Source organism: Paraburkholderia tropica, assembly GCF_900109265.1.
Taxonomy (GTDB): Bacteria; Pseudomonadota; Gammaproteobacteria; order Burkholderiales; family Burkholderiaceae; genus Paraburkholderia; species Paraburkholderia tropica.
The window spans coordinates 1-43,758 of the sequence record NZ_FNZM01000035.1 but is presented as its reverse complement, the minus strand read 5'-3'; the positions used below and the strand labels follow the sequence as shown (position 1 = coordinate 43,758).

Here is a 43,758-nt window from a genome sequence, read left to right as displayed (position 1 = left end):
ATCGGCACGACCGGGCCGAAGGTTTCTTCGCACGAGCAGTCCATCGACGGCGTCGCGTCGATCAGCACGGTCGGCGCGAAATAGTTCGCCGAGGCGCACTGTTCCGACTGCACGCGCGTGCCGCCCACGATCACTTTCGCGCCGTTTTCCACGGCATTGCGCACGTGGCGCTCGATCTTGTCGACCGCGCGCGCGTTGATCATCGGGCCGATCTGCGAGGCGGCGTTGGTGGCCGGACCGACGACGAGCGCGCCCACGCGCGCGGCCAGTTTCGCGACGAAGGCGTCATGCACGCCCGCCTGCACGTAGACGCGGTTCGGGCACACGCAGGTCTGTCCGCCGTTGCGGAACTTCGAGATCATCAGGCCTTCGACGGCGGCGTCGAGATCGGCATCGTCGAACACGATGAATGGTGCGTTGCCGCCGAGTTCGAGCGAGAGCTTCTTGAGCGTGTCGGCGCTGCGGCGCGCGAGATGCTTGCCCACGGGCGTCGATCCGGTGAAGGTGATCTTGCGCACGCGCGCGTCGTCGAGCCAGACGTCGACCACGGCGGGCGTGTTTTCGCGCGAGGCGGTGACGATGTTCAGCACGCCCGCAGGCACGCCGGCTTCTTCGGCTAGCTTGACCAGCGCGAGCGACGTGAGCGGCGTGTCTTCGGCGGGTTTGCAGACGACCGTGCAACCGGCGGCGAGTGCGGGCGCGATCTTGCGGGCGATCATCGCGGCCGGGAAATTCCACGGCGTGACCGCGGCGATCACGCCGACCGGTTCGCGCAGCGCATACATGCGGCGGCCCGGCACGGGCGCGGGAATGATGTCGCCGTTCGTGCGCGTGGCTTCTTCGGCGAACCATTCGACGTAGCTCGCCGCGTACAGCACTTCGCCCTTGCCTTCGGCGAGCGGCTTGCCCTGTTCGCGCGAAATCAGTTTGCCGAGGTCTTCGGTGTGCGCGACGATCAGATCGTTCCAGCGCTTGATGATCGCGGCGCGCTGCTTCGCCGGGACCTTGCGCCATGTGGCGAATGCGTTGTGCGCGGCGTCCACGGCGCGCTTCGCGTCTTGTGCGCCGCTGTTGGGGACTTGCGTGAACACGGCGTCGGTGGCCGGATCGCTGACCGGGAACGTGCTGCCGTCGACGGCTTCCACCCAGGCGCCGTCGATGTAATTGCGGCCCGGGAGCAGGGAATCGCTATCAAGACTAAAGGGCATTTCGTAATCCTGAACATAAAGTGCTCCCATGACGACCATGGTTGCATCAGCGGAGCAATGTGTGTTGTGTGTATCTGGAGCATACGGCGGGCCAATTCGTGTTGAATCCCCGGCCTGCTGGTATGCAATTACCAAGGCCACGCGACGGTTCGCCCCTTTCCGCTTGATATGGCGCTTTGGTAAACCAGACGTGCAACCGTGAGATCCTGTAAGGCGAGTCCGGTCATGTCGAAGACAGTAATGTCACTGTATTCGCGCTGGAACGGTACCTTGCCGACGAGCACATCGCCGATCTCGGTGCATTGAATGCCGCTAACCCATTGGCACTCGCCGATCGACTGTGCCTGTTGCCTGTCGTCAACGAAAACGCGTGCGCGTTCCAGCACGTTGGGCGGCAATTCGCGCTTTCCGGCTGTGTCAGCGCCAACACAGGTGAGGTGCGTACCGGCTTGCATTGCCGTCGAATCGAACAGCTGCTGGCGACCCGGCGTAGCGGTGATGACGACGTCGCTCAATGCGACGGCATCGTTGCGGTCTCTTGCTACGCGAATCGTGCATCGGTCACGGAATTGAGCCTCGAAGCCATGTTCCGGCTCGCCAGACGCACTTACGTATTGAACGTCGTGCAGATTCGGCAGGGTGCTGAGTGCGTACGTAAGCTGGATGTGAGCCTGGACGCCGGTGCCAAACAGGCAAAGCCGCTCGCTGTCTTCTCGCGCGAAGGTTTTCAGGCCCAATGCACCCGCAGCACCAGTGCGGGCAGTCGTGATTGCGTTGCCGTCCAGAATGACTTGTGGCCGACCTGTCGCGGGATTGATCAGAAGAATTGTTGCCTGATGCGGTTCGCTCCCTGTTTGACGATTGGATGGCCAAAACCCCGCCGCCTTGAAGCCGAGGAGGTTCTGGCCAGCAACATCTCCCGCCTTGATCCCGAAGACACCTCCCGTATGCAGCTTTTCTCGAATGACCGGAAAAACACGGCCGGCACCCTGACTGTGAAGAACAAAGGCCTCGCGGACGGCGCCAAGTACGTCTTCAGTTTGCAAAGCGAATTCGACCGATTCGTTGTCCAGCAGAAGGAGTTGCGCGTAGGCATCCATAGTTCTAGAGATTTAACGAGAAAATAGCGTGTATCGAATTGGTCTGACCAGACCGTATTCCCGTGCGTTTACTGCTATTTACCAGCCGTGAAAACGCGGCCACGTTTGCAATTCGCCGTCCGGCTTGACCGCGATATAGTCGGGGTACTGTGCACCGGTGGCGCAAGCGTGATTCGGCAGGATGCGCAGTCGCGTTCCGATCGGGAAGTGCTTTTCAATATCGTGATCAGGCGTACCAACATGCGAGATGATTCCGTGTTCCTGGTTTGCCCCCGACATCAGGTAGCTGTCCAGTACCTCGCCCTGCTCGTTGCAGACGAGACCGTATCCAAAATCTTGCTTTTGCTTTTGCGTGCCACGATCCCGGCTCATCGCCATCCACCCCGCGTCGACGATCACCCAACCTTTCTCGGCCTGGTGGCCAATCACCGTGGTGAGTACACTGAGCGCGATCTCGGACGTTTCATTAACGCCGACGTTGTGCATGACAAGATCGAAGAACACGTAAACACCGGCTCGCACCTCGGTCACTCCTTCGAGATGTCCGGCGGCGAGTGCAGTAGGGGTGGAGCCAATGCTCACGACTTCGCACGGCAAGCCTGCTTCACGCAGGCGCTGCGCCGCTCGCACGGTGCCAGCACGCTCCTGCTCAGCAATGTGTGCAAGCGCTTCCGGCGTGTCGTATTCATAGCTCGATCCTGCGTGTGCAATCACCCCACCCAGGTGCATCCCGCCTTCCACCAGGGCGGTTGCGACAGATATGAGCGTTGCGTCTTCGGGGGGGATGCCGGAGCGGTGACCATCGACGTCAATCTCGATCCAGATCTCGAATGCTTCACTGTGCTCTTGACCAAAGGCGACGATCGCTTCTGCGCTGGCGACGCTGTCCGTGACAAGTTTCAGATCGCAGCCTGCGCGTCGTAGCGCGAGTGCCTGAGGCAGCTTTCCCGGTGCGATACCCACCGCATAGACAACGTCACTAATGCCAGCTGCAAAGAATTGCTCGGCTTCCTTGAGCGTGGATACGGTAATGCCGCACGCGCCCGCCTCGAGCTGCGCACGTACGACGGGTTCGCATTTGGTGGTCTTGACGTGCGGCCGGAACGCGACGCCTAGCGCGTCAAGGCGCTGTTGCATGCGCGCAATATTGTGGTTCATGCGCGCGACGTCGATCAGGGCGGCCGGCGTGTTCAACGACTGCAGATTCAAAATTCGACTCCTTGCGAGATACCGGCGCACAGCGTTGGGCAACGGAGCTGCGCAGCCTGGATGGAGTTCCCACTATAGGAGTCGGTTTTCAGCTTGTGTTTAACGGACGATAAACCGATCGTTAAACCGGATTAACGCCTGCCGGCTGTCTCCAGGGCGGAGGATCGAGGGCCCGCTTCGCGGCGTCGAGGAATAATCGCTGACGGTTCGTCACGCCGTGACGCGAAGGCAGTAGCGCCATGATCGGTGCCGGCTCCAGCCTCCATGCGGGAAGCACTCGGACCAGCTTGCCGGAGGCGATCAAACGTGCAGCATCCCATTCCGAGCGTTCGATAATGCCGAGGCCGGCAGTCGCCCAGTCGCTGATTACAGTGCCGTCGTTCGACGAAAGTGCCCCTGACAGTCTCACCGTGATTCCCTTGGCGCCGGGCTTGTGTGAGTCGCCCGCGGGCATAAAGCGCAGGCGCGTTACGTCCTCATCGTTCTCGCGAAGTGTCAGGCATTCGTAGTGTGAAAGGTCAGCTGGATGGTCCAGGCGATCAATTCGCTTCGCGTATGCGGGACTCGCACACAGGAAGCGTTCGTTTGGTGCGAGGAAATGGCCGACCCACGATGACGATTTGGCTGCACCGATCGACAACACGATGTCCGCGCCCGAGGCGGCAGATAGCGGACTCTCCGCAAGAATCAGTGAAACCTCCAGCTTGGGATGCGTGAGATGCATTTCACGAAGGAGGGGCGCAATGTGGGTACGGCCGAACCCGAATGGCGCGACTACACGCAAATGTCCGCTGACGCTTCCCGATTGCTCAGCTACGCGGGACGCAATCGACTCGATCCTCTCCAGCAGCTCGATAGATTCTTCGAGTAACTTCAGGCCTTCGTCGGTAAGGGTAACGCCGCGTGCTTCGCGCACGGCCAGGCGCAAGCCGAGGCGTTCCTCCATGCGTTGCAGGCGTACCGACACGGCCGGCGGTGTGAGGTTAAGCAGGCGCGCGGCAGCGGCGAGCGAACGGGATGCCCCCAGTGCCCGAAACAGCCGCATGTCGTCAAGTTCGATCATTAAATGGCCCTAAATCATACGTTCAATAGATATTAAACACGCCAAAAATCCCGCCCCGTATCGTGTGCTGCGAGCCGGAACGATGGCTGTCCTGCCCGCGAGCAGCGCCAAGGCGGCGCGTTCTCACTGACTGAGACGGCCGCAGCACCGTCAGAGGCCGCTCATAGGGGCCCGAAGCAATGCTGGTGGCATCGCCCAGCCCCGATGATCGGCGCAGACTGGATCTTCGGTCATTAAATTTTTCTTAATGCGATGTTAGTCGGCGATTAATTGATATTTATTTTGATCGCGGATAATCGATTCAACGGTGGTGCCAGCCGTACCCCGGCAGGCGCCCGGGAAGAGATCGCATCGCAACGACAATCATTAAGGTGTACGTATGAATATTAAGGCGACTGAAAGCTCCATGCAGAAAGCGTCGACAACGACCCCGAACTACAGACTGATGACGTCGGCGGACATCCCCACCGCACATGCGATGTCGCTCGCAGTGTCGTGGCCCCATCGTCCCGAGGACTGGCAGTTCGCACTGGATGCCGGCACCGGCTTCGTCGCGGAACTGGATGGCGACGTGATCGGTACTGCACTTTGCTGGAAGCATGGGCCAGAGCGTGCTTCTCTGGGTCTCGTAATCGTGTCCGACGCATATCAGGGGCGGGGCATTGGCCGCACGCTCATGGAGATGCTGCTGAAAGAGGTGGGTGAGCGCGTAACGTTTTTGCACGCGACACCGGCCGGACAGCCGCTCTATGAAAAGCTGGGTTTCAGCGTCTGCGGTCTGTTGAACCAGCATCAGGGTCGAGTGACGGAGACTGTCCCCGTCGTTTTGCCGGATAACCTGCGACTTCGTGATGCCCAACCCGGCGACGTTTCGGTGCTCTCCGCGCTCGCGGCGAGTGCAACTGGTCTCGAACGCGCCGCAATGCTTGCCGCATTGTTCCAGGTTGGCACGGGCGTTGTGCTGGAGCGTGACGGCGCGATTATCGGCTTCTCTGTTTTCCGTAGTTTTGGGCGCGGCTACGTGATCGGGCCGGTTATCGCGACGAACTCGGAGGACGACCTGCATGCGAAGGCGCTAATCGGCTACTGGCTGGCAGGGCGTGAGAACGAGTACATCCGGGTTGACGTACCCGACGGATCGAGTGTCGACGATTGGCTGGCCGAGCAGGGGCTGCCGTGCGTCGACTCTGTCGTCAAGATGGTACGCAATGCTCCCGCAGACGCACATCGCCGTGCTCCGCATCCTGATCTTCGCTGGTACGGGCTGATCACTCAAGCGATGTTCTGACCGATAACGCGGTGGCGACGCTCGCCTGCGTGGAGCGGGCTGCGTCGTCACGTGGATCGTTGCTTTGCATGGCAGTCAGCGATTCGACCCAGTGAATACACGAGGAGTGATGGGCATGACCGAGCAGGAAAAAACAACGGGTGGCGTGACGCGACGCGACATGCTGAGACTGATGACGGCGGGCGGCGCTGCGATGGCGGGAGGCGGTTGGATTGGCACTGCATCGCGCGCATTCGCAGCGCCTGCGCCAAAGAAAGGAGGCTCGATCCGAGTCGCCTATGACACGTCGTCGACCGCCGATACGCTGGATCCGGCAAAGGCGTCAACCGGTTCCGACTACATCCGCTGCTTCACGTTCTATAGCAGCCTGACGACTCTCGACGGTACGCTGACGCCGCAGATGAATCTCGCGCGCAGCGTCGAGTCGCGCGACGGACGTGTCTGGATGATCAAGCTTCGTCCCGGTGTGACCTTTCATGATGGCAAGTCGTTGACGCCGGCTGACGTGGTGTTTTCACTGATGCGGCACAAGGATCCGAATACCGCATCGAAAATCAAGGTGCTCGCCGAGCAGTTTACCGAAGCAAAGCAGACCGGGCCCGACGAAGTCACATTGACTCTGGATTCGGCGAATGCTGATCTGCCGGTCATTCTGGCGACGCCGCAGTTGGTCATTGTGAAAGCGGGCTCGACCAACTTTACGACTGCGGTTGGCACGGGTCCGTATCGGTTGAAGTCCTTCAAGCCCGGCGTGTCGACCGTCGGTGTGCGCAACGAGAGCTACTGGAAAACTGGCGCAGGCCCTTACCTCGATCAGATTGAGTTGATCGGCATTAGCGATGACGCCGCGCGCGTGAACGCGCTCCTCGCTGGCGACGTGCATCTGATCAATTCGGTGAATCCCCGTCAGACGCGACGTATCAGTTCGACGACCGGCTATGCGATGAAGGAAACGAAGTCCGGGCTGTACACCGACCTGATTATGCGTCGCGACAACCCTCTGACGGGCAACCCGGATTTCGTGCAGGGCATGAAATTCCTGTTCGACCGGGAGCAGCTGCGTAGCGCGGTTTTTCAGGGGTATGCGGTGGTTGGCAATGATCAGCCGATCCAGCCGGGTCATCGCTATTTCAATGCGTCACTGCCGCAGCGTCCCTACGATCCGGACAAGGCAAAGTTTCACTTCCAGAAGGCTGGTGCTGTGGGTATCGCCCTGCCGCCAATGTATGCGACGACCGACGCAAATGGCTCGATCGAGATGGCAGAGCTTTTGCAGCAGGCCGGCGCGAAGATCGGTGTGAACCTGAGCGTGAACCGCGTGCCGTCCGACGGGTATTGGTCGAATCACTGGATGAAGCATCCCCTGGGCTTCGGAAACGTGAATCCACGTGCCAGTGCTGACGTGCTGTTCAGCCAGTTCTTCAAATCCAACGCGCCGTGGAATGAGTCCGGGTGGAACAGCCCCAAGTTCGACCAGTTGCTCGCCGCGGCGCGCTCGGAGACGGATGAAGCGAAGCGCAAGCAGATGTACGGTGACATGCAGGTAATCGTATCGGAGCAGTGTGGCATTGGGATACCCGCTTTCCTGAGCTTCCTCGATGCGTATGACACGCGTCTGCAGGGACTCGGCTCGATTCCGACAGGCGCGATGATGGGTGGTGCGTTCGCTGAATACGTTTGGTGGAATGCGTGATGCAATGCCGGACGCACCCGGCATCGCCAGGTGTGCATATGGCACGCACGGTGACCGCTCACGCGTCCGGTGATGAAGCGAACGGGGATTCGCATTCTTGCGTCCCCGTACGCGGGATTGACGGAGGTAGCAAATGAATCGCGGCATGGCGATATTGATTACGCAGCGGGTTGGGGCGGCGCTTCTAACCTTGCTATTGGTGTCGGCGATCATCTTCGTGATCACGAACCTGTTGCCCGGCGATGCAGCGCAGGCGGCCCTCGGCCAGTCGGCTACGCCGGAAACGGTCGCGGCGCTCCGGCATCAGCTCGGACTCGACCAGCCGGCATGGCTGCGTTACGTGCATTGGCTGAACGCGCTGGCCCACGGTGACTTTGGCATGTCGTCGTCGAGTAACCTGCCGGTCGCGCAGCTGATTGAGTCTCGCTTGCCGAAGTCGCTACAACTCACATGGATTACCGCGCTGGTGTCGGTGCCGATTGCCGTGACTGGTGGCATCGTCGCCGCGGTCAACCGAGACTCCTGGATCGATCGGGTGATCAGTCTTGGCACGCTTTCGCTGATCGCAACTCCGGAATTCCTGATTGCGACCGTTGCTGTTCTCGTGCTTGCGGTCAAGCTGCACTGGCTATCCGCTCTGTCGTACGGCGGGGAAATCGACAGTCTGCACGATTTGCTACGCGCCTATGCAATGCCGGTTATGACGCTGTGTGCCGTAGTGATTGCGCAGATGGCGCGGATGACACGCGCAGCCGTTCTTGAGCAACTGAACGCTTCGTATGTCGAGATGGCACTGCTAAAAGGCGCTCGCCCGGCGCGCCTGATCCTGAGACACGCACTTCCCAATGCAATTGGGCCGATTGCCAATGCAATTGCGTTGAGCTTGTCCTATCTGTTAGGCGGCGTGATCGTTGTCGAGACGATTTTCAACTACCCCGGGCTCGCAAGCCTGATGGTCGACGCGGTAAGCAACCGCGATCTCGCGCTGGTTCAGGCTTGCACACTGCTGTTCTGCTCCGGCTACCTGCTACTGGTCCTGTTCGCGGACCTGTGCGCGATCCTTTCCAATCCGAGGCTGCGGACATGATGTTCTCCCGAATTCGTTCAGATCATGCAGGCGCCGCCGTCGCACGCCCACCTTTGTCCGTTTTTCGCCGCGTCGCCAGCGTGCGTCTGTCGATCGGTGGTTGGTTAGGCGCAGTGCTGGTCGCACTTGCGCTTTTCGTTGCGCTGTTCGCGCCATGGCTTGCGCCGCATCAGGTAGGCACGATCGTCTCCCAGGACCTGTACGGTCCGATCAGCGTGAAGACCCCGCTGGGCACAGACTACCTCGGGCGGGACATGCTGAGCCGGATTATTGAAGGCACACGCCTGACAGTGCTGCTCGCGCTCGCGTCGGCACTGTTGTCGGCGATCGTCGGGACGCTGCTCGGGTTGCTCGCTGCCGTTTCGGGTCCGGCCGTCGACGAACCGCTGAGCCGTCTGCTTGATGCCTTCACGTCGATCCCGTCGAAGATGTTCGCGCTAATGTTCGTCGCTGCGCTTGGTTCGTCGTTGACCCTGCTGGTGCTGACTGCTGCGGTCAGCTACATGCCGGGCTCGTACCGCATTGCACGTGCACTGGCTGTGAACATCGGTACGTCTGAGTACGTGCAGGTCGCACGATCGCGTGGCGAAGGTGTGCTGTACATCGCGTGCACCGAGATGCTGCCGAACATGATTCATCCGATGCTGACCGATACAGGGCTGCGTTTCACATTTATCGTACTGCTGCTGAGCAGCCTGAGTTTTCTCGGCCTTGGCGTGCAGCCTCCGTATGCGGATCTGGGCTCGCTGGTACGCGAGAACATGACAGGGCTGGGGGAAGGTACACCAGTCGTGATCTTTCCGGCGCTGGCGATTGCGATGCTGACTATCGGCGTCAATCTACTGGTCGATGGTTTGCCGCGACGCGGCCGTCGCATGGCTAAGAAATCGGGAGGTCGGGCATGACTACCACGAAGCGTGATGCAGGTGTCCACGTGCAGGTGCGCGGACTGCGCGTTGTTGGCAGCCGCCCCGGAGAACCTGACACGACGATCGTACATGGCATTGATCTTGATATCGCGCGCGGTGAAATACTGGCGCTCATCGGCGAGTCCGGCTCAGGCAAGACGACGATCGCGCTGTCGCTGATGGGGCATGCGCGCGGGGGCTGCCGGATTGCAGGGGGCACGGTACGCGTCGGCAACACTGATGTTCTTGCGCTCAGTGCCCGTGAGCTTGCCGCGCTGCGCGGACGGCGCGTGGCCTACATTGCGCAAAGCGCCGCCGCAGCCTTCAATCCGTCGCGAACGATTCTCGACCAGGTGATCGAAAGTGCTTTGATCCACCACACGATGTCGAAGGCCGCAGCTCAGGCAAAGGCGATTGAGCTGTTTCGTGCGCTTGCGCTGCCGCAACCGGAAACGATTGGTCGGCGGTATCCGCACCAGGTATCGGGTGGGCAATTGCAGCGACTGATGGCCGCGATGGCGCTGATCACCGATCCCGAAGTGGTTATCCTCGATGAGCCGACCACAGCGCTGGACGTGACCACCCAGGTCGATGTGCTGCGTGCATTTCGCACTGTCATTCGCGAGCGCGGCATGACAGCCGTGTATGTGTCGCACGATCTGGCAGTGGTCGGCCAGATGGCGGATCGCATCGCGGTACTTAGCGAAGGCGTTGTTCGCGAGATCGGCGCAACGGCGCAGATTCTACAGGCCCCCGAGCATCCCTACACGCAGAGCCTTGTTGCGGCGGTCACGCCGACAGATCTCCCTGCGCGTGAGCGTACGACCGACACGACGGATGCACCATTGCTCGAAATCCGTCGCGTTGCAGCGGGCTATGGGCGTCGCGACGCAAAGGGATGGCCGGAAAAGATGATCCTCAACGATATCGACCTGACAATCCGTCGGGGAGAAACGGTCGGAGTGATCGGCGAATCGGGTTCTGGCAAGTCGACGCTTGCGAAGGTGATCGCGGGGCTCGTGCCGTCGTGCGGGGGGAGCGTGCTGCTCAATGGAGATCCGCTCCCGCGTGGCCTGCACGGGCGAACGCGCGATCAGTTCCGGCGCATCCAGATCGTATTCCAGAACGCGGATACTGCGCTGAATCCCGTGCACACGGTTGAACGCACGCTCGCGCGGCCACTCGCGTTCTATCACGGATTAAAGGGGGAGCGTGCGAGGCGCCGGGTGGCGGAACTGCTGGAACTGGTGAAGCTGCCGTCATCCATCGCGCAGCGTCGCACGACCGAGCTGTCGGGTGGTCAGAAGCAGCGCGTCAATCTCGCTCGCGCGCTCGCAGCCGAACCCGATCTGATCCTGTGCGATGAGGTGACTTCGGCGCTGGATACCGTAGTCGGCGCGGCAATCCTCGATCTACTGCGAGATCTGCAACGCCAACTGGGCGTCTCGTATCTGTTCATCACGCACGACATCGCGAAGGTCCGCGCGATCAGTGACGACATTGTCGTGCTCTACGCAGGGCATCGTGTCGAATCGGGGGATCGGCACGCACTGTCGGCACCACCTCTGCACCCGTATTCGCATCTGCTGGTGTCGTCGGCACCCGAGCCTCGTGAAGGCTGGCTCGATGAGGCGAGCGAACGCTGCCATCGGCCGCTCGCGCCGATTGGCGACGTCGCGTCGGACCCCGACCTCTGCACGTTCCTGGCACGGTGTGCTTTGCGGGTGGACGGCGTTTGCAACCGGACGGCGCCGTCACTGCGGACCTTCGGAAATGGCGCGCAGGTGCTGTGTCATCGTACGGAGGCGGATCTCGCTTTGCTGCAGGCGGAAGCCGCACCGGCGCTCTGAGCCTGTGGCACGAAATCCTGTGCGGGCACGAATGGGGCGTTGTGGGTCAGTGCGGTGGTCGATGCTGTTTAGCCGCGCGCTGGCTTGCGTCTGCACGATATCGAGACTTGCCAGCCGCTGATCGCAGATACGGCTCGTGACTGGCCGGCCTTGTGCGGGCCGCTTCACTTCAACGATAAAGGTTCGAACCCAGCGGTTTCAATCTGCGTGTAGCTGCGAAGAGCATTAAATCTTCTTTAACGCTGGCTTTATTGATCGTTCAACAAAGCCCGTATGCGCTACTCGATAATCAGTCCAACGAATTTCATGAAGCCAGATATCAAAGGAGTTTTTAGACCATGCGCGTACCGCTGACCCGGATCGACGCTAACGACCCGCTGCCGACCCACGCCGATGTCGTTGTAATTGGCGCGGGGATCGTCGGCGTATTCACTGCGTGGTTTCTTGCGAAGCGCGGGATGAAGGTCGCCCTCGTGGAGAAGGGCCTTGTCGGCGGCGAGCAGTCCAGTCGCAACTGGGGCTGGGTGCGTCAGCAGAACCGCGATGCGCGTGAATTGCCGATCGCGACTGAAAGCCTGCGACTCTGGGAGCAGTTCGAGGCCGAATCCGGCGAGACGACCGGTTTTCGCCGCGGCGGCCTGCTGTATCTGAGCAATGACGAAGCCGAACTCGCCCGCTGGGCACGCTGGTGCGATTTTGCGCGCTCGGCAGGTGTAAGGACAGAGGTGTTCGGTAGCCGCGAAGCGAGGTCGCGTGGTGAAGCGACGGGCCGTGACTGGAAAGGGGGCGTGTTTGCGCCAACCGATGGCACGGCTGATCCAGGCCGCGCAGCGCCCGCAGTCGCAGCGGCGATACGCAAACTTGGTGGCTCGGTCCACCAGAACTGTGCTGCGCGCGGCATTGAAACATCGGGTGGACGTGTCTCAGCGGTAGTCACGGAGCACGGCACGATTCGCACGCCTATCGCGGTGCTCTCTGGTGGCGCCTGGGCGTCGACTTTTTGCCGGCAGCTCGGCATCCGGTTTCCCCAGGCCACGATCCGGGCATCGGTTGCCGCTGTATCGCTGCCAACCGGCTCGCTGCCGGATGCGCTGCACACGTCGGGCATTACGATAACGCGACGGGGCGACGCGACCTATACGCTCGCAATCAGCGGTATCGCGCGCTTTGATCCCACTTGGCAGAAGGTGCGGTATTCACGGGACTTCCTGCCGATGTTTTCCTCCCGCTGGCGCAGTCTCAGCTTTGGCACGTTCGAGGGTGTCCGTTCCGGTCACGAGAGCAGCGCTCGGTGGCGGCTCGACGAGCCGACGCCAATGGAGCGTATGCGTGTGCTTGACCCAAGCGTTGACGAGCCGACTGTCGCGGAAATCCGTCGCCGTGCTGCGGCGTTGTGTCCGGCGATCGCTGCCGCACCTGTTGCTGGTGCGTGGGCTGGCTATATCGACATGACGCCGGATGGTGTGCCGGTGATTGGTGAATCGGCTCAAATTCCAGGGTTTGTGTTCGCAGCGGGGCTTAGCGGCCATGGCTTCGGTATTGGGCCTGGTGTCGGCCACCTCACCGCCGATATCGTCAGCGGCGCTACGCCGATTGTCGATCCGCAGCCCTATCAGCACGCAAGGTTCGAGCAATCCGTCTGGGGCAAGGTTGCCGATTTCTAAGCAGCACCCGCGAGACAATTCGCCAAATTTTTCGATTGCATGACCGGTATCTGGCTCTTTTGCACTGATGCCGACACATCCACACTGAGGATTCGCAGATGACAACGCTTCGCCCGAAATACATTACCTTCGATTGCCACGGCACGCTTATCCACTTCGAGATGAACGAAGCGGCTCACGCACTGTACGGGGCGCGCCTGGCGCCGGACCAGATGGCGCGCTTTTGCAAGGTGTTTTCCGCGTACCGTCTGGATGAGGCGATGGGCGACTGGAAACCGTATGCGCAGATCGTTCACAACGCGCTGGAGCGCGCGGCAAGAGCCTTCTCGCTGCCGTTCCGTCCTGAGGACGCACTGGCGATCTACGAAAGCATCCCGACATGGGGCCCGCACCCGGATGTGCCGGCAGGTCTCGCAAAAGTCGCGAAGGAGATTCCGCTGGTGATCCTGACGAATTCGATGGACGCGCAGATCCAAAGCAACGTCGCAAAGCTCGGTGCGCCGTTTCACGCAGTGCTGACGGCACAGCAAGCCGGTGCCTACAAGCCGCGGCTGCGTGCGTTCGAGTACATGTTCGACACCCTGGGGTGCGGTCCGGAAGACATCCTGCACGTCTCGTCTTCGTTCCGCTACGACCTGATGTCGGCGCACGACATGGGTGTGAAGCACAAGGTGTTCGTCAATCGCGGCCACGAGCCGGTGAATCCGTTCTACGAGAACATCGAGATCCGCGATATTTCTGGCCTCGCCGGCGTCGTCGGTCTGTAATGCACGCAATGCCGATGCGGCGCGCAGTCGTGCGCTGACGCACCGGCATTGTCTGTTCTGCGCAAGGAAATCCTGATGCAATTCTCATCATACTGGCTGGACACATCGGAGCCGTTCGTATCGCGCTCGGTGGGGCTACCTGTCGATTCGTGCGACGTGGTGGTCGTGGGCGGAGGCATCACTGGTACGACTGCCGCGCTCGCGCTCGCGAAGAAGGGCGCGAGCGTGGTCGTGTGCGAAGCTGGCACGGTTGGTCAGGCTGCGTCAGGCCGCAATGGTGGCATGTGCAATAACGGATTCGCGCAGGATTACGGAACGATGTCGACGCTGATCGGTGTCGAACGCGCGAACGAGTTGTACCGCGCGTTTGATGCTGGTGTCGACACGGTTGAGCGGCTCGTGCGCGAGGAATCCATTGACTGTGACTTTGCGCGTACCGGCAAGCTGAAGCTCGCGGCGAAGCCCGCACACTTTGACAAGCTCGCGCGTAGCCACGAGCTGCTGGCTGCGCACGTTGATCCTGACACTCGCATCCTGACGCGCGCTGAGTTACGCGACGAGATTGGCTCCGACCGTTATTGCGGTGGCTTGATCTTCGGCAAGAGCGCAGGGATGCACGTTGGCCGCTATGTGCGTGGCCTCGCGCGTGCAGCCGAAGCGCGTGGCGTCCACATTCTTGAGCACAATCCGGTGCTTGCACTCAACCGGGAGCCTGGCGGTGCATACAGGATCGGCACGCCGCGCGGAGAGATCCGTGCAAAGCAGGTGCTGCTCGCGAGCGGCATCTCCCAGGTCGGTCCGTTTGGCTGGATCCGTCGACGCATCGTGCCGGTCGGCGCGTTTCTGATCGTGACGGAAAAACTGCCAGTCGAAGTGCTTGACCGGCTGTTGCCTCGTCGTCGAATGGCGACAGACACGAAGAATTTCGTCAACTTCTTCCGCACCACGCCGGACAACCGGCTGCTGTTTGGTGGCCGCGCGCAATTCGCGGTGTCGAGCCCCAGCGCTGACGGAAAAAGTGGTCAGATCCTGCGGCAACAACTCGCGAGCGTGTTCCCTGAACTGGCTGATACCCGTATCGATTATTGCTGGGGCGGGATGGTCGACATGACAAAGAACCGGCTGCCGCGCGCCGGGCAGCGGGACGGCATTTACTACTCGATGGGCTACAGCGGTCACGGTACCCAGATGTCGACGCTGATGGGCACTCGCATGGCGGACATCATGGACGGCCGTACGGACCTGAATCCGTGGAAGGATTTTTCTTGGCCAGCGATCCCTGGCCACTTCGGCAAGCCGTGGTTCCTGCCAATCGTTGGAGCCTGGTACCGATACAAGGACGCAACGCAATGACAACACCGCTGGAATCACCTCTCGATCAGCTGCGCCGCACAGGGCATCTCAGCCGTATTTTTATCGACGGTGAATGGACGACGCCCGCCGGGGCGGAAAGTGTACCGGTCGTCTGTCCGTCGACCGGTGAGACGCTGGCCGAATTGCCGCTCGGCGATGCCTCCGATGTTGATCGCGCGGTGCAAGCCGCGCGTCGCGCATTCACAAGCTGGTCTGGCACGTCCCCTGACGAACGGGCAGTGTATCTCGCGCGACTGCATGCGTTGATGCTGGCGCGTGCTGAGATTTTTGCTCAGGCGCTCACGACCGAAATGGGTGCACCGATTGCTTATGCACGCGGCGCACACGTGCCGCTCGCGGCCGAACATTTGCGCGTGGCGCGCGACAATCTCGTCGACTATCCGTTTCGCAGGCAGCGCGGTGCGACTGCAGTAGTGCGCGAGGCGATTGGCGTCTGCGCGCTGATTACACCGTGGAACTGGCCGATCTACCAGATCACGGCCAAGGTCGGGCCGGCGCTTGCGGCTGGGTGCACGGTCGTGCTCAAGCCGAGCGAACTCTCCCCGCTGTCCGCGCTTCTGTTCGCCCAGATCGTGGAGGCCGCTGGTCTGCCTGCCGGGGTGTTCAATCTGGTGAATGGCACTGGCCCTGAAGTGGGCGAACGACTTGCCGCGCACGACCAGGTCGACATGGTGTCCATCACCGGCTCTACGCGTGCCGGCGTACTGGTCGCGCAGGCAGCCGCACCCACCGTCAAACGGGTCGCACAGGAGCTTGGCGGCAAGTCTCCTAATGTCGTCCTGCCGGATGCAGATCTGCAACGCGCCGTATCGCTCGGCGTCGCAGCTGCATTCCGTAACATGGGGCAGTCTTGCAGTGCGCCCACACGCATGATCGTGCCACGCGCGCTCCTGCCTGCGGTTGAAGAGCTGGCTATTGCAGCCGTCGAGGCCATGGTCGTGGGAGACCCGTTCTCCGACGGCACGACACACGGTCCACTGGCGAATCGTGCGCAGTTCGAGCGCGTGCAGACGATGATCGGGGCGGGCATCGAGGAAGGGGCAAAGCTGCTGACGGGTGGCCTCGACAGGCCGGAAGGTTTCACGCGTGGCTGGTTTGCGCGACCCACGATCTTCTCGGATGTTCGCACGGACATGAAGATCGCTCGCGAGGAGATTTTTGGACCGGTACTGTCGATCCTGCCATACGATACCGTTGAGGAAGCGGTCGAGATTGCGAACGACACTGTCTACGGGCTCGGCGCGCATGTTCAGGGCACGGACCTCGACGCGGTGCGTGCGGTTGCCGCACAGATCCGGTCGGGACAGGTACATATGAACTACCCGGCCTGGGATCCGCAAGCGCCGTTCGGCGGCTACAAGCAGTCCGGCAATGGACGTGAGTACGGTGTCGAAGGGATGGAAGAATACCTGGAGATCAAATCGATCCTCGGGTATTACGCTTAAGACAGCGGCGTGGAGGCATAGCGATTATGAGCAGCGCATGCAGCGGTTCGCGGGCATCTGGTATGCCGCTGCCAACTTCGATAGTTGCTTTCCCGCCCGTATCTGTTCTCTATGGATAGCATGGAAACCGCTCTCGAACCCGACACCTCATTGCCGTTCTACTGCGTGCATCACGCACATTGGACGAAGCTGCGGCATGACCTTCACGCCAACCCCGAACTGCGCTTCGAGGAAACTCGCACGGCCGATGTTGTCGCGCGCGAGCTAGCGTCGCTCGGCTACGAACCCGTGCGTGGTCTCGGCCAAACCGGCGTCGTAGCGAGTCTCCCTGGCGCAGATCCGTCGCGCGGTATTGTGCTTCGCGCGGATCTCGACGCATTGCCGATCCAGGAAGCCAACACGTTTTCTCATGCATCGTGCAGCTCCGGCCTGATGCACGCGTGTGGCCACGACGGCCACACTGTCATGTTGCTCGGTGCGGCGCGCGTATTGAAATCGCTGCCACAACTGCCCGGTTCCGTTCACTTCGTCTTTCAACCGGGAGAAGAGGGCGGGGCCGGTGCACGGAAGATGATCGACGATGGGCTGTTCGTGCGCTTTCCGACCGAGGCAGTATTCGGAATGCACAATTGGCCAGGATTGCCGGCTGGCGAATTTGGTCTGCGCACTGGACCGATCATGGCGGCGGGCTCGCGCTTCCGGATCACTGTAACAGGCAAGGGCGCACACGCGGCGCAGCCTCATCTCGGGCTCGATCCGATTCCACTCGCGTGTTCGATGGTGCTGCAATGCCAGACGATTGCAGCGCGCCACAAGGATCCAGTCGATCCATGCGTGATCTCGGTTTGCATGGTGCATGCCGGCGACACAGACAATGTGATCCCAGAGTCCGCCGAACTGCGCGGTACGATCCGCACGCTATCGTCTACGTTGCAGCAGCAATTGCAGCGCGATATCCAGACAATGTGCGAGGGGCTTGCTGCGGCTTACGGCGCAAGCGTGCACGTCGAATATTTTCAGTACTATCCGGCGACGGTCAACGCGCCAGCCGAAACCGCGCTCTGCGACGCGGTTTTGCGCGATACGTTTGGTGATGCACGCGTCCACGCGAACGTGCCGCCCAACATGACGTCGGAGGATTTCGGCTTCATGCTCGAAGAGCGGCCAGGTACCTATGTGCTGATCGGAAATGCAAAGCCTGATTGTGCGCCGGCCGGGCTGCATCACCCGACTTACGACTTTAACGACGACATTCTGCCGGTCGGCGTGCGCTACTGGGTTGAACTCGCACAGCGCTATTTCAGGGGATAGCCTTCTCCCAACAGGCGGCGGTGCAGTGCACCGCCGGTCTCCTGCTTTCTGTCGCACGCGCGTCCTGCTCGCCTTCTTCTGCCTCCCAAATCCCCTGTGCCGCAGCTTGTGCTGCCTGTGACGTTCATCCTCGTTTAACCGCGGGTTTAATGGCCGTTAAACCCAGCGCGGTTTTGCATTTCTATAGTTGGGCTAACCCCGAAAGACTCATGCCACAATGGGCAAATCTTTCGCTTCGATCATAGACGGAACACGCAACAGGATATCCCCGTGAAAGTCACCAGCATTAAAAATAGCGCGCACTTCCCGGACCTCGAGGATCGTGGCTCGATCGCTTCGCTCAGCGGGCCCGATATTGAACTTCGCGGCATCCGACAGTCGGTTGACGGCGCGGAAGTCACGAACACCGGGATCTTCGAATGTACCCCGGGATCCTATCGCCGGATCGTGATGGAACCTGAAGTCATGCATATTCTGCAGGGTCATGGGCGTTTCACGCCAGACGGCGAAGCGCCTGTCGAATTCTCGCCGGGCGACACGCTGTTCTTCGCTGCTAACACTCAGGGGCTCTGGGAAATGCCCGAGCCCATGCGCAAGTTCTACGTCATTCTCTAACGCTTCTAACAGCGTTGATCAAAAAGCCTGGACGACGCCGACCTGGACGCCACGCGCGGGAGCGCCGGGGTACGCAAGCGCCAAACCTGCATTGGCTGCGCCGGCGAGTCGATACTGTGCGGTGCCGCGATTGTCAAGCCATGAAACCGCTGCGTAAAAACTCGTTCGCTTCGAAAGGGCGTAGTCGAAAAGCGCGCTGTATTGCGCCGCGTCGTTGCTGCCGATGCGATCTTGCAGGAACGTATAGCCGAGCGCGACCCAGGCGAACGGCGAGATCGTCCAGCGGCCCGAAAATTCCACGCTGCGGATGTTGATGTGCATGTCGTCCCACGAGGCGCCCGCGTAACCCGCATAGAGCCTGATCGCGCCAATGTCGTACGAACCTCCTGCGAAGGTCGAACGCTCCGTGCTGGTCGCGTTAGCGTTGCGCACGCCTTGCATCGCGTACACGGCCGAAATCGCCTGATTGTCGTAAGTCAACGCGAACTGATAATTCGAGCCGCCAGAGCGAAAGCCGCCCGCATCGCCCAGACCGATATAGCCCGACGCCTGAAAGCCCGCGAACTTCGGCGAAAAATAGCCGACCGTGTTGCTCGTGCGATACGTGTACACGCTCAGGTTGTCGATGCCCGAGGCTTGCGTCGCGCCGCCGAATGCGTCGAGCCTTCCCTCGTTGAGAAAGAGCAGCGAATTCTGCCGCCCCGCGCGCACGCTGCCCCAGTTGCCCGATGCGCCCACCCACGCCTGGCGATTAAAGAGGGAGCCCGCCGTGGAGAAAGTGCCGTCGTTCGAATTGAAGCCGTTTTCCAGGTCGAAGTCGATCTTGTTGCCGCCGCCAATGTCTTCCGAGCCTCGAAAACCGATGCGCGAGCCGTACTGGCCACTGCTGTTCATCGCGGCAGTGTAGCCTTTTCCGGTATCGACGTATTGCACGAAAGTATCGACAAGTCCGTACACCGTCACGGACGATTGCGCGTGCGCATTAGAGGCGGCAAGCAGCGGCAACGCGACGAGCGCCGCGTAGCGTGGGGTCAAGCGTTTCATATGTCTCCTGCGTCTTGTATTTGATTTGGATTGCTGACTATTTATGTGAGAGCGCTTTATTGAAAAGGCGCGTGTTGGGTTAATCGTTCGAGGCTGCGGCCGAAGGCGCGAACTGCTCCCAGTAGCCGGGGCGGCTCGATTGCTGCTGATAGGTTTCGACGCTGTCCGCCGCACGGCCCAAAACTTCGGCCACGGTTTGGTCGCGTTCGCGCAAGTACGCGTCGAGTTCCGCGATGGCGTCGCCGAGCGCCGCGTAACCGCGCGTGAGCACGGCAGAAGTCATCTCGGTCGCGCACGCGCCTGCGAGCAAAAAGCGCGCGACGTCCAGCCCGTTGCGCGCGCCGTTGGTGGCGAGCAGCGGGAAATCCGCGCCCACGCGGCGGCGCGCGAGCGAAATCCAGCGCGCCGTGAGCGGCAGTGCCCAGCCGCCGCCGACCGCCGCGTTGGTGCCGAGCACCGGGCGTTGCGTGTCGAGATCGGGCAAAAAGCCCATGAAGCGGCCCATCAGAATGACCGCATCGGCGCCGCCCGCTTTCGCCGCTGCCGCGATCCCGGCCACGTCTTCGCTTTGGCCGGTGAGCTTGATCCACAGTGGCAGCTTCGTGCTTTCGCGCAGGCGCGCGACGATACGCGTAATGCGCTCGGCGTCGCGTTCGAGGCGGATCGCGCCTTGCGCCGCTTCCTCGCCGTGCGGCGCGCCGATGTTCACTTCTAGCACGCGCAGGCCGGCCTGCTCGATTTGCGCGGCGAACTGCGCGCATTGTTCGAGATTGCTGAGGATCAGGCTCGGGATCACGTAGCTGTCGCTTGCGCGCGCTTCGGTGTCGAGCGCGGCGAGTTCGTCGATCCAGCCTTCGAAGCTGCGTTGCAGCAGGCCCGAGCGGCAAAAGAGCGTGGCGTTCTGCGCGGCGGCCTGGTGCCACGGCACAGGATTCCAGTGCGCGTCGAGCAGTGCGTAATCGGTGCGATCGAGCTGGTCTTTCGCGGCCTGCGATTCGTTGGTCGATTTCGCGACCGCGGCGCCCGCGCCCTGGCGCAGCGCCGCGCGGATCGCGTCGCTGGTCATGGTGTGCTCGCCCGCGCCGCAAATCACCGGGTTCTTGAGGGTGAGCGTGCCCACGCGGCTTTCCAGTCGATTCGTCATGATGCTTTCGATGCCTTGGTTATTCGGTTTTCTTTCGATGCGCCGCGAGCGTGTGCTCGTAAGCGTTGCCGTTCAGGCGCGCGCTCAGGGCGGCGGCGGCGGTCTGCACGTGCTTGAGCATGGCCGGTTCGGGCGGCGACATCACTTCGCCGCTCGAACCCACCACGCCGATCGTGCCGAGCACCACGTTGTTATGGCCGAAAATCGGGCAGCACAGCGCGTTGATGCCGACCGTCACTTCGCCGGGCGCGTCGTCGTAAAGGCGCGCGCGGATCAGCTTCAGGCGCTCCGCGAGTTCAGCGGGATCGGTCATCGTATGCGGCGTGAGCGGCGGCATCTTCCGCCGCATTACGCGCTGCTGGCTCGCTTCATCGGCGAACGCCAGCACGATGCGCCCCTGCGCCGAGCAGTAGGGCTGCACGCGATTGCCGGGCTTAACTGAAATGCACACGTTGGCCTTCGATTCGACCGTCGCCACCACGAGCGCGGTGTCGTTGGTCGCGACCGAAAGCAGGGCGGTTTGTCCCGTCGCGTCGCGAATCTGCGTGAGATACGGATCTGCAAGCTGGCGCAGGTCGAACTGCTCGCTTGCGGCGGCGCCGTAGATCACGAGGCGAGCGCCGAGTCGGTACTTCTCGCTCACCGGGTCCTGCTCCACCACGCCCAGCAGGCGCAGCGAAGCCAGGTGCCGGTACACGCGCGGCTTGGGTTCCTCGATGATCTGCGCGAGCTCGGTCACGCCCATGGGCCGACGCGCCGACGACAGCTCGTCGAGCAGCTTGAACACTATATCCACCGACTCCAGCAGCGCCGGACCTTCTCCCGCTTCCTGTACGCGCGCCTTTTGCGTTGCCATTAATTCGTTCTCCGGTTGTGGCCCGGCGCGGCTCAGATGCCCATCAGCCGGGCAGCATTGCCCGACGTCATTTTACGTATGTCCGACTCGCTATATCCAATGTCGAGTGCGGTGCGTATCACGCTGCGGAATCCGTCACCGATAGTCGGGTTGCCCTTCTGGCCGAGATCGGAGCCCAGAATCGTCAGATCGACGGTGCCCGCCTCGATCACCTGGCCCAAGAATTCGGGGTCGTAGAACTTGAACTTGGAGCCGGGCACCCACATGCACATCGAGTGCTCCATGAACACGCCTTCGCTCGCGAGCTGACGCATGTGATCGAGCGTCGCGTCCACCACGTAGGTGGGGTGATTCACGAGCAGGCGCTTAACGCCGCGTTTGCGCGCTTCCTCGAACAGCGGAAAAATCTCCGAAATATGCAGATGGCCGCCCGAAAGCACCACGCCCGCTTCGGCGATCAGATCGAGAATCGCCAGCACTTCGTCCTTGAGTTTGCCGTCGTCGGTCAGCACGGTAAGCGGAATCGGCTCCAGCATGCGCTGGGTCGTCTGCGGAAATTTCTGGTCGAACTGCTTGTCCTGATGGTGATGCGCGATGTGGTTCTTCGAAGAGAACGTCGGCATCCACACGAGATTCGCGCCGAGCTTCAGGCCGTGTTCGACCGCGTGCACGTTCAGGCCGCCCACGGCGTTGTTGAGCGGCACGCCCGAGAGCACCTGCACGCCCGAATCGGCGAAATGCTTGTTGAGCAGATACGAAACCGGCGTGCACGAATAGTAGTGGTCCTTGAGCAGCACGGCCTTGATGCCGGAAGCCGACGCTTCGCGAATGGCCTCGATGTGATCGAGATAGCGCGCCATCACGGAAGGGCCGCTATGACAATGCAGGTCGATCGCGCCTTGCATGAGGCGGTCGATCTGTGCGTCCTGCTCAGTGGTGTCGTGTTCGAGGATGGTGTCGTTCATGGCAATTCCTTTCAGAGTGCGGCGCGCACATGCTGTGCGGCCTGACGCCAGCCGGCGCGCATCATGGATTGATCCGAGCCGATGACAAAAAATGAGGCGCCCGCCGCGCGCCATTCGGGCACGGTTGTGGTTTCGCCAAGAAAAATCCCGCCGGTCTTTCCGGCGTCCACCGCCGCGCCGAGCGCCGCGCGCGTGGCGTGGGCCACGGCGGGAGCGTCCAGATCGAAGGTGCCTAGCGAGACGGAGAGATCGGCGCGACCCACGAACAGGCAGTCCACGCCGTCCACGGCGGCGATCGCATCGAGATGGGCAAGCGCGTCCTCGTCCTCGATCTGGCAGATCACGCAGATGTTTTCGTCCTGACGCGCGATGTGCTCGCCCATCGGCGTGACGCCGTAATCGCCCGCGCGCGCCGAGTTCGAAAAGCCGCGTACGCCTTGCGCGTAACGGGTGCGTGCGACGATTTCCGCGGCCTGCGCGGCGTTGCGCACGTGCGGCACGAGCACGCCGTCCGCGCCCATGTCCAGCACGCGCAGCAGCGTGGCCGCCTGGGTGTCCGGCACGCGCACGAGACCGGCCACGCCCGCGGCGCGGCACGCCATCAGGCACGCGTCGAGTTCGCCCGCGCCGAAGGCGGCGTGTTCCGCGTCGATCACCACGGCGTCCAGCCCGGCCGCGCCCGCCACCTCGACCGGCTGATAGTGGCCGGTCTTGATGAACGAACTGACGATGACCGCACCCGAACGCAGGCGCTGGCGGAACGTCAGCGCGCTCATGCGGACGCTCCGGCCGAAGCGTCCTTCGCCGCGAATTCATCGGCTTGGTATTCGACCAGATGGCGGTAGTCCTCGCGCAGCGGCGCGAACACGTCGAGGTTGAGCACGACTTCGTCGCCTATCGGTTCGGCGTAATGCACGACGTGCGGCGGGATTCGGATCATCGTGCCGGGGCCGCCTTCGATCACTTCCTCGTCGAGATGAAAGCGCACCCGGCCCTGCACGATCACCACGAGCTGCTCGAACGTATGGCTGTGCGGAAACACCTGCATGCCCGGCGTGAGCCAGTTCATCACGCACATCACATCGTCGCCGCGAAAACCGACGCGTTCCACGCCCTTGCGCACCACTTCGCGCGGTAGGTCGTTCCAGTTGTGAAGCAGGTCTTGATAGCTCTTCGAGTTCATCTGCGTGGGTCCCTCGTGGTTGACGCGGCGCGCGGGGAAGGTGTGCTGCGTGTTTCGATTAAAAGAACAATTTTTCGACAAAGGGAATCCTAGTTGTTGTTTCAAGCGGCGGTCAAGCATCGGCATCGATAAAAGTCGTCAGGATTTATACCGAGGCGACAAGTGCTTGACATTGGTGGAATTGCGCCTCTACGATGTGTCGATGGAAAGAACGTTGTTTCTTTCATGGAAACGAAAAAAAGTATTAAGCGCAACAAACAAAGGTCGCGGGACCCGTAAAGGACGCTACACAATGAATCTGGAAACTCCCTTGCTGATCGACGGCGCATGGCGCGCCGGAACGCACGCGCAGCGCTCGACGGTGCGCGACCCCGCCACCGGCGCGTCGCTCGGCGTACTCACGCTCGCCAGCGAAGCGGACATGGCGCTCGCGCTCGCGGCAGCGCAGCGCGGCTTCGAGGTGTGGCGCAAGACCTCGGCTTACGATCGCGCGAAAATTCTCGTTCGCGCGGCGGATCTGCTGCGCGAACGCGCGGAGACCATCGCGCAGCTCATCACCAAGGAGCAGGGCAAGCCGCTCGCCGAAGCGCGCATGGAAGCGGGCGGCGCGGGCGATCACGTCGATTGGTACGCGGAGGAAGGCCGCCGCGCGTATGGCCGGCTGATTCCGCCTCGTCAGCGCGGTGCGCGCCAGATCGTTCAGCGCGAGCCGGTCGGACCGGTGGCGGCGTTCAGCCCGTGGAACTTCCCGGTCTCACAACTGGTGCGCAAGATCGCGGGCGCGCTGGCGGCCGGTTGTTCGATCATCGCGAAAGGGCCGGAGGAAACGCCGTCGTCGTGTATCGAAATGTGCCGCGCGTTTCAGGACGCGGGCGTGCCGAACGGCGCGCTGAATCTGCTGTTCGGGGTGCCGGCGGAAGTCTCGTCGTATCTGATCCAGTCGGACGTTATTCGCAAGGTCTCGTTCACGGGCTCGGTGCCGGTCGGCCGCGCGCTCGGTGCGCTCGCGGCGCAGCATCTGAAGCGCTGCACGCTCGAACTCGGCGGTCACGCACCGTTCATCGTTTGCGACGACGCTGACGTGGCCGCGGCTGCCGCGCTCGGTGCCGGACTCAAGTTCCGCAACGCAGGCCAGGTGTGCGCGTCGCCCACTCGCTTTTTCGTGCAGTCGGGCGTGTACGAAGCGTTCGTCGATGCCTTCGTGAATCACAGCGCGCGCCTCGCCGTGGGCGCGGGCCACGACGCCGCCACGCAAATGGGACCGCTTGCGAACGCGCGCCGCGTGGACGCCATGAGCGCCTTCGTCGAAGACGCGCGCGAATGCGGCGCGACCGTGCGCACGGGCGGCGCGCGGGTCGGCGGCACGGACGGCTTCTACTTCCAGCCGACCGTGCTCACGGATGTACCCGACGCCGCGCGCGTGATGCGTGACGAGCCGTTCGGCCCGATCGCGGCGGTGGCGCGTTTCGACACGCTCGAAGAAGTGATCGCGCGCGCCAACGCGCTGCCGTACGGACTCGCGGCGTTTGCGTTCACGAGCTCGATCGCCGCGGCCACGCGTCTCGCCGACGACCTCGAATGCGGCATGGTGTCGATCAACCACTTCGGGCTCGCCGCGCCGGAAACGCCGTTCGGCGGCTGGAAGGACAGTGGCTACGGCAGCGAAGGCGGCAGCGAAGGACTCGACGCGTATCTCCAGCCGAAGTTCGTCAGCCAGATCGGCGTGTGAGCGGCGCGTGACTAGCCACACCATGGAAACTTTCGACTACATCGTGGCGGGCGGCGGCTCGGGCGGCTGCACGGTTGCGGCGCGTCTCGTCGAGGCGGGCTGTAACGTGCTGCTGCTCGAAGCGGGCCCACGCGACAATCACCCGTTCATCCACATTCCGGGCACGTTCATCCGCGTGCACGGCACGCGCCGCACGTGGATGTATCGCACCGATGCGCAGGCGCACGTGAACCACCGCGAGGTGTACATCCCGCAAGGGCGCACGCTGGGCGGCGGCAGTTCCGTGAACGCGATGATCTATATTCGCGGCCAGCAGCAGGATTACGACGACTGGGCCGCCGCGGGCGCGACGGGCTGGCGTTTCGCCGATGTCTTGCCGTATTTCCTCCGCGCCGAAGGCAATCAGCGACTGGGCGCGCCGCTGCACGGTCAGGACGGGCCGCTCACGGTGAGCGATGGCACGCATCGTCATCCGTTGAGTCTTGCGTTCGTGAAGGCGGCGATGGAAGCGGGCGTGCCGTACACCGAGGACTTCAACGGCACCCACCAGGAAGGCGTCGGTTACTACCAGACGACGACCGAAGCGGGCCGCCGCTGCAGTTCGGCGGTCGCGTATCTCGGTCGCGTGCGCGGCCGGCAGAACCTGAGCGTGCGCACCGGCTACGAAGTGGAGCGGCTGGTGTTCGAAGGGCGCCGCGCTGCGGGCGTGATCGCGCGCGCCGACGACGGCAGCCGCCACGAAATTCGTTGCCGCGAGGAGGTCGTGCTGAGCGCGGGCGCGCTGGCTACGCCGAAGATCCTGATGCTTTCGGGAGTGGGCGACGGCGTTCATCTGCGCGAGTTGGGCGTAGGCGTGCTACATGATCTGCCCGGCGTTGGCCGTAACTTCCAGGACCATCTTTCGGCTTCGGTGTATGGGCGCACGCGCGAGCCGGTCAGTTTGCTCGGCCACGATCGCGGCGTGAAGGCGCTGCGTCACGGCCTGCAATACGTGGCGGCGCGGCGCGGGTTGCTCACGTCGAATGTGATCGAGAGCGGCGCTTTCGTCGATGCCACTGGCTGTGGCCGCCCGGACGTGCAGTTCCACGTCGTGCCCGCGCTGGTCGGCGACGTGGATCGCGCGCCGCCGCAAGGTCACGGCATCTCCGTGAATCCGTGCGCGCTGCGGCCGAAATCGCGCGGCGCGCTACGTTTGCGCAGCGCCGATCCACACGACGGTTTTTCGCTCGACGCGGGTTTTCTTTCCGACGAAGCCGATATGCGCACGATGGTCGCGGGCGTGCGCTTCGCGCGGCGTATCATGCGCGCACCGTCGCTCGCGGGGCTGCTCGACGGCATGCTCATGCTGCCCGATACAGCCGACGATTCGATCCCCGAAAGCGTGTACGAAGACTACGTGCGCTCGGTAGCGAAAACGGTGTTCCATCCGGTCGGCACTTGCAAGATGGGGACCGATACACAGGCTGTGGTCGCGCCGGATTTGCACGTGCATGGGCTGGAAGGACTGCGTATCGCCGACGCATCCGTCATGCCGTTGATCGTGAGCGGCAACACCAATGCACCGACCATCATGATCGGCGAGCGTTGCGCAGACTTCATGCTCGCGCAGCGCGAAGCCGGCGCACGTCGCACGGCCTAGCGCGGCCCGGCCTGACGCGGTGCGATTTAAAACACGTCGATGCGAAGACCGGCGGAAGCGGCCAGAGAGCCGCGCCGCCGGTCGCGCGAACCGTAGCAAGCAGCAAACGCCACACACCTAAAAGCCGTACACGAGACAGCACATTACGCAGTCGAGGAGACACCCATGAATCTGCTTTCCCGCCCGACGTTCGATTCAGCACGCGACTGGGCGCTCTACAACCGCATCGCGCGGCGCATCCTGCCGTTCCTGTTTTTTCTCTACATCATTTCGTTTCTCGACCGCGTGAACGTCGGGTTTGCGAAGCTGCAAATGGCCGCCGATATCGGCCTGAGCGACACCGCGTTCGGCTTCGGCGCGGGCGTGTTCTTCATCGGCTATTGCCTCTGCGAAATTCCGAGCAACCTGATGCTGCAGCGCTTCGGTGCGAAGTTCTGGATCGCACGCATCATGGTGCTATGGGGCATCGTCTCCTCGTGCATGCTGTTCGTGCATACGCCCACGGCGTTCTACATGCTGCGCTTTCTGCTCGGCATTTCGGAAGCGGGCTTCTATCCGGGCATCGTGCTGTATCTCACGTACTGGTTCCCGACCTACGCACGCTCGCAGGCGATGGCGTATTTCAATCTCGGCATCGCACTCGCGGGCGTGTTCGGCAGTCCGCTCTCGGGCTGGATCATGCAGACGTTCGCAGGTGTGGGCGGGCTTGCGGGCTGGCAGTGGCTGTTTCTGCTCGAAGGCTCGCCGGCGATTCTGTTCGGCACCGTCACGTATTTTTATCTCGACAACGGCCCCGGCAAGGTGCACTGGCTCAGCGCCGAAGACAACGCGCGCGTGACGTCGCAACTCGCGGCGGAGCGCGGGGCGAACGAACGCGACGGCGCCCGCCACGACTTCGGCGCCGCGTTCACGAACGCGGGCATCTGGTGCCTCATCGTCACGAACTTCACGTTGCTGTGCGGCACCTACGGCGTGTCGTTCTGGATGCCGCAGATCGTGAAGAACCTGGGCGTGCGCAGTCTCTTCACGACCGGTCTGCTCGCCGCCGTGCCGTTCGCGGTCGCGGCCGTGGTGATGATCATCGTGAGCAAGCATTCGGACCGCACCAAGGAGCGCCGCTGGCACGGCACGATCGCCACGGCGCTTTCGGCAGCGGGTCTCGCATTCAGCGCGTGTTTTCACACGCAGCCGTGGCTCTCGCTGATCGGCCTGAGCGTGGCGATGGCGGGCGGTCTTTCGGGCTTCTGCGTGTTGTGGGCGCTGCCGGGCGTGCTGCTGACAGGCCAGGCCGCCGCCGCCGCGATCGCGCTGATGGCGATGATCGGCAATCTGGGCGGCTACGCGAGTCCGTTCCTGATCGGCTGGCTGCGCGACCGCACGGGGCATCTGGAAAGCGGGCTCTATGCGCTCTCGGTGGTCACGCTCGTAGGCGCGCTCACGATGGCCTGCGTGCCGCAACTGCGACAGCGACGCGCGGCGCAGCGCAGCGTGGTTAGCGACACGCCGGCGTGACACGTGCTTAAGGTGGCCGACGTCGATGCGGATACGGCGCGGTTTGCTGCCGTATCCGCATCGCGCGTTTCAACATCGACTCTTCATCGACGCCTTCGTTGATGTCGTCACTACCGCGCCCGGCAATTTCAACCGTTGAGAGCTGGCCCGGCCGGGTCGCGGCGCAGATCGCTGCCCTTGTAGCTCAGATTCCATGAAATACGGAGCGCCGTGCGTACGAGCGGGTCGACGATCGCGGCGGGCGGCGCCTTCGGAAGGTACTGAATGCTGCCCACGAGCGCGAGCGTGCCGATCGCAAAACCGGTGCTGTCGAGCAGCGGCGCGGCCACGGCGCTGATACCGAGCGTTTCCGCTTCGTGGGCCACGGCGTAGCCCGCCTCGCGCGTCGAGCGCACCACGGCGTCGAGCCTGGCGTGCGCGGTCACGGTGTGCGGCGTGTACGCCTTCAATTCCTGACGCTTGAGTTGCGCGCGCAGTTCGGGCCGACCGAACGCGAGCGCGACATAGCCCTGCGCGTTCGCGTGCAGCGCGAGGTTGGTGCCGGGCCGCACGCCGATCTCGAGCGGCGCCTTGCCGACCACGGTGGCGAGCACCGTCAGCTCACGCGCGCCGAGCCCCGAGAGCACGACCGACATGCCCAATTCCTCGCGCAGATCGCGCATGGCCGCTTCCGACGCGCTCAGCAAGTCGATGCGCGAGGCCGCCGAGCGGCTCGGCAGATACACCTTCACGCCCGGCCGGTAGCGCGAGGTCACCGGGTTCTGCGCGAGATAGCCCAGTTCCATCAGCGTTTGCAGATGGCGAAAGATCGTCGCCTTGGTCGTATTGAGCCGCGCGGCGAGTTCGCTCACGCCGATGTCGTCCGACGCCCCAACGACGCTTTCCAGAATGTCGAAAGTCAGACAACGGCGTGTGACCTACTTATTCAAAGTGCATGGGCGAGCCAAAGTGCCATGCACATGTTCGCAAGTACTCGCTTTGCCTGGCGTCGCTGCTAAGGCGAACAAGCCCTCCGATGAGGCTTACATCCTGTTGGATGCTTGAAGTCACGCAGCCGTCTTCAGTGGCGATCCTACGACAATCGAGCGAAGCTCAATATGTCCTGATTGAGCCGATCCTTATGCGTGTAGTAGAGAGCATGATAGGCGCCTTCGTAGACAACAAATTTTGCGCCTGGAATTAGCGACGCGGACTTCTTGCCTGAAAGTTCGATTGGCACAACAGGGTCTGCGCCGCCGTGAATGACCAAAGTTGGGATGTCGAACTTTACCAGGTCGGGACGCAGGTCGGTTTCCGAAAAGGATGCAATGCAGTCATGGGTTGCCTTTATGCTCGCTTTAATTGCCATATCGAATGTCCAGTCGAGCATCGCCTGTGTGACCGCGGATGGGTCACGATCGGCCCCGGTAAAGGCGCGACCAAAATTAACCAGAAATTCGGCGCGATCTTTAAGTGTACCGGCCCGTAGCCCATCGAAGACGTCTCGGGGAACCCCTGCCGGGTTGTCGGCCCGTGCCACTAGTAGAGGGGTGGTAGCACTAAGCAAAACGACCTTGGCAATACGCTTCGATCCATGAGTCCCGATGTACCTTGCAACTTCCCCACCGCCCATTGAGTAGCCGACCAGGATGGCGTCGGTGAGGTCGAGCTGCCTGATCAATTCGTCCAGATCACTGGTAAGAGTATCGTAGTCGTAGCCCGACCACGGCTGGCTAGAACGCCCGAAACCGCGACGATCATAGGCGATCACTCGGAATCCATTGCTGGCGAGAAAGAGCGCCTGGTATTCCCACATGTCGGCGCTCACAAGCCACCCGCCGACCAGGATGATAGGCTGACCGGTACCCCAGTCGTTGTAAAAAATCTCCGTACCGTCAGGCGTAGTGATGCGGCTCATTTGCGAGTTCCCTGTCATGATGGATGGGCATTGCCACGATGTCGCTGCTGTCGGCGCATCGCTCGCGGAGGAGCGTCGCGCTACGCTTCAAGCAACAGCGCCAATGATAGTTTTGGTAGCAAATTAAGAATCTGAAATGTTCTTAATGGCCCTGGCGCAAGCGGCGTAGAGTAAGGATTGCGCGCCCCAACGGGTGAAGGCGCAAATTGGCGTGTGTTATCGAGATCTTAAGGTGGCGTGCACTGCGAGCGAGGTGTTAGCTGCCTATTCCTCCTTGGGATCGCTTCGTCACCTCTTCGAAAGGGTTGCAGTGCCGGGCGTTTGAGCCCGTTGCGTGTGGACGGAAGCGACGCGGAAGACCCGGCTGCCGTCGCCGTGTGTCGCACCACGCCTGGCACGTACAGCTATACGGCCCGCGCGCTGGACGAAACCTTTGTCGTGCTGAGCGGCACGGCGCTTTGTCAGGTCGGCGCCGGAGAGGAAAAAGAAATCGGTCCGGGAGCGATTGTCACATTGCGACGGGCGATATGATTACGCTGAAGATTCATACAGAACTGCGTAAGGTTGCAACGGCGACTCCGAAACCTTGCCGCAATTCGTCGAATGGCAAGGCGCTCGTGGGCCGTAGGGGTGCCACATCGTGCCACGCGCGATGTGGAGCGCGCAGGCGGAGATCCACTCGCTGCAGGCACAACTGGGCGACCAGCTGCACCAGACGGGTATGCTGGATGGCGTCTGGAGGCGATGCGCGTGAGCCTCGCGGCGCAGACAGGAACTGGATTCCTGCGACAGCAGGTGGTGCGTCCGGGCGCTGTCGCACGCCGCGATCTCATCGAAGTCAGCTGCGGCGGTTGAAAACCGGGCGTGAGGGCATGAGCAGGGCATACGCCGATGCCCAGAATGGTGTGTGCGGTAGTCCGGCATGACACGCCTTAATCTTCGCTTTCCAGCCAGGCTCGCAGTCGCGCGATTTCGAAAGCGCGCCGACGCTCCGGAACACCCCTGCGGGTTAGCCAGCGTTTCGAGGTCGAGTGCCAGGCATCGATGTCGAACCACGTCCAGTCGCCAACCTGGCGTTTGACTACCCGGGTGGTTTCCACGCCCGGTGTCTCGGACTCGACGAGCAGCATGACCCTCGCCTTTGCATTCGCGAAATTGTCTTTCTGCACGGAGAGCGCGAAAGGTGGCATTGCCCCGGGGGACGTCGTTTCGCGTCCGGCAGGGGGGCGGTCTTCCGGGTATTGCTTGGCCGGGTAGCTGTCGGCGTCTACTTGTTGCGGTGTCATGGCGGGAACGGGAGGGTCCGGCATGAGAAGCGTACCGCTCACCTGCCGCGCATGTTCTGCGAGACAGATGGTTCGATTGCGGAATATGTGAGGAAGATTTTAGCGTGTGTTTAAAGCGCTGAGCTCAAAGCGTGCACAATCCGGTAGTGACTCCTTTACCGTCGGGCGGCTGTTGGCGTTGGCGATGCCGACTGTGGTGTCGTAACCGTTTGCAGAGTATTTGTGTGGCCAAGATATTCATTAAGCGGAAAGAGGCAATCCGCCTTTTGATCAGGACGCGATCAACGATCCCGGACGGGGGGCGCGTCCCGCCAACCGATGGCGATAACGCCAAGGTTGCTGCTCTGGACAGGCTCCTGCTCGACGTTCGAGCCGGTCGAACCGACGAATTTCGTCTCGACGAAGATGGGCCACGCATCGTCATTACGAACTAGCTACGGAGATTGCGATGACGCCAGCAAACTGGCTTTCAGTTTTTACCCGGATGCGTGAAGTGCAGCAAGCCGGGGATATTGATCGGCTGTGCACAGATTTATCCGGGCTTCTTGTGCCCCTTCGGTGCATGACGACGAAGAGTGATTTGTCCCTATAACGGCCGATTATTCTTGCCACAGAACATGGAAATATCATCAGGCGTTAGCAAGCCCACTCTGAGGCGCTCTTCCTTTTTGCCGCAGACGCGTTCTGCTTTTTTGGGGCGATAAATTCAAAATCAGCTGCCATGCCTCATCGGGCACTACCAGATTTACTTCTGGAATGGAACAGGTTTCACTTCGTCGGACGCGTGAACCGCGCAGGGCTGCGTCTCTCCTTGCGGGCATTGCATGGACCCGACACATTGGCGTCCGGCGCTACGCGCTGCGGCTGGCCGCGCGGGACGCCGACGTCGCCCAGGCCGATCTCGTCGCTCACGTGCGCCGCGTCGCTCGCCGTCGCGGGGCTCGACGCGCGAAGGTCTCCTTACCAGCCGTGCGCGACGCGCGGCAGGGCGGGTTGTTCTGACTCTGGAGCCGCTGACGCGTTGAGGACCACAGGGGGGAAGGTTGAATGACGCACGGCCGGTTGAGCCAGGCGGATGTAGTCAATCCGGGCGGCCGCCCGGAGGGGATATGGCGGCTTCCCGTTAAAATATCTGGGAGATTGCGAACGCGCCGTGGGCGCTGGACGCCGAGCGCGGACGCAGCAACGAATATAAAGAGCCAGAGGCATGAGAGAAACATGAGTCGACGAATTTTAGGGGGCTGCACGGTGACACGCCCGATCGCCATACGCGCTGCGTCGGAGCCTCTCGGAACTGGACGCGCTGATGATTAACGGGGAAGTGGTCCAGATCGTCGAAATTCAGGCGCGCTCGGTTCAGGGGCGCACGCTCCCGTTCCGTTGCCGCGGCGCGGACGGTCGACTCTACTACGTGAAGGGGCGCGACGCTGGTCGCCAGAGTCTCATCGCCGAATGGCTGGCCTCCAGCCTGGCACTGGCATTTGGTCTGCCCGTTGCTGAATTCCGGATCGTTGAAATCCCGGAAGAAATGGAATGGCTTGGCTTACCTGACTTTCAGGACCTTGGGGTGGGTTATGCTTTCGGGTCGGTGATTGCTGACAGTGTCATCGACCTCCCATTTGGTTTTGTCGACCGTGTTCCGGATCAACTGCGCCGGGATGTCGCGGTGTTCGATTGGTGGGTCAAAAACGACGACCGCACGCTGACGAGCCTTGGTGGAAACGTGAACCTGCTGTGGCATGTGGTTCAGCAGGAGTTGATCGTAATCGACTACAATCTGGCGTTCGATGACACATTCGACCCCAGACAGTTCCTCGCTGGGCACGTTTTTGCGGCAGACTGGAACAGTGTGTACCAGGACTTCATTGCGCGGCCGGCCTACGAGACACGGATGCGCACCGCACTACGCCGGTTTGAAGAGGCGTGCGACAAAATGCCCGATGACTGGCTGGAGGTCGCACCTGGAGTCCCGGCACGTTTGACACCAGATAAGGTCAAACATGTATTGGATCGAGTCGATTTAGCAGATTTCTGGAACAAAACATGAAACACGCATGCAGATATGCTCTCGTGCGGTTCATGCCATACCCTGAAACAGGAGAGTTCGCCAACGTCGGGGTTGTGGTGATGAGCCCAACCGCACGCTTTTTTGGTTACAAGCTTCTTGACCGGGTAGGACGTATTACCGCGTTCTTTGATGAACTCGACGTCACCGTGTACAAGCGGGCGCGCGACACTTTCCGCAACGAACTTTTCCGTATCGGTCAGATGATTGAGCGTGCGTTCATCGGCGCGGTGAACGGCCCGAGCGCGGAGTTCGTCAACTTTGCGTTTGATGAGCTTTCTCGTCCTCGCGAAGCGATCATCTACGCCGATACGCCCCGCGGTGCGATCGTTGCAGATCCACGGATCGCGCTCGAGGAGTATTTCGACTATTACGTTGGGCGGTCGTTCGCGACCCCCGTCTATCAGGAACGGATGGTCGAGCAACGCGTGAGAGGAATTCTGAAGGCCGTCGACCTGCAGAAAGCCTATCAGACACGCGTCCTTGGTCTGGACATCCAGGCGAGGGTTCCGTTCGTCAAGGTTGACGAGACGGATCGCGCTGTTCGCCTGATCAAGCCGCTGGACCTTGATCGAAGCGATCCAACACGTCTCTACGATCACGGCTGGGAGTGGCTGGGCAAGATCAAGAAGTTGCGTCGTGACAAGCAGCTATACGGTGACGCGTTGTTTGTCGTCCGCCCGCCTGAAAGCCGGTTCGATGCAAGTGCAGCGGTTTACGCCGACGTTAAATCCGAACTTGAGCGTGCCGACATTCAGGTTGCCGAAGAAACGGAAGTCGAACGTATAAAACGATTTGCCGCTGAGGCAGAGCATTCCTGAGTGGTGGCCCTGCACCTTGCGGGGCTTTTTTTTCGTTCGCACGAAACGTTCATCACTCTCTCTCCGCGCCTAAGCCCGGACCCCGCCGTGCGCCTGACACCCACAATTGGCAAAGCTCGGCTTGCGGCGTTGGGTAAGCGGTAAGAGCCTCAGTTGGGCCGTTCGTCCATTCGCGTGCGCGTAAGGCAAGATGGTGACTGGAACTGCCAGTCAGGAAGAGGGATCTGGCGGACTGCCTGGTGTGTGCAGCTTGTCGGCCACACGCCAAGGCAGAAGTTCGTCGATGCGATTGATTGTAAGCGGTCCGTGAATCACACCTCTCAGTGGATCTGCCTTCCTATCGGGACGCGTTTGGCATGGTGATCGGTGCGGCTTAAGGCACTTTTCTGACAGCAAGCGAACCGGGACTGTGCGCCTGTCCTTGAATGACGCGCGCCATCTGGAATAATTCGTCTATACCCGATCACAAGAGGCGCAACTCGCCATGCAACGCACCCACATTCGCCAGCGCCCGATGCCGACCCGCCCAGCGGGAGGCACGCTGCCGCTCGGTTCCATTCTTGGCTCGGTCCAGATTCCGGGTGACGTTATTCGTCTATCGGACGAACTAGCCAACGAGTTCTACACCGCCGCTGACGAAAGTGAGTTCTGCGGCGATCAGGTCGAAACCTATGCAATTCCGTCTTGGGCCAGTCGCAATGGTGCCGTGTGGCTTCCGGATCTCACTGCGCTCGGTTACCGTCGCGCCGACAGCGACTACCGGGGCCGTGAGGAACTGCTCGTGGCAACGGCCGCCGCCGACATGCACACGGACGATGAGGGCCTGGTACTTATGGTGGTGCTGCACAACGACGGCCTGACCTTCCGGCAAGGCAGGGTTCGCCATAAACCGAAGGCTGGCGACTGGTTCATATTCGACGATCGCCTACCTCATGGCGTGGACGAAGCGCCCGACCGAGCATCGTTCCTCGGGTGGAACATTCCGATCGTGCCACTCTGATCGCCGCATAGCGCGCTACACCTGCCGGCGAGGGGCTTCCTCTGCAGTAGGCATATCCCATGGCATGAGTGCCGCGTACTCATCGGCAGTGGATGTGCGCGGTAACTTCGTGAACAACCAGACGAGATAGCGATACGGTTCGATGCCGTTCGCCTTGCAGGTCTCGACGAGGGAGTACAGGTTGGCGCTGGCCTGCGCACCGGCGACTGTATCGGAGAACAGCCAGCCCTTGCGGCCAACGACGAACGGCCGGATCGCGTTCTCGCACAGGTTGTTCGAGATCGGCCAGTTGCCGTTTTCGACGTAGCGGACCAGTTTGGGCCACTGTCCGCTCATATACTGCAATGCCTTGCCGAGCAAACTCGACGGCACCACGGTAGGCAGATTCCCGACCTGCATGCGCTCGATGATGGCGAGCACGCGAGCGCTGTACCGGGCGCGCAGTCGCTGCCGGCGTTCAGGCTTCCACTTCGCACTGCGCGCTTCGGCAGCGAACAGCTTGCCGATCAGCGCCACGAAGCGTGTCGCCAGCAAGTCTGGCGAGCGAGCCGCCTTCGGTACCGACTCTCCAGCCTTGATGAAGCCGCGGCGCACGTGCGCCTTATGCGGAGCTCTACATAAGGCGCATTATCTCGAGCCCGATTTTATCTCGACAGAATCGGATCGCGGTCCATGTACATGGAGTAAATCGGAGGTGCGCACTCCGCATAAAGTTCGACCGCGATCACAAGGACTGTAGGAACGCGAGAAGATCGGCGTTGGGCTTCCATGGCTTTACATTCGCCGGTTGTATGCCAGCCTTCTTCCAGAACGCTCGCATGGCATCGACCTTCATCTGCAGGTTGATCGTGATGTACCGCCCTGTCGTTGTGACGCTGGTATGGCCAAGGTAATCACGGATCACGGTTACATCGGTTCCGGATTGCAGCAAGGCTACGGCACAGCTATGTCTAAGGACGTGGGGTGTGATGTGTTTGCGTACCAATGCTGGTTTCTGGTGACCTGCCGCAGTGGTGTATTTGTCAAGGATGTAGGCAACGCCATCGCGGGTGAGGGGTTGCCCGTGTCGATTGACGAATACGCACTGTCCGTCATCTCTTCGTGACATACCGCGCAGACGGTGCAACGCATTGGCGGTTTCCGGCCATAGCGGCAGCACGCGCTCCTTTCTTCCTTTGCCACGCAGCTGCACCTGCCTCGGCACGGTCAACTGCAGATCACCCCAACGAAGTCCCGTAGCCTCGCTGACCCTGGCACCACAATTGTAGAGAAACAGCAGCAGCGTGTAGTCTCGCCAACCATCGCACGTTCGTTTGTCTGGGATGCTTATTATTAGTCTTGCATCTTCCGGCTCAAGGTAAGTTGCTGGCACCTGTCGGGACTTTTTTGCTGGTATGGCCAATATCCGTATGTACTGTTGCGAGTGAGTCAGGTCGTTCCGCAACAGGTGTTTGAAGAAGCCACGGATCGCCGCGCGTCGGCAGTTGCGCGTCGCCGTTGAGTTTGATCGATCGGCCTCGATGTGATCGAGGAAGTGTGTAATCACGATGGCATCGAGGTCGGAGAGGCTCAAGGCAGCAACACTTCGACCGCTCTGCTCGGAAACGAACCTGAACAGCAACGTCAGTGCGTCCCGGTAGGCTCGAATGGTGTGAACACTGGCACCACGTTGCCGTGGCAGGTACTCGGTAAAGTACGACTGCACATGAGCGAAGAGGCCAGGTTGCGACAGGCGGTTCATGGCAGCCGACGCTTGCCGCGCGCACGTTGTTCAAAGCGTTGACTGGCCAGTTGCAGCAATTGCGGAGTGGCCTTCAGATAGACTTCGGTGCCCAGCACATTCTGGTGCCCGAGGTAGGCGGATAACAACGGCAGCTTCGCATGCACGTCCACACCTTCGACAGCCCACGCAGTCAGCCGGTGTACTGCAAAGGCGTGCCGGAACTCGTAGGGTCTGGCGCCGGAGCGTCCGCGTGGTGGCTTCAGACCGAAGCCGCGCAACAAGCTTCGAATCGCATCCGACGCTGCCCGCGAGGTGAGTGCTGAACCGTCGCGACGGATGAACAGTGTCAAGGGATCGTCAGCGCCGCTTGCCGATAGAACCGTCTCACGGCGGCGGATGTATTGCTGCAGTTCGTCGACGAGATCATCGCGGATTGCGAGGATGCGCGAACGCCCTTTGCTTCGTTGTTCCGTCAGAATGGCTCGACGCAGATCGACGTCCGCCATACGCAGTCTCGCGACCTCGCCGAGGCGCATCCCGGTGCAGTACAGCACGAGGATGAGCGCTCGCAGCATTGCTCCCCACATGTTGCGGCCTTCGTGGCGCGTCGCGGCGTTCAGAAGGGTTAGTATGTCTTCGCGGCTCAAGATATAAGGTACGAACAACGATTCCTTGACAGGTGCCAGGGCATGATCCGGCACGAAACTGCGTGGATCACTGCGGCGACGGTAGAGGCACAGCTGACGAACGACACCGAATTCATTCCCTAGCGTGACAGCTTTGCGACCATCAATCCTCGCCGCCCACTCTGCCACTACCCGATCTAGTGGTGCCGCACAATCGCCGTACCGGTCGCTTACGTAGCGCACGAAGGCGTTGAGCACGAACTCCGCGCGCACGTAGCCTATTCCCAAGGCTCGCTTGAACGCCAGGAAGTCCCTTGCGTCACGGGCCAGACGTGCGGCGGTAACCTTTGTGTTCATCGCGGTACCGGCAACGAGACTTCGCGCAGCGACTGTGTCGCGATGCGAAGGTAGGCCGACACCGATTCAGGATCGCGATGGCCAAGCAGATCCGAAAGCACTCGCGCCTTGGTGCCAACATCGAGTTGCCGTGCAGCGTTTGAATGCCGCAAGACATGACTACCTAGGTAGGGAGCCTGGATACCGGCGATCGCAGCATGCTTGATGAGGATGTGCCGTACTGCAGACGAAGCGGTGAGCGCGCCGAACGGTACCCTCATCTGAACAAACACATGCCGTGACGGTGTATGTACCGGGCGCCCATAACGCAGGTACCGCGCGAGCACGCTGGCCACTGACGGAAGCATCGGCAGAATGAAGCTGACGCCTGTCTTGGGACGAAACATCTGCAGCGTGCAGGCATTCCAGTCGATGTGCTGCAATTGCAGGCCGATCACTTCGCCGGCACCGAGGCCATAAGTGCTCATCATCAGCAGCAGCGCATGATCGCGCAATCCGCACGCCGTGCTCTTGTCCACGGCTCGCAGCAGTCGTTGAACATCCTCCCATGGTAAGGCTCGTCGGGGACGTTCGAAACGGGGTTGCACGGGCGAGATCACCGCATCGGCAAGGTCAACGCGAATCCGTCCGCTGAGCAGTAGAAAGCGAGCAAAGGATCTGACCGTACTGGCGATGTCGGCCGTCGTTGAGCGCGCACCTTGCTGGGCGCACGCGGTAAGAAACGTATCAATGTCAGGCAAGCTCAAGTGTCGCCAAGTCTTGCCGGAACGCCGCAGGTGTTCGAGGAGCTTGCCGACTTGGTAGAGCTTCTTGCGAATCGTTACCTCGGGGTTGCCACGATGCTGCTTGAGATGAGCAGCGTAGTCGCGCAGGACCGCTGTGGCAGGCACAGGGCAGCGCGCGACTTGCTTCCATGGTGGAACGGCTACGCCAATTACCTCGTAGACCCGGTGCAGTGCGCGCACAGACGAACCCGCAAGCGCGAGATTTGCAGTGGTGATTCCACGCGAATGCGCGTACCACACCTGGAAGCGCTGGACCGCGTCGTGCGTCAGTTCGTTGGGCTCGTTGAGCCCGAGCGCATCGCAGTAGCGTCTGAACCGGCCGATCCAATACAGGTACTGCCGAGCGGTGCTCGGACCGATGCTGGAGTCAGCGTGCCACACACGCAGGATGTCCCGGGAGGTGGGCGTGCGTTCAGGCTGTATTGACTGCTGAGATCGCGTGACCATACGACTGGTTGCAACTGGCGATTGTGTTGTCGACCAGGATAACTCGTCCGTTTGAGCGCGCCAGGCCCCATCTTGTGTTGGACGTCCCTGGTTACAACGTCTTGTTGTTGCGCCCGCCGGGACTGGAACCCCAGTGGTGCGGGTAGATGCGCGAGGTCACTACCGTCGAGATCAAGGCGGAGACGCGTCAGAAAGCCAGCATCGGCTACCAAGGGAGTCTCGGTATTGGCGTCTCTCAGGGCTTGGATAGCGCGCCGGACGGGCAAGATGCGACGACGCAACCAGCGAACCGCCGACGTGAGAGATATCTCCGGATCACGAATGCTCGAAGCAGTGGCCTCGATGCTCGGCAAACGAGTCGCCGCCGCGAACGCCTCTTCGATCTCGACAAGCAATCCGGGCATACGCGCAGCCAGAAAGTGCGGCAGCAGGCTAAAGGTGCAATGTCCTCGCGGGCAATACCAGCGCGCTACACGGACACCAGCGGGCTTTGCTCTCGCATAGCTTCCGTGCCGAGCGATGCCACAGCCACCCTCAGGATGCAGTGGACAAGCGGGCAGGTTTGCAACTGTCCACTCGCGCGCGGAGATGTAGGCTTCCACGTCGGAACTTGTACGCACGAGAATCTGCATGGCCGTTCCCAAGAGCGCCCGCGAGGAAGTAAGCGCAGGGAAATATTATGCCAAGCACACCGACATGTCATCGCTCGTGAGCTAAGGCCTCGGGCGTTACTCAACAGATAAAATCGGGCTCGAGATAATGTGCCCAGCATCCGAGATGCACGAGCTGGTGATCGTGGGCGATGCCGTTGTAGAGCTCATATCCGTCTGTAATCAGCACGGTGCCAGGCTGCACGCCGGCATAGAGCTTCTGCGCATGCTGGGCGCCGCGCCCCGGCGAGTACGAGAACATCCGCACAGGCGGCCCCGAGCCGTTGATCTGTGCCCAGAGGTAACTCTTCGCCTGCGGCCTTCGTCCCGGTTCCTTCAGCACTTGGAACGTCGTCTCGTCGCCGTAGATCAAGTCCGATTCGAGCAGCGCGTCGCGCATCAGGTTGATCACCGGCTGCGTGGCCAGTCCCACTCGCACTACACTGGCGGCCAGCGTGTTCGACGAGATGTCGCCGCCGAAGCGACGCAGCAGCGTGGCCTGGCGATACAGCGGCATTCCGTATTGGTACTTGCCGGTGATGATCCACGCCAGCGCGGATTCCGTGAGTAGCCCGCGCGGGATGATCCGAGCCGGTGCCGGCGTGACCTTGATGCCAAGATCGCAGCATGGGCACGCGTACTTGATCCGCTGGTGCTGAACGACACGCACCTGCTCGGGAATCACGTCGAGCTGTTCGCTCGTTTCCACGCCGATCTCCACGAGGGCATGTCCGTCATGCGCGCAGAACCGTTCAGACTCGGGCAGCTCATGCCGCACGACCTCGCGCGGCAGGTTCCGATCGAGTGGTTTGCGCCCGCGCTTGCCGCGCGTGTGGGCGGCGACCGACGTGCCCAGCACGTCTTCGCGCGCCGGCACGTCGGCAGTCGTCGCCAATGCCTCGGCTTCGTTGAACAGGCCGAGCTGGTCAGCGTGGCGAGACTCGCTCGATGCACCGAACAGTTCGTGCTTGTAGGCCCGCAGTTTTTCTTCGGCCAGATCGCGTTGTGCTGTCACGAGCCGAAGCTCGCCGCGCAGCGCATCGCGCTCGGCGATCGCGGCAATCAGCGCCTGATACTCTTCGGCGCTCAACATGACGGGAGCGTTCGGCATGGTCGATTAGACTTGGCCGTGCGCCCGGTGTTCAGCTCATTCGCTCGTAATATCGCTGCGGATGCTTCTGGATCACGGCCAGGTCGATACCGTCGAGCAGCCAGTGCAGTTGCTCAACGCTGAGCGTGATCGTATCGCCCCCGTTCGGCCAGATGAAGCGGTCGGCCTCGAGTCGCTTGAGCAGCAACCAGAAACCGTTGCCGCCCCAGCCGAGAATCTTGATTCGATCGCGACGGCGGTTACCGAAGACGAACAACGCAGAGGTCATCGGGTTCAGGCGCATCGCCTGTTCGACCAGGATCGACAGCCCGTTGATGCCCATGCGGAAGTCAACCGGATCACGATGCAGGTAGACCTTCAGCGCTTCGTCGAGCCGGAACACGGCAACCTCCCCAGCATCTGGACGATTGCCGCCAATTCATCGAGGCTCGCTTCGCCGAGATCGAATTCGACGCCATTGGGTAGCCGCACATGTAACGTGATCGCCATGAGCAACTCAGTCGATCGCGGCGGTGACGGCTGCCGTGAGGCCGACATCACCGGCACAAATGCAGACGGCGACTCGGGTGATGGACAACGGGACGTTGGCCCTGGAATATCGATGGGTACGCCGTCGGCCACAACCTCATCAGCCGATGGCTGCGCAAGTTGCCGTTGTTGATGGCTCGCGATCCATTTGCGCAACTGGTTCGGATTGACGTCGTGATCCATCGCCGTGCGAGCAATCGACACGCCAGGCCGCAAGCACAGCTCGACCAGTTCCTGCCGTGCTGCCTCGTCAAATTCACGTCGACCGTCTCGCTTGCGGCCGACTACGAGTCTGTTTCGAAGATTAGGTTGCTCTGTCATTGAGGTCTGAGTGCAGGTGTCCACGCGGACACCTAGCTTCTGACCTCCTGACCCTCATGGAAAGGGCGCTATTTATTGACCGTACATGGACGCCCCCGGTTTGCCAAGCTCGCAGTTGGTGAACGGTAGAAGGAAGATTGCACCCGTACATTCGGACTTTCGTTGTGAGACGGGCTCACTGTCCCTGATGGGTTTCGCTGGCCAGTTCCCTATCGCTTACGCGCACTCTCGGTGCCTCGGTCATTTTTGGGCTTCACCGGCCACGGTCTTACCTGCCTGCCATCACTTCGTGTTTGCCTGAGCAATCGGTGGTAGGGTTCCTCAGTTCCGTAACGACTTTGCTTGTTTCGATTTAACCTGTTTGATCACGCAGTACGTGGCGTGTAGCCTGGCTGGAAACTTCGCTCATGGACAAGCAGCGCCCACACGGTACGAGCCGTTTTGTTCGCTAAGGCAACAGCGGCCACATTCTTGTTACGACGGGCCGTGACGTTAAAAACCCAACAGTTTGGATCGGCTTTCTGCGTCGCCCGATAGATCACCGATCTGGCTCCATGGATCAACATGGTCCGCAAATACGCGTCACCACGCTTGCTCATGCCCAGGAGGTTCTGCTTGCCGCCGCTGGAATGTTGGCGTGGAACGAGCCCCAACCAGGCAGCAAGTTGCCGGCCGTTGTCGAAGTTCTTCGCATCGCCAACGGTTGCCACCAGAGCGGTTGCGGTGAGAGGGCCGATTCCTGGTACCTTCTCGAGGCGCTGGCTCACTGCATTGTCGCGGTGCCAGGCCTTGATTGCAGCTTCAATCTCGTCGACCTGGCGATGCAGCAATTGCAGATGCTCGAGCAGTCGGTTGATCAGCAGGCGGAACGAGCCCGGCAACGCATTGCTGGCATCTTCGATGAGCTCGGGTACTCGCTGGGCGACATAGGCGATGCCCTGCGGCACAACGATTCCGAATTCGCCGAGTAGGCCACGAATCTGGTTCGCCTGCGCTGTGCGGGCCTTGACGAAACCCTGGCGAACGCGGTGCAGTGAAAGCACCGACTGCTGCTCAATGTTCTTGATCGGCACGAATCGCATCGACGGCCGACCAACCGCTTCGCAAATGGCTTCGGCGTCGGCCGCGTCGTTCTTGTTGCTTTTGACGTACGGCTTCACGAACTGAGGCGCCATCAACTTCACCGTATGCCCGAACATCTGAAGTTTGCGCGCCCAATGATGGGCGCTTCCGCACGCCTCCATGCCGATCAAACACGGCTGCAAGTTGGCAAAGAACGTCGCGACCTGTTCCCGACGAAGCTGCTTACGAAGCAGAACCTTGCCGTGCTTGTTCACCCCGTGGACCTGGAATACGTTTTTCGCCAGGTCAATGCCGATCGTTGTAATCTCCATGGTGGGCGCTCCCGCTGTTCGAGTGGTTGACGACACCTCCACTCTGGCACATCAATGCCTTTATAGGTGGGGGCGTCCATCCCATTGCTTACC

The 43,758-nt window shown here is 61.5% G+C and carries 37 protein-coding genes and 2 pseudogenes; 18 read left to right on the top strand and 21 right to left on the bottom strand.

The window, feature by feature from the left end; genetic code table 11:
• From BMY06_RS36355 to BMY06_RS36340, 4 genes are all read right to left on the bottom strand, one after another.
• On the bottom strand, nucleotides 1–1,208 hold a 1,208-nt coding region (locus BMY06_RS36355; RefSeq protein WP_074987672.1), incomplete at its 3' end, for an NAD-dependent succinate-semialdehyde dehydrogenase.
• A 128-nt stretch (nucleotides 1,209–1,336) separates the two neighbouring features.
• Entirely contained in the window at nucleotides 1,337–2,308 is a 972-nt protein-coding gene (locus BMY06_RS36350; protein ID WP_074987671.1) for an ornithine cyclodeaminase family protein, read from the bottom strand.
• A gap of 78 nt (nucleotides 2,309–2,386) precedes the next feature.
• Complete coding sequence (locus tag BMY06_RS36345; RefSeq protein ID WP_074987670.1) at nucleotides 2,387–3,517, bottom strand: DSD1 family PLP-dependent enzyme; 1,131 nt, start codon at nucleotides 3,515–3,517, stop codon at nucleotides 2,387–2,389.
• A gap of 121 nt (nucleotides 3,518–3,638) precedes the next feature.
• Nucleotides 3,639–4,580: a LysR family transcriptional regulator gene (locus tag BMY06_RS36340; protein WP_074987669.1), complete on the bottom strand. Its 942-nt coding sequence runs from the start codon at nucleotides 4,578–4,580 to the stop codon at nucleotides 3,639–3,641.
• Between the two features lie 379 nt (nucleotides 4,581–4,959).
• On the opposite strand from BMY06_RS36340, the gene BMY06_RS36335 reads away from it, so the two are divergent.
• The 11 genes from BMY06_RS36335 (at nucleotide 4,960) to BMY06_RS36285 (ending at nucleotide 18,582) form a co-directional block, all read left to right on the top strand.
• Nucleotides 4,960–5,868, top strand: a complete 909-nt coding sequence (locus BMY06_RS36335) for a GNAT family N-acetyltransferase (RefSeq protein WP_080180721.1) — start codon at nucleotides 4,960–4,962, stop codon at nucleotides 5,866–5,868.
• A gap of 115 nt (nucleotides 5,869–5,983) precedes the next feature.
• Nucleotides 5,984–7,561: an ABC transporter substrate-binding protein gene (locus BMY06_RS36330; protein ID WP_074987675.1), complete on the top strand. Its 1,578-nt coding sequence runs from the start codon at nucleotides 5,984–5,986 to the stop codon at nucleotides 7,559–7,561.
• Nucleotides 7,562–7,694: 133 nt separating this feature from the next.
• On the top strand, nucleotides 7,695–8,648 hold the full coding sequence (locus BMY06_RS36325; RefSeq protein ID WP_074987668.1) for an ABC transporter permease: 954 nt from the start codon (nucleotides 7,695–7,697) through the stop codon (nucleotides 8,646–8,648).
• A complete protein-coding gene (locus tag BMY06_RS36320; RefSeq protein WP_080180722.1) occupies nucleotides 8,645–9,553 on the top strand; it encodes an ABC transporter permease in 909 nt (302 codons plus the stop codon). Before BMY06_RS36325 ends, BMY06_RS36320 begins: the two co-directional genes overlap by 4 nt.
• Nucleotides 9,550–11,406, top strand: a complete 1,857-nt coding sequence (locus BMY06_RS36315; protein WP_074987666.1) for an ABC transporter ATP-binding protein — start codon at nucleotides 9,550–9,552, stop codon at nucleotides 11,404–11,406. The genes BMY06_RS36320 and BMY06_RS36315 overlap by 4 nt, the downstream gene beginning before the upstream one ends.
• A gap of 338 nt (nucleotides 11,407–11,744) precedes the next feature.
• Nucleotides 11,745–13,070, top strand: a complete 1,326-nt coding sequence (locus tag BMY06_RS36310; protein WP_074987665.1) for an NAD(P)/FAD-dependent oxidoreductase — start codon at nucleotides 11,745–11,747, stop codon at nucleotides 13,068–13,070.
• Between the two features lie 98 nt (nucleotides 13,071–13,168).
• Nucleotides 13,169–13,837 (top strand): haloacid dehalogenase type II, encoded by a 669-nt coding sequence (locus BMY06_RS36305; protein WP_074987664.1) that lies wholly within the window; start codon nucleotides 13,169–13,171, stop codon nucleotides 13,835–13,837.
• A 75-nt stretch (nucleotides 13,838–13,912) separates the two neighbouring features.
• Nucleotides 13,913–15,190, top strand: a complete 1,278-nt coding sequence (locus tag BMY06_RS36300) for an NAD(P)/FAD-dependent oxidoreductase (protein ID WP_074987663.1) — start codon at nucleotides 13,913–13,915, stop codon at nucleotides 15,188–15,190.
• The gene (locus tag BMY06_RS36295) at nucleotides 15,187–16,656 is read left to right on the top strand and encodes an aldehyde dehydrogenase family protein (protein ID WP_074987662.1); all 1,470 of its coding nucleotides are present in this window, start codon (nucleotides 15,187–15,189) and stop codon (nucleotides 16,654–16,656) included. The genes BMY06_RS36300 and BMY06_RS36295 overlap by 4 nt, the downstream gene beginning before the upstream one ends.
• A 120-nt stretch (nucleotides 16,657–16,776) precedes the next feature.
• A complete protein-coding gene (locus BMY06_RS36290) occupies nucleotides 16,777–17,967 on the top strand; it encodes a M20 aminoacylase family protein (protein WP_074987661.1) in 1,191 nt (396 codons plus the stop codon).
• Between the two features lie 270 nt (nucleotides 17,968–18,237).
• The gene (locus tag BMY06_RS36285) at nucleotides 18,238–18,582 is read left to right on the top strand and encodes a cupin domain-containing protein (RefSeq protein WP_074987660.1); all 345 of its coding nucleotides are present in this window, start codon (nucleotides 18,238–18,240) and stop codon (nucleotides 18,580–18,582) included.
• Nucleotides 18,583–18,600: 18 nt separating this feature from the next.
• Here BMY06_RS36285 and BMY06_RS36280 read toward each other — a convergent pair whose 3' ends face one another.
• From BMY06_RS36280 to BMY06_RS36255, 6 genes are all read right to left on the bottom strand, one after another.
• Nucleotides 18,601–19,626 carry a porin gene (locus BMY06_RS36280; RefSeq protein WP_074987659.1) on the bottom strand — a complete coding sequence of 342 codons (1,026 nt, stop codon included), beginning with the start codon at nucleotides 19,624–19,626 and terminating at the stop codon, nucleotides 18,601–18,603.
• Nucleotides 19,627–19,705: 79 nt separating this feature from the next.
• Nucleotides 19,706–20,770 carry a beta/alpha barrel domain-containing protein gene (locus tag BMY06_RS36275; RefSeq protein ID WP_074987658.1) on the bottom strand — a complete coding sequence of 355 codons (1,065 nt, stop codon included), beginning with the start codon at nucleotides 20,768–20,770 and terminating at the stop codon, nucleotides 19,706–19,708.
• 19 nt (nucleotides 20,771–20,789) lie between these two features.
• Nucleotides 20,790–21,626 (bottom strand): IclR family transcriptional regulator, encoded by an 837-nt coding sequence (locus BMY06_RS36270; RefSeq protein ID WP_074987657.1) that lies wholly within the window; start codon nucleotides 21,624–21,626, stop codon nucleotides 20,790–20,792.
• A gap of 32 nt (nucleotides 21,627–21,658) precedes the next feature.
• Nucleotides 21,659–22,591 carry a DUF6282 family protein gene (locus BMY06_RS36265; RefSeq protein WP_074987656.1) on the bottom strand — a complete coding sequence of 311 codons (933 nt, stop codon included), beginning with the start codon at nucleotides 22,589–22,591 and terminating at the stop codon, nucleotides 21,659–21,661.
• An 11-nt stretch (nucleotides 22,592–22,602) separates the two neighbouring features.
• Complete coding sequence (locus tag BMY06_RS36260; protein WP_074987655.1) at nucleotides 22,603–23,367, bottom strand: HpcH/HpaI aldolase family protein; 765 nt, start codon at nucleotides 23,365–23,367, stop codon at nucleotides 22,603–22,605.
• On the bottom strand, nucleotides 23,364–23,774 hold the full coding sequence (locus BMY06_RS36255) for a cupin domain-containing protein (protein ID WP_074987654.1): 411 nt from the start codon (nucleotides 23,772–23,774) through the stop codon (nucleotides 23,364–23,366). Before BMY06_RS36255 ends, BMY06_RS36260 begins: the two co-directional genes overlap by 4 nt.
• 292 nt (nucleotides 23,775–24,066) lie before the next feature.
• Here BMY06_RS36255 and BMY06_RS36250 point away from each other — a divergent pair, with 292 nt between their 5' ends.
• The 3 genes from BMY06_RS36250 to BMY06_RS36240 all read left to right on the top strand — a co-directional run bounded on the left by BMY06_RS36250 (nucleotide 24,067) and on the right by BMY06_RS36240 (nucleotide 28,654).
• Nucleotides 24,067–25,503 (top strand): NAD-dependent succinate-semialdehyde dehydrogenase, encoded by a 1,437-nt coding sequence (locus BMY06_RS36250; RefSeq protein WP_074987653.1) that lies wholly within the window; start codon nucleotides 24,067–24,069, stop codon nucleotides 25,501–25,503.
• Nucleotides 25,504–25,525: 22 nt separating this feature from the next.
• Entirely contained in the window at nucleotides 25,526–27,142 is a 1,617-nt protein-coding gene (locus tag BMY06_RS36245) for a GMC family oxidoreductase (protein ID WP_074987652.1), read from the top strand.
• Nucleotides 27,143–27,307: 165 nt separating this feature from the next.
• A complete protein-coding gene (locus tag BMY06_RS36240) occupies nucleotides 27,308–28,654 on the top strand; it encodes an MFS transporter (RefSeq protein WP_074987651.1) in 1,347 nt (448 codons plus the stop codon).
• 128 nt (nucleotides 28,655–28,782) lie between these two features.
• On the opposite strand, the gene BMY06_RS36235 is transcribed toward BMY06_RS36240, so the two are convergent.
• From BMY06_RS36235 to BMY06_RS36225, 3 genes are all read right to left on the bottom strand, one after another.
• Nucleotides 28,783–29,541: an IclR family transcriptional regulator gene (locus tag BMY06_RS36235; RefSeq protein WP_260696523.1), complete on the bottom strand. Its 759-nt coding sequence runs from the start codon at nucleotides 29,539–29,541 to the stop codon at nucleotides 28,783–28,785.
• Between the two features lie 185 nt (nucleotides 29,542–29,726).
• Nucleotides 29,727–30,551 carry an alpha/beta hydrolase gene (locus BMY06_RS36230; RefSeq protein WP_074987649.1) on the bottom strand — a complete coding sequence of 275 codons (825 nt, stop codon included), beginning with the start codon at nucleotides 30,549–30,551 and terminating at the stop codon, nucleotides 29,727–29,729.
• A 932-nt stretch (nucleotides 30,552–31,483) separates the two neighbouring features.
• On the bottom strand, nucleotides 31,484–31,837 hold the full coding sequence (locus BMY06_RS36225; protein WP_124263369.1) for a hypothetical protein: 354 nt from the start codon (nucleotides 31,835–31,837) through the stop codon (nucleotides 31,484–31,486).
• Between the two features lie 131 nt (nucleotides 31,838–31,968).
• Here BMY06_RS36225 and BMY06_RS40590 point away from each other — a divergent pair, with 131 nt between their 5' ends.
• The 4 genes from BMY06_RS40590 (at nucleotide 31,969) to BMY06_RS36205 (ending at nucleotide 35,723) form a co-directional block, all read left to right on the top strand.
• Nucleotides 31,969–32,271: a hypothetical protein gene (locus BMY06_RS40590; RefSeq protein ID WP_341809785.1), complete on the top strand. Its 303-nt coding sequence runs from the start codon at nucleotides 31,969–31,971 to the stop codon at nucleotides 32,269–32,271.
• 872 nt (nucleotides 32,272–33,143) lie between these two features.
• Nucleotides 33,144–33,884, top strand: a complete 741-nt coding sequence (locus tag BMY06_RS36215) for a HipA family kinase (RefSeq protein WP_074987647.1) — start codon at nucleotides 33,144–33,146, stop codon at nucleotides 33,882–33,884.
• Nucleotides 33,881–34,723, top strand: a complete 843-nt coding sequence (locus tag BMY06_RS36210) for a DUF3037 domain-containing protein (RefSeq protein WP_074987646.1) — start codon at nucleotides 33,881–33,883, stop codon at nucleotides 34,721–34,723. Before BMY06_RS36215 ends, BMY06_RS36210 begins: the two co-directional genes overlap by 4 nt.
• Before the next feature lie 484 nt (nucleotides 34,724–35,207).
• The gene (locus BMY06_RS36205) at nucleotides 35,208–35,723 is read left to right on the top strand and encodes a hypothetical protein (RefSeq protein WP_074987645.1); all 516 of its coding nucleotides are present in this window, start codon (nucleotides 35,208–35,210) and stop codon (nucleotides 35,721–35,723) included.
• A 15-nt stretch (nucleotides 35,724–35,738) separates the two neighbouring features.
• On the opposite strand, the pseudogene BMY06_RS36200 reads toward BMY06_RS36205, so the two are convergent.
• The 8 genes and pseudogenes from BMY06_RS36200 to BMY06_RS36165 all read right to left on the bottom strand — a co-directional run.
• A pseudogene (locus BMY06_RS36200) lies at nucleotides 35,739–36,323 on the bottom strand (IS66 family transposase); the annotation flags it as partial.
• A gap of 124 nt (nucleotides 36,324–36,447) precedes the next feature.
• Nucleotides 36,448–37,464: a tyrosine-type recombinase/integrase gene (locus BMY06_RS36195; protein WP_080180723.1), complete on the bottom strand. Its 1,017-nt coding sequence runs from the start codon at nucleotides 37,462–37,464 to the stop codon at nucleotides 36,448–36,450.
• A complete protein-coding gene (locus BMY06_RS36190) occupies nucleotides 37,461–38,429 on the bottom strand; it encodes a tyrosine-type recombinase/integrase (RefSeq protein ID WP_074987644.1) in 969 nt (322 codons plus the stop codon). Before BMY06_RS36190 ends, BMY06_RS36195 begins: the two co-directional genes overlap by 4 nt.
• Entirely contained in the window at nucleotides 38,426–39,595 is a 1,170-nt protein-coding gene (locus BMY06_RS36185) for a site-specific integrase (RefSeq protein WP_244144462.1), read from the bottom strand. Before BMY06_RS36185 ends, BMY06_RS36190 begins: the two co-directional genes overlap by 4 nt.
• Before the next feature lie 825 nt (nucleotides 39,596–40,420).
• Nucleotides 40,421–41,422 (bottom strand): annotated as a pseudogene (tnpC, locus tag BMY06_RS36180) (IS66 family transposase); the annotation flags it as partial.
• A 31-nt stretch (nucleotides 41,423–41,453) separates the two neighbouring features.
• Entirely contained in the window at nucleotides 41,454–41,804 is a 351-nt protein-coding gene (gene tnpB / locus BMY06_RS36175; RefSeq protein WP_074987642.1) for an IS66 family insertion sequence element accessory protein TnpB, read from the bottom strand.
• Complete coding sequence (locus BMY06_RS36170; RefSeq protein WP_074987641.1) at nucleotides 41,780–42,271, bottom strand: transposase; 492 nt, start codon at nucleotides 42,269–42,271, stop codon at nucleotides 41,780–41,782. Before BMY06_RS36170 ends, tnpB begins: the two co-directional genes overlap by 25 nt.
• Before the next feature lie 365 nt (nucleotides 42,272–42,636).
• The gene (locus tag BMY06_RS36165; RefSeq protein ID WP_074987640.1) at nucleotides 42,637–43,665 is read right to left on the bottom strand and encodes an IS110 family RNA-guided transposase; all 1,029 of its coding nucleotides are present in this window, start codon (nucleotides 43,663–43,665) and stop codon (nucleotides 42,637–42,639) included.
• Between the last annotated feature and the right edge of the window lie 93 nt (nucleotides 43,666–43,758).

Bases quoted from the DNA above. Each gene is read 5' to 3' on its own strand.
- BMY06_RS36350 (WP_074987671.1), bottom strand. From the start codon at position 2,308: ATGGATGCCTACGCGCAACTCCTTCTGCTGGACAACGAATCGGTCGAA.
- BMY06_RS36340 (WP_074987669.1), bottom strand. From the start codon at position 4,580: ATGATCGAACTTGACGACATGCGGCTGTTTCGGGCACTGGGGGCATCC.
- BMY06_RS36335 (WP_080180721.1), top strand. From the start codon at position 4,960: ATGAATATTAAGGCGACTGAAAGCTCCATGCAGAAAGCGTCGACAACG.
- BMY06_RS36330 (WP_074987675.1), top strand. From the start codon at position 5,984: ATGACCGAGCAGGAAAAAACAACGGGTGGCGTGACGCGACGCGACATG.
- BMY06_RS36325 (WP_074987668.1), top strand. From the start codon at position 7,695: ATGAATCGCGGCATGGCGATATTGATTACGCAGCGGGTTGGGGCGGCG.
- BMY06_RS36320 (WP_080180722.1), top strand. From the start codon at position 8,645: ATGATGTTCTCCCGAATTCGTTCAGATCATGCAGGCGCCGCCGTCGCA.
- BMY06_RS36315 (WP_074987666.1), top strand. From the start codon at position 9,550: ATGACTACCACGAAGCGTGATGCAGGTGTCCACGTGCAGGTGCGCGGA.
- BMY06_RS36310 (WP_074987665.1), top strand. From the start codon at position 11,745: ATGCGCGTACCGCTGACCCGGATCGACGCTAACGACCCGCTGCCGACC.
- BMY06_RS36305 (WP_074987664.1), top strand. From the start codon at position 13,169: ATGACAACGCTTCGCCCGAAATACATTACCTTCGATTGCCACGGCACG.
- BMY06_RS36300 (WP_074987663.1), top strand. From the start codon at position 13,913: ATGCAATTCTCATCATACTGGCTGGACACATCGGAGCCGTTCGTATCG.
- BMY06_RS36295 (WP_074987662.1), top strand. From the start codon at position 15,187: ATGACAACACCGCTGGAATCACCTCTCGATCAGCTGCGCCGCACAGGG.
- BMY06_RS36290 (WP_074987661.1), top strand. From the start codon at position 16,777: ATGGAAACCGCTCTCGAACCCGACACCTCATTGCCGTTCTACTGCGTG.
- BMY06_RS36280 (WP_074987659.1), bottom strand. From the start codon at position 19,626: ATGAAACGCTTGACCCCACGCTACGCGGCGCTCGTCGCGTTGCCGCTG.
- BMY06_RS36275 (WP_074987658.1), bottom strand. From the start codon at position 20,770: ATGACGAATCGACTGGAAAGCCGCGTGGGCACGCTCACCCTCAAGAAC.
- BMY06_RS36270 (WP_074987657.1), bottom strand. From the start codon at position 21,626: ATGGCAACGCAAAAGGCGCGCGTACAGGAAGCGGGAGAAGGTCCGGCG.
- BMY06_RS36265 (WP_074987656.1), bottom strand. From the start codon at position 22,591: ATGAACGACACCATCCTCGAACACGACACCACTGAGCAGGACGCACAG.
- BMY06_RS36260 (WP_074987655.1), bottom strand. From the start codon at position 23,367: ATGAGCGCGCTGACGTTCCGCCAGCGCCTGCGTTCGGGTGCGGTCATC.
- BMY06_RS36255 (WP_074987654.1), bottom strand. From the start codon at position 23,774: ATGAACTCGAAGAGCTATCAAGACCTGCTTCACAACTGGAACGACCTA.
- BMY06_RS36250 (WP_074987653.1), top strand. From the start codon at position 24,067: ATGAATCTGGAAACTCCCTTGCTGATCGACGGCGCATGGCGCGCCGGA.
- BMY06_RS36245 (WP_074987652.1), top strand. From the start codon at position 25,526: ATGGAAACTTTCGACTACATCGTGGCGGGCGGCGGCTCGGGCGGCTGC.
- BMY06_RS36240 (WP_074987651.1), top strand. From the start codon at position 27,308: ATGAATCTGCTTTCCCGCCCGACGTTCGATTCAGCACGCGACTGGGCG.
- BMY06_RS36230 (WP_074987649.1), bottom strand. From the start codon at position 30,551: ATGAGCCGCATCACTACGCCTGACGGTACGGAGATTTTTTACAACGAC.
- BMY06_RS36225 (WP_124263369.1), bottom strand. From the start codon at position 31,837: ATGACACCGCAACAAGTAGACGCCGACAGCTACCCGGCCAAGCAATAC.
- BMY06_RS36215 (WP_074987647.1), top strand. From the start codon at position 33,144: ATGATTAACGGGGAAGTGGTCCAGATCGTCGAAATTCAGGCGCGCTCG.
- BMY06_RS36210 (WP_074987646.1), top strand. From the start codon at position 33,881: ATGAAACACGCATGCAGATATGCTCTCGTGCGGTTCATGCCATACCCT.
- BMY06_RS36205 (WP_074987645.1), top strand. From the start codon at position 35,208: ATGCAACGCACCCACATTCGCCAGCGCCCGATGCCGACCCGCCCAGCG.
- BMY06_RS36195 (WP_080180723.1), bottom strand. From the start codon at position 37,464: ATGAACCGCCTGTCGCAACCTGGCCTCTTCGCTCATGTGCAGTCGTAC.
- BMY06_RS36190 (WP_074987644.1), bottom strand. From the start codon at position 38,429: ATGAACACAAAGGTTACCGCCGCACGTCTGGCCCGTGACGCAAGGGAC.
- BMY06_RS36170 (WP_074987641.1), bottom strand. From the start codon at position 42,271: ATGACAGAGCAACCTAATCTTCGAAACAGACTCGTAGTCGGCCGCAAG.
- BMY06_RS36165 (WP_074987640.1), bottom strand. From the start codon at position 43,665: ATGGAGATTACAACGATCGGCATTGACCTGGCGAAAAACGTATTCCAG.